The 53,410-nt window shown below is 62.9% G+C and carries 51 protein-coding genes (1 of these 51 only partly in view); 16 read left to right on the top strand and 35 right to left on the bottom strand.

The features are described from left to right. Positions 1–118 precede the first annotated feature (118 nt). The gene (locus tag FHR70_RS20660; protein WP_246408362.1) at positions 119–1,153 is read left to right on the top strand and encodes an MraY family glycosyltransferase; all 1,035 of its coding nucleotides are present in this window, start codon (positions 119–121) and stop codon (positions 1,151–1,153) included. Beyond that, on the top strand, positions 1,150–2,091 hold the full coding sequence (locus FHR70_RS20655; RefSeq protein WP_183453751.1) for an NAD-dependent epimerase/dehydratase family protein: 942 nt from the start codon (positions 1,150–1,152) through the stop codon (positions 2,089–2,091). Before FHR70_RS20660 ends, FHR70_RS20655 begins: the two co-directional genes overlap by 4 nt. Here FHR70_RS20655 and FHR70_RS20650 read toward each other — a convergent pair. From FHR70_RS20650 to FHR70_RS20640, 3 genes are all read right to left on the bottom strand, one after another. Continuing rightward, the gene (locus tag FHR70_RS20650) at positions 2,024–3,988 is read right to left on the bottom strand and encodes a nucleoside-diphosphate sugar epimerase/dehydratase (RefSeq protein ID WP_183453749.1); all 1,965 of its coding nucleotides are present in this window, start codon (positions 3,986–3,988) and stop codon (positions 2,024–2,026) included. The two genes, FHR70_RS20655 and FHR70_RS20650, sit on opposite strands and share 68 nt — an antisense overlap. Positions 3,989–4,081: 93 nt before the next feature. Beyond that, complete coding sequence (locus FHR70_RS20645) at positions 4,082–4,864, bottom strand: ABC transporter ATP-binding protein (RefSeq protein WP_183453747.1); 783 nt, start codon at positions 4,862–4,864, stop codon at positions 4,082–4,084. Continuing rightward, positions 4,861–5,865 (bottom strand): FecCD family ABC transporter permease, encoded by a 1,005-nt coding sequence (locus FHR70_RS20640; RefSeq protein ID WP_183453745.1) that lies wholly within the window; start codon positions 5,863–5,865, stop codon positions 4,861–4,863. The genes FHR70_RS20645 and FHR70_RS20640 overlap by 4 nt, the downstream gene beginning before the upstream one ends. A gap of 857 nt (positions 5,866–6,722) precedes the next feature. On the opposite strand from FHR70_RS20640, the gene FHR70_RS20635 reads away from it, so the two are divergent. The 4 genes from FHR70_RS20635 (at position 6,723) to FHR70_RS20620 (ending at position 10,427) form a co-directional block, all read left to right on the top strand. Continuing rightward, positions 6,723–7,877 (top strand): aminotransferase, encoded by a 1,155-nt coding sequence (locus FHR70_RS20635; RefSeq protein ID WP_183453743.1) that lies wholly within the window; start codon positions 6,723–6,725, stop codon positions 7,875–7,877. Positions 7,878–7,901: 24 nt separating this feature from the next. Then, the gene (locus FHR70_RS20630) at positions 7,902–8,444 is read left to right on the top strand and encodes a hypothetical protein (RefSeq protein ID WP_183453741.1); all 543 of its coding nucleotides are present in this window, start codon (positions 7,902–7,904) and stop codon (positions 8,442–8,444) included. 76 nt (positions 8,445–8,520) lie between these two features. Then, on the top strand, positions 8,521–9,612 hold the full coding sequence (locus FHR70_RS20625) for a polyamine ABC transporter substrate-binding protein (protein ID WP_183453739.1): 1,092 nt from the start codon (positions 8,521–8,523) through the stop codon (positions 9,610–9,612). Between the two features lie 95 nt (positions 9,613–9,707). Then, the gene (locus tag FHR70_RS20620; protein ID WP_183453737.1) at positions 9,708–10,427 is read left to right on the top strand and encodes an SIMPL domain-containing protein; all 720 of its coding nucleotides are present in this window, start codon (positions 9,708–9,710) and stop codon (positions 10,425–10,427) included. A 22-nt stretch (positions 10,428–10,449) separates the two neighbouring features. On the opposite strand, the gene FHR70_RS20615 is transcribed toward FHR70_RS20620, so the two are convergent. The 8 genes from FHR70_RS20615 to FHR70_RS20580 all read right to left on the bottom strand — a co-directional run bounded on the left by FHR70_RS20615 (position 10,450) and on the right by FHR70_RS20580 (position 18,276). Beyond that, positions 10,450–12,441: a methyl-accepting chemotaxis protein gene (locus FHR70_RS20615; RefSeq protein WP_183453735.1), complete on the bottom strand. Its 1,992-nt coding sequence runs from the start codon at positions 12,439–12,441 to the stop codon at positions 10,450–10,452. A 92-nt stretch (positions 12,442–12,533) separates the two neighbouring features. Continuing rightward, the gene (gene ptsN, locus FHR70_RS20610; protein WP_183453733.1) at positions 12,534–12,992 is read right to left on the bottom strand and encodes a PTS IIA-like nitrogen regulatory protein PtsN; all 459 of its coding nucleotides are present in this window, start codon (positions 12,990–12,992) and stop codon (positions 12,534–12,536) included. A gap of 83 nt (positions 12,993–13,075) precedes the next feature. Next, a complete protein-coding gene (gene hpf, locus FHR70_RS20605) occupies positions 13,076–13,648 on the bottom strand; it encodes a ribosome hibernation-promoting factor, HPF/YfiA family (RefSeq protein WP_183453731.1) in 573 nt (190 codons plus the stop codon). 115 nt (positions 13,649–13,763) lie between these two features. Beyond that, positions 13,764–15,182, bottom strand: coding sequence for an RNA polymerase factor sigma-54 (gene rpoN / locus FHR70_RS20600; RefSeq protein ID WP_183453729.1), 1,419 nt, complete (start codon positions 15,180–15,182; stop codon positions 13,764–13,766). 83 nt (positions 15,183–15,265) lie between these two features. Next, positions 15,266–16,132, bottom strand: a complete 867-nt coding sequence (lptB, locus tag FHR70_RS20595; RefSeq protein ID WP_183453776.1) for an LPS export ABC transporter ATP-binding protein — start codon at positions 16,130–16,132, stop codon at positions 15,266–15,268. A gap of 33 nt (positions 16,133–16,165) precedes the next feature. Then, on the bottom strand, positions 16,166–16,810 hold the full coding sequence (locus tag FHR70_RS20590) for an LptA/OstA family protein (RefSeq protein WP_246408360.1): 645 nt from the start codon (positions 16,808–16,810) through the stop codon (positions 16,166–16,168). Beyond that, positions 16,807–17,559, bottom strand: a complete 753-nt coding sequence (gene lptC, locus FHR70_RS20585; protein WP_183453727.1) for an LPS export ABC transporter periplasmic protein LptC — start codon at positions 17,557–17,559, stop codon at positions 16,807–16,809. The genes FHR70_RS20590 and lptC overlap by 4 nt, the downstream gene beginning before the upstream one ends. A gap of 102 nt (positions 17,560–17,661) precedes the next feature. Beyond that, positions 17,662–18,276: a ribonuclease D gene (locus FHR70_RS20580; RefSeq protein WP_183453725.1), complete on the bottom strand. Its 615-nt coding sequence runs from the start codon at positions 18,274–18,276 to the stop codon at positions 17,662–17,664. 335 nt (positions 18,277–18,611) lie between these two features. On the opposite strand from FHR70_RS20580, the gene FHR70_RS20575 reads away from it, so the two are divergent. Together FHR70_RS20575 and FHR70_RS20570 are read left to right on the top strand one after the other, a co-directional pair. Then, complete coding sequence (locus tag FHR70_RS20575) at positions 18,612–19,163, top strand: sigma-70 family RNA polymerase sigma factor (RefSeq protein ID WP_183453723.1); 552 nt, start codon at positions 18,612–18,614, stop codon at positions 19,161–19,163. Between the two features lie 271 nt (positions 19,164–19,434). Beyond that, the gene (locus FHR70_RS20570) at positions 19,435–19,605 is read left to right on the top strand and encodes a hypothetical protein (RefSeq protein WP_183453721.1); all 171 of its coding nucleotides are present in this window, start codon (positions 19,435–19,437) and stop codon (positions 19,603–19,605) included. Here FHR70_RS20570 and FHR70_RS20565 read toward each other — a convergent pair. From FHR70_RS20565 to FHR70_RS24615, 3 genes are all read right to left on the bottom strand, one after another. After that, positions 19,602–20,507, bottom strand: a complete 906-nt coding sequence (locus FHR70_RS20565) for a YihY/virulence factor BrkB family protein (RefSeq protein WP_183453719.1) — start codon at positions 20,505–20,507, stop codon at positions 19,602–19,604. The genes FHR70_RS20570 and FHR70_RS20565 overlap by 4 nt on opposite strands. 122 nt (positions 20,508–20,629) lie before the next feature. Beyond that, entirely contained in the window at positions 20,630–21,385 is a 756-nt protein-coding gene (locus tag FHR70_RS20560; protein ID WP_183453717.1) for a HugZ family pyridoxamine 5'-phosphate oxidase, read from the bottom strand. Positions 21,386–21,547: 162 nt separating this feature from the next. After that, positions 21,548–21,769, bottom strand: a complete 222-nt coding sequence (locus tag FHR70_RS24615; RefSeq protein WP_425487890.1) for a helix-turn-helix transcriptional regulator — start codon at positions 21,767–21,769, stop codon at positions 21,548–21,550. 1,077 nt (positions 21,770–22,846) lie between these two features. Between FHR70_RS24615 and FHR70_RS20550 the strand changes: the two genes are divergently transcribed. From FHR70_RS20550 to FHR70_RS20540, 3 genes are all read left to right on the top strand, one after another. Further along, positions 22,847–24,808: a TonB-dependent receptor domain-containing protein gene (locus tag FHR70_RS20550; protein ID WP_183453713.1), complete on the top strand. Its 1,962-nt coding sequence runs from the start codon at positions 22,847–22,849 to the stop codon at positions 24,806–24,808. Positions 24,809–24,916: 108 nt separating this feature from the next. Then, on the top strand, positions 24,917–25,201 hold the full coding sequence (locus tag FHR70_RS20545; protein WP_183453711.1) for a DUF2218 domain-containing protein: 285 nt from the start codon (positions 24,917–24,919) through the stop codon (positions 25,199–25,201). A gap of 33 nt (positions 25,202–25,234) precedes the next feature. Further along, the gene (locus FHR70_RS20540; RefSeq protein ID WP_183453709.1) at positions 25,235–26,167 is read left to right on the top strand and encodes a siderophore ABC transporter substrate-binding protein; all 933 of its coding nucleotides are present in this window, start codon (positions 25,235–25,237) and stop codon (positions 26,165–26,167) included. Positions 26,168–26,200: 33 nt separating this feature from the next. Here FHR70_RS20540 and FHR70_RS20535 read toward each other — a convergent pair whose 3' ends face one another. The 6 genes from FHR70_RS20535 to FHR70_RS20510 form a co-directional block, all read right to left on the bottom strand. Then, on the bottom strand, positions 26,201–27,004 hold the full coding sequence (locus FHR70_RS20535) for an HpcH/HpaI aldolase family protein (RefSeq protein WP_183453707.1): 804 nt from the start codon (positions 27,002–27,004) through the stop codon (positions 26,201–26,203). 87 nt (positions 27,005–27,091) lie between these two features. After that, on the bottom strand, positions 27,092–27,811 hold the full coding sequence (locus FHR70_RS20530; protein ID WP_183453705.1) for a ribonuclease activity regulator RraA: 720 nt from the start codon (positions 27,809–27,811) through the stop codon (positions 27,092–27,094). A gap of 18 nt (positions 27,812–27,829) precedes the next feature. Beyond that, positions 27,830–29,569, bottom strand: a complete 1,740-nt coding sequence (gene araD / locus FHR70_RS20525) for an L-arabinonate dehydratase (RefSeq protein ID WP_183453703.1) — start codon at positions 29,567–29,569, stop codon at positions 27,830–27,832. A 56-nt stretch (positions 29,570–29,625) separates the two neighbouring features. Continuing rightward, the gene (locus tag FHR70_RS20520) at positions 29,626–31,131 is read right to left on the bottom strand and encodes a tripartite tricarboxylate transporter permease (protein ID WP_183453701.1); all 1,506 of its coding nucleotides are present in this window, start codon (positions 31,129–31,131) and stop codon (positions 29,626–29,628) included. Positions 31,132–31,142: 11 nt separating this feature from the next. Continuing rightward, positions 31,143–31,604, bottom strand: a complete 462-nt coding sequence (locus FHR70_RS20515) for a tripartite tricarboxylate transporter TctB family protein (RefSeq protein WP_246408377.1) — start codon at positions 31,602–31,604, stop codon at positions 31,143–31,145. A 156-nt stretch (positions 31,605–31,760) separates the two neighbouring features. Beyond that, the gene (locus tag FHR70_RS20510; protein WP_183453697.1) at positions 31,761–32,732 is read right to left on the bottom strand and encodes a Bug family tripartite tricarboxylate transporter substrate binding protein; all 972 of its coding nucleotides are present in this window, start codon (positions 32,730–32,732) and stop codon (positions 31,761–31,763) included. Positions 32,733–32,918: 186 nt separating this feature from the next. Between FHR70_RS20510 and FHR70_RS20505 the strand changes: the two genes are divergently transcribed. Further along, the gene (locus FHR70_RS20505; RefSeq protein WP_183453695.1) at positions 32,919–33,617 is read left to right on the top strand and encodes a GntR family transcriptional regulator; all 699 of its coding nucleotides are present in this window, start codon (positions 32,919–32,921) and stop codon (positions 33,615–33,617) included. An 88-nt stretch (positions 33,618–33,705) separates the two neighbouring features. On the opposite strand, the gene FHR70_RS20500 is transcribed toward FHR70_RS20505, so the two are convergent. From FHR70_RS20500 to FHR70_RS20485, 4 genes are all read right to left on the bottom strand, one after another. After that, positions 33,706–34,713: a 2-hydroxyacid dehydrogenase gene (locus tag FHR70_RS20500; RefSeq protein WP_183453693.1), complete on the bottom strand. Its 1,008-nt coding sequence runs from the start codon at positions 34,711–34,713 to the stop codon at positions 33,706–33,708. Positions 34,714–35,029: 316 nt separating this feature from the next. Next, positions 35,030–35,347 (bottom strand): c-type cytochrome, encoded by a 318-nt coding sequence (locus FHR70_RS20495; RefSeq protein WP_183453691.1) that lies wholly within the window; start codon positions 35,345–35,347, stop codon positions 35,030–35,032. Continuing rightward, the gene (locus FHR70_RS20490; protein WP_183453689.1) at positions 35,347–35,751 is read right to left on the bottom strand and encodes a hypothetical protein; all 405 of its coding nucleotides are present in this window, start codon (positions 35,749–35,751) and stop codon (positions 35,347–35,349) included. The genes FHR70_RS20495 and FHR70_RS20490 overlap by 1 nt, the downstream gene beginning before the upstream one ends. Positions 35,752–35,880: 129 nt before the next feature. Then, positions 35,881–37,476, bottom strand: a complete 1,596-nt coding sequence (locus FHR70_RS20485; RefSeq protein WP_183453688.1) for an MBL fold metallo-hydrolase — start codon at positions 37,474–37,476, stop codon at positions 35,881–35,883. Positions 37,477–37,583: 107 nt separating this feature from the next. Here FHR70_RS20485 and FHR70_RS20480 point away from each other — a divergent pair, with 107 nt between their 5' ends. Continuing rightward, a complete protein-coding gene (locus FHR70_RS20480; RefSeq protein ID WP_183453686.1) occupies positions 37,584–38,279 on the top strand; it encodes a DUF1003 domain-containing protein in 696 nt (231 codons plus the stop codon). 3 nt (positions 38,280–38,282) lie between these two features. Here the strand turns inward: FHR70_RS20480 and FHR70_RS20475 are convergent, their stop codons facing one another. The 4 genes from FHR70_RS20475 to FHR70_RS20460 all read right to left on the bottom strand — a co-directional run bounded on the left by FHR70_RS20475 (position 38,283) and on the right by FHR70_RS20460 (position 42,630). Then, positions 38,283–38,867, bottom strand: a complete 585-nt coding sequence (locus FHR70_RS20475) for an NAD(P)H-dependent oxidoreductase (RefSeq protein ID WP_183453684.1) — start codon at positions 38,865–38,867, stop codon at positions 38,283–38,285. A gap of 129 nt (positions 38,868–38,996) precedes the next feature. Beyond that, on the bottom strand, positions 38,997–39,833 hold the full coding sequence (locus FHR70_RS20470) for a universal stress protein (RefSeq protein WP_183453682.1): 837 nt from the start codon (positions 39,831–39,833) through the stop codon (positions 38,997–38,999). Positions 39,834–40,167: 334 nt separating this feature from the next. Beyond that, complete coding sequence (locus FHR70_RS20465) at positions 40,168–41,535, bottom strand: aspartate aminotransferase family protein (protein ID WP_210277727.1); 1,368 nt, start codon at positions 41,533–41,535, stop codon at positions 40,168–40,170. Between the two features lie 54 nt (positions 41,536–41,589). Then, entirely contained in the window at positions 41,590–42,630 is a 1,041-nt protein-coding gene (locus FHR70_RS20460; RefSeq protein ID WP_183453680.1) for a histone deacetylase family protein, read from the bottom strand. 240 nt (positions 42,631–42,870) lie between these two features. Between FHR70_RS20460 and FHR70_RS20455 the strand changes: the two genes are divergently transcribed. Beyond that, entirely contained in the window at positions 42,871–43,713 is an 843-nt protein-coding gene (locus tag FHR70_RS20455) for a serine hydrolase (RefSeq protein WP_183453678.1), read from the top strand. A 24-nt stretch (positions 43,714–43,737) separates the two neighbouring features. Here FHR70_RS20455 and FHR70_RS20450 read toward each other — a convergent pair whose 3' ends face one another. The 7 genes from FHR70_RS20450 to FHR70_RS20420 all read right to left on the bottom strand — a co-directional run bounded on the left by FHR70_RS20450 (position 43,738) and on the right by FHR70_RS20420 (position 51,358). Further along, the gene (locus tag FHR70_RS20450) at positions 43,738–44,433 is read right to left on the bottom strand and encodes a GntR family transcriptional regulator (protein WP_183453676.1); all 696 of its coding nucleotides are present in this window, start codon (positions 44,431–44,433) and stop codon (positions 43,738–43,740) included. A gap of 20 nt (positions 44,434–44,453) precedes the next feature. Continuing rightward, on the bottom strand, positions 44,454–46,031 hold the full coding sequence (locus FHR70_RS20445) for an ABC transporter substrate-binding protein (RefSeq protein ID WP_183453674.1): 1,578 nt from the start codon (positions 46,029–46,031) through the stop codon (positions 44,454–44,456). 93 nt (positions 46,032–46,124) lie between these two features. Continuing rightward, complete coding sequence (locus tag FHR70_RS20440) at positions 46,125–47,765, bottom strand: dipeptide ABC transporter ATP-binding protein (protein ID WP_183453672.1); 1,641 nt, start codon at positions 47,763–47,765, stop codon at positions 46,125–46,127. Beyond that, the gene (locus FHR70_RS20435; protein ID WP_425487889.1) at positions 47,762–48,574 is read right to left on the bottom strand and encodes an ABC transporter permease; all 813 of its coding nucleotides are present in this window, start codon (positions 48,572–48,574) and stop codon (positions 47,762–47,764) included. The genes FHR70_RS20440 and FHR70_RS20435 overlap by 4 nt, the downstream gene beginning before the upstream one ends. 3 nt (positions 48,575–48,577) lie before the next feature. Next, the gene (locus FHR70_RS20430) at positions 48,578–49,522 is read right to left on the bottom strand and encodes an ABC transporter permease (RefSeq protein ID WP_183453668.1); all 945 of its coding nucleotides are present in this window, start codon (positions 49,520–49,522) and stop codon (positions 48,578–48,580) included. 13 nt (positions 49,523–49,535) lie between these two features. Next, a complete protein-coding gene (locus tag FHR70_RS20425; RefSeq protein WP_183453666.1) occupies positions 49,536–50,663 on the bottom strand; it encodes a C45 family autoproteolytic acyltransferase/hydrolase in 1,128 nt (375 codons plus the stop codon). Positions 50,664–50,740: 77 nt separating this feature from the next. Beyond that, positions 50,741–51,358, bottom strand: a complete 618-nt coding sequence (locus FHR70_RS20420; RefSeq protein WP_183453664.1) for an FMN-binding negative transcriptional regulator — start codon at positions 51,356–51,358, stop codon at positions 50,741–50,743. Between the two features lie 82 nt (positions 51,359–51,440). On the opposite strand from FHR70_RS20420, the gene FHR70_RS20415 reads away from it, so the two are divergent. Further along, the gene (locus FHR70_RS20415; protein WP_183453662.1) at positions 51,441–52,391 is read left to right on the top strand and encodes an alpha/beta hydrolase; all 951 of its coding nucleotides are present in this window, start codon (positions 51,441–51,443) and stop codon (positions 52,389–52,391) included. A gap of 40 nt (positions 52,392–52,431) precedes the next feature. Beyond that, positions 52,432–53,410 carry the 5' portion of a 4-aminobutyrate--2-oxoglutarate transaminase gene (gene gabT, locus FHR70_RS20410; RefSeq protein ID WP_183453660.1) on the top strand. It continues 311 nt past the right edge of the window, so 979 of the gene's 1,290 nt are visible here — the first part of the coding sequence; its start codon is at positions 52,432–52,434; its stop codon lies off the right edge, out of view.

Raw genomic sequence — 53,410 nt, 5'->3', positions numbered from 1 at the left:
GAGACCCGCGCCGACGTCACGGACCTGCGCCGCGACGTGGGCTTTGCCCCCGCCACACCCCTGGACGAGGGCATTCGGCGCTTCGTCGCGTGGTATCGCGACTATCACGGGGCGTGAGATGGAAGAGCGTCCAATCCTGTTGCTCATGGGTCTATCGGTCGCCCTGCTCGGAGGAGCTGTTGTCTCGGCTTTTCTCATCCTCCTGCTGAAGCCGCTGCTCATTCGTTATGCGCTGGCGCGCCCCAACGCACGCTCGAGTCATAAGATCCCGACGCCCCAGGGTGGCGGGATTGCTGTCATCGGTGCGTGCTTCCTGGTGGGCATTCTCTTCTTTGCAGTGGACGCATCCATCCAGCTTCAGGTTCTGAGCCTGTCCGTTTCCGGTCTCGCAATCGTTGGAGCGCTGGACGACATCCGACCTTTGCCTGCAATCGTGCGCCTTGTTCTGCAGATCGTCGCCGTCGCAGCGGTGATTCTGGTCAATGAAACCCGCGTTTTTCCGGAGTGGCTGCCCATTGGGGTGGAGCAGATCTTTCTAATCCTTGGCGGTGTATGGTTCGTGAACCTCGTCAATTTCATGGACGGCCTTGATTGGATCACCGTCGCTGAAATAGTGCCTGTCACGGCATTCATCGCCCTGATCCCGTTTCTGGGATTTTTGCCCACAGATGCAACGGTTATCGCGGCTCTTCTCTGCGGCGCCCTCCTCGGCTTCGCGCCCTTCAACAAGCCCGTCGCAAAGCTCTTCCTCGGCGATGTGGGCTCGCTTCCCATCGGGCTCCTCGTCGGCTGGATGCTGCTGCAGCTTGCCGGAACCGGCGCGCTGGCGGCCGCGATCCTGCTGCCGCTCTATTACCTGATGGACGCCACCATCACCCTGCTGCGGCGCTTACGCCGCGGCGAAAAGGTGTGGGAGGCGCATCGCAGCCATTTCTACCAGAAGGCCACCGACAACGGCTTCTCGGCGCTCCAGGTCAGCGCCCATGTGTTCGGGCTCAACCTTGTCCTGGCCGGTCTCGCCGCTATGACACTGATCTGGCCCTCGGGCGCCGTGCAGATCGCGGCGCTTGTCCTGGGGGCCGCCCTCGTCGTCCTGATCCTCAGGCGCTTTTCCACACCACGCCAGACCATTCCTTTGGAGGTTTCCCGATGAACGCACCCCTGATTGCCCTGACGGGCGCAACGGGTTTCATCGGACAGCATCTCCTCACCGAACTTCCCAAGCGCGGCTACCGGGTCCGGGTGCTGCTGCGCCGCCCCTCCGAGGTGCCGGCAGGCGCCGCCAGTGCCGTGATCGGCGACATCGCTTCGCCGCACAACATGGCCGCGGCCCTGCGCGACGTGGACATGGTGATCCACTCGGCGGGCCTGGCCCATGCCATGTCGGGCCGTCCGGAGGACGATTACCGCAGCATCAACACGGACGCGACGGTGAAGCTCGCGCAAGCCGCCGAGCGGGCCGGCGTGAAGCGCTTCGTGTTCCTTTCGTCGATCCGCGCCCAGACCGGCCCCTCGGCCGAGGGCGTGGTGACGGAGGCCATGGAGCCTCGGCCTACCGACGCCTATGGCCGCTCGAAGCTCGAAGCCGAGCGGGGCCTGGCCGCGCTCGGCCTCGACTGGGTGGCCCTGCGCCCGGTTCTCGTCTACGGCTCCGGCGTGAAGGGCAACATGGCAGCCCTTCTGGCCCTGGCGCAGTCGCCCTGGCCCCTGCCGCTCGGCGGCCTCAAGGCGAGGCGCTCGCTCCTGTCGCTCGACAATCTGGAGGCCGCGGTGGACACGGTCCTGAAGGCCGATGGGCCCCTGAGGCGCCCCTTCATCGTGGCCGACCCGGAACCGGTGACGATCCCCGAGATGCTGGCGGCCCTGCGCGACGGCCTGGGACGCGGACCCGGGTTGATCCCGGTTCCGTCCTTCGTTCTCAAAGGGGCAGCGGCTCTGGCAGGAAAGGGCGAGGCCTATCAGCGGCTGGCGGGCTCGCTCGTGGCGAGCCCGGAGGCCCTGAGGAATCTCGGCTGGCAGCCGGTCAGTTCGACGCGAGACGCGCTTGCGGAGCTGGCGCGGCAAGCGGGGGGGCAGGCTTCCGGCGCTTGAATTCCGGGATCGCCTCCTCGAATACCCGCTCGGCCAGCGCCCGGTCGCCTTCCACGAGCGCGCGGTCCAGAATCCTGAGCCATTGCTCGACCCGGTCGCGATCGGCGAAGATGGGCTTGGCCGCCATGACGCCGTCGATGCCGATCTCCGTGCGCGGCTCCTCGCGGGCGAACAGGATCTCGTGCAGGCGCTCGCCGGCCCGGGCACCCGTGACGGCGATCTCGATATCCTCGCCCGGCTCGTAGCCGGCGAGCCGGATCATGCGCTCGGCCAGTTCGTAGATTCGTACGGGCTGGCCCATCTTCAGTACATAGACCGAGGCGCGCTCGTCGCCGTTGGTGCGCTCCGTCAGGGACCGGCTTTCCTCCGCGTGGGACGCGGAGGTGAGCACCAGATCCGCCGCCTCACGGGTGGTCATGAAGTAGCGCACCATGTCCGGATGCGTGACGGTGACGGGTCCGCCGCGGGCGATCTGCGCCTTGAACTTCGGCACCACGGAACCGACGGAGCCCAGCACGTTGCCGAAGCGCACCGCGATGGTGCGGGTGGCGCCGTTGCGGCCCATGAACTCCGCATCGAGCGCCTGCCCGTACATCTCGGCGAAGCGCTTGGTGGCGCCGAGCATCGAGACCGGATCGATGGCCTTGTCGGTGGAGATCATCACGATGGTGTCGGCCCCGGCCTCGACCGCCGCATCGGCCACGTTCACCGAACCGAAGACGTTGGTCTTGATGCCTTCCGTCCAGTTCTTTTCGAGATAGGGCACGTGCTTGAGGGCGGCCGCGTGGAAGACCACTTCCGGCTTGAACTCGGTCATGACCTCGCGCACCCGCTCGCGGTCGCGCACGTCGGCAATGACGCCGTCCACATTGGTGTCGCTGGACAGCAGCGTCGGGTTCTCGAGGATGTGGTGCAGGGACGGCTCGGAGCTCTCCAGGATCAGGAGATCGCTCGCCCCGAAGGCCACCACGCGGGTGCAGATCTCCGACCCGATGGAGCCGCCGCCGCCCGTGACGAGCACGCGCTTGCCGCGAATGAAGGTCTCCAGCCGTTGCCGGTCGATCTGCACGGTGGGACGCAGGAGCAGGTCCTCGATCTCCAGCGGCGCGAGCTCGGCGTTGCGCATGCCCTCGCCGAGGCTCGTCACCCGCACCAGCGGCAAGCCGAGGCGCCGCGCGCGGGCGAGCAGCATGTCCGGGTTCGCCTCCGGGGTCAGCGCGCTCGGGGTCGCGAGCAGTCGGCGGATCGGCACGCCCCGCTCCTGAAAGTCCTGCACCACCTGATCGAGATCCGCGAAGGTGCCCAGCACCGGGACGCCGCGCATGGACTGGCCGAGATCGTCGCCACGGTAGGAGAGGATGCCCGTGGGCTGGATCTTCCTGACGGTGCCCGCCTCGATGGCCCTCAGGATCACCTCGACATCGGCGACGCGCCCGAGCAGCAGGGTCGGCGTGCTCGCATCGCGCTGCAGGTGGTTCCGGGACCGGGCGTATTTCAGGTAGCGGAAGGCAAGCCGCGGTCCGCCCAGCAGGAACATCTGGATCAGCCAGTAGAGGGCGATCGTGATCTTGCCGAAGAAGAAGGTGCCCAGGAACTGCGGCGAGACGAGAACGTAATCGACCACCAGCAGGGTCATGGCCAGGATGCTGGAGGCCCGGAAGATGTTGAACAGGTCCGGCAGGGAGGCGAAGCGCCACTTGGAGCGGTAGAGCTGGGAGAACCAGTAGACCACGCCCGCGAAGGCGATGAAGGGCGGGAGGAACATCGGCAGGTGAACGAGCCGCTCGCTCAGAAGCGTCCCTTCGAAACGCACGACGAACGTCGCGAGGACGGCCACGCCGGTCATCACGAGATCATGCACAACGATGAGAGTTTTCTTGAAATCCTGCCGATTCATGGCCCTGCCGTCTGCTGCTTCGGGGTATCGGATGGGCTCACCTCTTTGTCAATGTAACTCTATCGCAACACTGATACCTCCGGCGCAAGCCCCTCACGCAGAAGGCAGAGGGCTTTGCGCGACCACCAGAAGCCCGTCTTCACCGCGTGAGACGCGGGCCTGGATTCCGAAGCTGGCGGCGAGCCGGGCCTTGGTGAGAGCTTCCTCGGGGGAGCCCGAGGTTTCGATTTTCCCCTGATCGAGCAGGACGATATGGTCGGCGAAGCGGGCCGCCAGATTCAAATCGTGCAGGATCGCCACCACGGTGGTGCCGGCCCGGGCACGGGCCTTGAGCACCTCGAGCACGATGAGCTGATGGCGCGGATCGAGCGCCGCGACGGGCTCGTCGGCCAGGAGCACCGGCGCCTGCGTCGCGAGAGCGCGGGCAAGCAGCATGCGGGCCCGCTCGCCGCCGGACAGGGATGTGGCGGGACGGGTCTCGAAGCCCTGAAGCCCGACGGAACGGAGCGCCGCTTCCACGGCTGTCCGGCCCTCCGCCGGCAGGCGGTCAGGCTCCTCCCCGTGGGGGAGACGCCCGAGCGCGACGACGCCTTCGACCGGCAGGGGCCAGGCGACCCCTCCGCCCTGGGGCAGGTAGGCGATCGCCCGCGCCCGGGCGGAGGCCCGCATCAGGGCCGTGGGGGTTCCGTCCAGAACCACGTCTCCGGCCGAGGGCCGCACCAGCCCGGCCATCGCCCGCAGCAGGGTTGTCTTTCCGGCGCCGTTAGGGCCGATCAGCGCCGTCAGGCGGCCGGGCTCCAGGGAGAGGTCGATGCTCTCAAGCGCGCGGCGGGCCCCAAGATCGACCGACAGGGAGCGGATCTCGAAAGGCATCATGCGGGCGTCTCCACCAGCTCGGCCTTGCGGCGGGCGATCACCCAGAGAAAGAACGGCACGCCGATGAGCGCCGTCAGCACGCCGACCTTCACCTCGGCGCCGGACGGGATGAGGCGGGCCGTGCAATCCGCCGCCAGCAGCAGGGCCGCTCCCGCAAGGCCCGCGGGCACCAGCGTTCGCGCAGGATCGTAGCCGGTGAACGGGCGCACCAGATGGGGCGCCACGAGACCGACGAAGCCGATGGAGCCGGCGACCGCCACGGACGCGCCCGTCCCGATGGCGGCACCGGCGACGATGAGGCCCCTGAGCCTGCCCACGTCGGTCCCGAGGCTGCGGGCCGTCTCCTCCCCGAGGCTCAGCGCCCGCAGGCCGGGTGCAGCCTTCAGGATCAGCCCCGAGGCCAGGAGAATGAAGGGCAGGCTCAGCCCCACATGAACCATGGACCGGTCCTCGAAGGAGCCCAGCAGCCAGAACACGATTTCCGTAACCGCGAAGGGATTGGGCGAGAGACTGATCGCGAGCGACGTGCCGGCGCCCGCAAGGCTCCCGACCGCGAGCCCGGCGAGAACCAGCACCACGATGGTGGCACTTCGCCCGGCCACCGCCACCACCAGGGCAATGGAGAGCAGCGCCCCGGCAATGGCCGCGAAGGGCAGCGCCCAGGACAGGGTACCGACGAGCCCGGAATAGATCACGAGCACGGCCCCGAAGGCCGACGCCTGCGGCGCCCCGAACACCGCCGTGTCGGCCAGCGGATTGCGCAGCAACCCCTGCAGCCCTGCGCCGGAAAGACCGAAGATCCAGCCGATGAGAAGAGCCAAAAGGGTACGCGGCAGGCGGATCTCCCGCACGACGATGCTGGCCGCCCCCTGATCCGACACGAGGGCTTTCAGCGCTACGGGAATCGAGATCGACGCCGGGCCGATCACAAGCGATGCGAGGCTCAACACGCCGATGAGGGCTATCAGGCCGGGGATGAGGGGCGAGCGGCGTCGAGACATGAGGGAGCGTTGTTGTTGCTCCCATCGATAGAGCATGAAACGCGGTGAGGGCAAAGCGCTCCACACATCGTCATCCCGGACAGCGTAGCCGATCCGAGATCGCGTGCAGAATGAGGCCCGTAAATCCTCCCCCCTCTGCGGGAGAGGGTGTCGTCCCCGGCGAGCGGAGCGATGGAAGGGGATCTATCATCTGGCGGGGAGCCGTGGATTTCCTTCTCCTCCGCTTTTGCTCTGGCCGCGAATGACACCCTCGACGTCATCCCCGCACTTGGTCCGGGGATCCACGTCTTTCTGTGCCACCCCTCCGCCCTCATCCTAAGGAGCAGCCGCCTGAGGAGCAGCCGCGAGGCTGCGTCTCGAAGGAGCGTCCAGAGGGCACTGGAACCTCCTTCGAGACGGTCGCTGAAGCGACCTCCTCAGGATGAGGGCTGCGGGTATGAGGTCAGGCGGTCGAGCAATGTTCTCACTTTGTTCTTGACTTCTGTCCTAAGCTGGGCTATATCATGGTTCATCCTCGTCCACAGAGGGGCGCGCTCGCGAGGCGTCGCAGATGCGGGACGAGGCGCGGTCCCGCCGCAGGTCTCGCACGCCTGTGATCGCGGGTGGCCGATCCTGGCGCAGATCCAGGTCCGCTGAAACAAACCGCGCGTGACGAGCAGGTCCGGCTCTTCACTTCTCACCACACAATCGAGCCGGGCTGCCCTGCACGCCTCCCTCGACTGACCTGACGGCTCGCAGCCCACCCGCTGCGGGCCCGAAGGTGCTGGATGTGCCGTTGCGAGAATGCGGGTTCGATCTCCCGCCGCTCCATGATACGAAGCGATCAGCGCCCCGGAACCCATACGAGAGAAAGCGGCATGAACCCCCTGTTCGCCAACCTGCCCACCACTGTCTTCGAAGTGATGTCGAGCCTCGCCCGGGAGACCGGGGCCATCAATCTCGGCCAGGGCTTTCCGGACGATCCGGGACCGGAGGACGTGCGGCGGGCGGCGGCGGATGCGGTGGTCAACGGCTACAACCAGTATCCCTCGATGATGGGCATTCCGGAGCTGCGCACGGCCATCGCCACACACTACCAGCACTGGCAGGGCGTCGATCTCGATGCGAACACGGAGGTGATGGTGACCTCCGGCGCTACGGAGGCGCTCGCGGGCGCGATCCTCGGCATCGTGGAGCCGGGCGACGAGGTGGTTCTGTTCGAACCCATGTATGACGCCTACCTGCCCCTCGTGCGGCTCGCCGGCGGCGTGCCGAAATTCGTCACCCTGCAGCCGCCGCATTTCCGCCTGACCGAGGAGGCGCTGGCAAAGGCCTTCTCGCCCAAGACCAAGGCGGTTGTGTTCAACAACCCACTCAATCCCACCGCCACCACGTTCTCGGACGAGGACCTGAACCTGCTGGCGGATTTCTGCCGGCGGTTCGACGCCATCGCGATCTCGGACGAGGTCTGGGAGCACGTGGTGTTCGACGGCAGGCCCCACCGGCCAATCCTGGCCCTCGACGGTCTGCGTGAGCGCTCGGTGAAGATCGGCTCGGCCGGAAAAATCTTCAGTCTCACGGGCTGGAAGGTCGGTTTCGTGTGCGCCGCGCCGCATATCATGAAGGTGCTGGCGAAATCGCACCAGTTCCTCACCTTCACCACGGCGCCGAACCTGCAACACGCCGTGGCCTACGGGCTTGCCAAGGACGATGCTTACTTCGAGGACATGCGCAAAAACTTCGCCCGCAGCCGCGACCGCTTCACGGATGGCCTGAGGACGCTCGGCTTCGACGTGATCCCGAGCCAGGGGACCTATTTCGTCAATATCGACATCGCCCCCTTAGGCGAGACAGACGACGTCGCCTTCTGTCGCCGCCTCGTCATGGAGCACGGCGTCGCGGCGATCCCGGTCTCGGCCTTCTATGCGGAAGGCGCGGTGAAGAACGTGGTGCGCTTCTGCTTCGCCAAGAAGGACTCGACGCTCGATGCCGGGCTGGAGCGGCTGGCGGATGCGATCAGGAAAGCGCGCTGAGCCATGATCGGACAGGGATGCGCGATGCGCCTCATCACGCTCCTGTCCGCTTGTCTGTGGCTCGGCCCGGCAACGGCCCAGGCCGAGCCCCTGACGATCCGTGATCTGGCGGGCCTCTACCGTGTTCCCGCCAGGGTCGACTTCCTCTACCCCAAGCGCCCTTTGAGAACCGAGCACATCCTCGAGATCGTTCCCTACGAGCAGGGGAAGTTCTACATCAATACTCAGATCAACGGCCATCACGCCTGCACCCTGTCCGGCATCGCGGAGGTCGAAGGCTCCCGGCTGGTCTACCGCAGCGTTCCGGGTGAGGACGATCCCTGGCCGGCCTGCACGTTCTCGATACAGCTTCAGGCCAGCAGGATCGTGTTCGACGACGCCGAGGGAGCCTGCCGAAAGCTTTATTGCGGCGCAAGCGCCGGCCTCGACGGCGTGAGCTTCGACACGAAACGGCGCCGTCCCCTCGGCAACCCGAGCAGGATCCGCAGCTCCGCCGGCTACGAGGAAGCCGTTGAGGTTCATGAGCGCCTTCTTCAGTGGCGCGCAGCCCAGCCCAAACAGCCTTGACGCGCGGGGCAATAGGATTTCAATTGAGCGCCTGGCCGATCAAGGCTTCTCTCATTGTGCAGGAGTGCCGCCCTAAATGTTCCGTCTTCTCGCTTCCGCTGCCCTCACCTTGGGGCTTGTGACCGGCGCCGCTGCGCAGCAGCAGCGTGTGGTCAACGTCTACAACTGGTCCGATTATGTGGACCCGAAGGCGCTGGACGAGTTCACGAAACAGACCGGCATCAAGGTGGTCTACGATACCTACGACAACAACGAGATCGTCGAGACCAAGCTTCTAGCCGGCAAGTCGGGCTACGACATCGTGGTGCCGTCGGGCCCGTTCGTGCAGCGCCTGATCGGCGCCAAGGTGTTCCAGAAGCTCGACAAGGCGAAGCTGCCGAACCTCGCCAACCAGTGGCCGGAGGTCACGCAGCGCCTGGCCGTGTTCGATCCCGGCAACCAATATGCCGTCAACTATATGTGGGGCACCACCGGTATCGGCATCAACGTGAAGAAGGTGAAGGAGATTCTTGGGCCCGAGATGCCGCTCAACACCTGGGACCTGGTGCTCAAGCCCGAGGTTTCCTCCAAGCTGAAGGCCTGCGGCATCTACATGCTGGATAGCCCTGAGGATCTCTTCCCCGGCGTGCTGGCCTATCTCGGGCTCAATCCGGATTCCAAGCGTGTCGAGGATCTGAACAAGGCGGGCGATGCCCTGTTCCGCGTGCGCGGCAACATCCAGAAGTTCCACTCCTCCGAGTACATCAACGCGCTCGCCAATGGCGACATCTGCGTGGCGGTGGGCTATTCGGGCGACATGATCCAGGCCAAGAGCCGCGCCGAAGAGGCCAAGAACGGCGTCGAGGTCGGCTATGTCATCCCGCGCGAAGGCGCGCTGATGTGGTTCGACAGCTTCGTGATCCCGGCGGACGCCAAGAACGTCGCCGAGGCGCATGAGTTCATCAACTTCATGCTCCGCCCCGAGATCGCCGCCATGAACACGAACTTCGTGTCCTATGCCTCGGGCAACCTCGCGGCCAAGAAGGACATCGACAAGGCTATTCTCGACAATCCCGGCATCTACCCGGACGACGCCACCATGAAGCGGCTCTTCACCAACACGGCCTATGACGAGCGCTCCCAGCGCACCGTCACCCGGCTCTGGACCCGGGTGAAGACCGGCCGTTAATCCGGCGCTCAGATTCGTTTGTGCATCGTCCCGGTGCCCGTCAAGCTCCGCCCGATCGGGCGGAGCTTTTGTTTTCGGTAGAAGGATTCTTCGTCATGCGTTCCGTAGCCGTCGCACTCCTCGCCCTGAGCCTTGCCGCTCCGGCCCTGGCTCAAACGCCCACGCCACGCCAGCCCACGATCAGCGTGATGGGCACCGGCGAGGCGGAGCTGAAGCCCGACTTCGCGCGCATCCATGTGACGGTGGCCACGCAGGCCGAGACGGTGGCGCAGGCGAGCGCCGCCAACAGCACGGCGACGGAACGGGTGCTCGCCCGCATCCAGGGTCTCGGCGTCAAGCGGGAGGACATCCGGACCGCCAACTTCCAGGTGTTCCAGACGCCGCAGCAGGTCGGCCCGGACGGCAAGGAGATCAAGACCCCGAAATTCTCCGCCCATCACAGGCTCCAGATCACCACCCGCGATCTCGACGGCGTCGGACGCCTCGCAGGCGAGATCCTGGCGAGCGGCGACATGACGTTCCAGTCGGTCTCCTTCGGCCTCGACCGGCAGGAGCAGGGCGCGGACAAGGCGCGCGAGGCCGCCGTCCGCGATGCCAAGCGGCAGGCCGAAATTTACGCCGCCGCTGCGGGCGTTTCCTTGGGTCGCCTCCTGGAGATCCGGGACGGCTCCGCCCAGCCCTTCGAGCCGCAGCCCGACATGCGCATGTCGATGGCGATGGCCAAGGGAGCGGAATCGGTGCCGATCGTCCCCCCGGCGACCATCCGCTACACGGCCAATGTCCAGCTCGTCTGGGAAATGGCCGGGCAGCCCTGAAGCCCCCGGCCGACAGGTCTCGCTACGCGGCCTTGACGCTGTTGAGGAACTGGTGGATTTCGGCGCCGAGCCGCTGGGCCTGGCTCTCCAGGGCCACGGAGAGATCCGCGACCGTCCGCGCCGCCTCGAGAGACTGCAGGGCGACGCCTTGCGTGGTCTCGATCGCCGAGGTGCCGGCCTGCGCTTCCGAGGAGACCTGAGCCACCGAATGGGCGATCTCCGACACGGCTGCCGTCTGCTGGCTCACGGTTCCGGCCACGGTGGACACGACCCCGGCCAGATCTTCGACGGAGGCCTGCACGGTGCCGAGCGCCACCAGGGTCTCCCGTGAGGCGGCCTGCACCGCCTCGATCTGCCGGGCGATCTCCTCGGTGGCCTTGGCGGTCTGGCCGGCGAGCTCCTTGACCTCGGAGGCCACGACCGCGAAGCCCTTGCCAGCCTCGCCGGCGCGGGCCGCCTCGATGGTGGCATTCAGCGCCAGCAGGTTCGTCTGCGCCGCGATAGTGCGGATAAGCCCTGCCACCTCGCTGATCTGAGCAGTCGCGGCCGAGAGCATCGTCATGCTGCTCGAAGCGTCCCGGGCCTCCGCCACGGCGCGCTCCGAGGCCTGCGCCGAAGCATTCGTCTGGGCGGCCACTTCGGAGAGGGACGCATCGAGCTGCTCGGCGGCGCTCGCCACAGCCGACATGTTGTGCGCCGTCCGCATGGAGGCCGAACCGGCGATCTGCGCCTGCTGAGTCACATGGTTCGCCGAGCCCTCCAGCTGGCTGGAGGCCCTGGCGAGATCGCCCGTCACCTCCCGGACTTCGGTCAGGATCTGCTCGACCGTGGCGTCGAAGTCCATGATCGCGTTGGAGATCGCGTGGGCGCGCTCCGCATCGAGAGCCGCCATGCCCTCGCGCTCCCGGGTCAGCCGCTCACGCTCGTGGGCATTGTCGCGGAAGACCAGCACGGTGCGGGCCATGGCGCCGATCTCGTCGGTCCCCTTGGTGGAGGGAATCTCCACGGAGGCATCGCCGTCGGCGAGCCGGCGCATGGCTTGCTGCAGGCGGGTGAGCGGAAGGGAGATCGAGCGCCCGACGATAAAATTCAGGACAAGGCCGAACAGGAGTGTCGCGCCCATGGCCCAGAGGATCAGGGAGAAGGTGCGATTCTGAGAGGCGGTGAGCTGCTCGTCAGTCTTATGGGCCTCGGCGCGCACCTTGGCGAGCAACTGGTCGAGCACCGGCACGAGCAGGTCGAACTGCCCCATCAGCTTCTCGCTCTGACCCGAGACCTCCCGCTCCAGCTCGCCCCAGGCATGGAAGGCCTCCTGGAACGACACGCCGGCGCTCTCGACGGCAGCCTTCTCCTTGGCAAGGTCACCGGAGAGCTGGGCCAGGGCACGGGTGAAACGGCCCTGCTCGACCTCGAAGGCCCCCAGGATGCTTTCCTCGAGCAGGATCCGGGCGCGGGCCTCCTGGTTGAACATGCCGAGCATGGCGGCCCACAGCCGCCAGGCGATGGTCTCGCCGCTGCCCGTCAGGGGACGCACCAGCTTCTCGAGATTGGCCTCCGCCTTGAGAAGACGCCCCTGAGCTCCCTCGTCGGGCTTGGTGCCGATGCCGGTATAGAGCTTGTCGAGGCTCTTGCCCTGGCTGAGAAGGGCGGCGGCGTGCTGCCTCAGGGCGGCAATCTCGGACTCGATCAGGGCAGCGCCCGGTGCGGCGCTCATCTCGTCGAGCTGGGCAGCCAGAGCCTTGTGCTGGTCCAAAAAAGCTTGGCCGTGATGGCTGAGGCGGCCGGTGGTCCATTCGCCGGCCACGACCTTCAGGCCATCGGCCCGGCCGCGGAACCCATTGGCCTTTTCGGCCAACGCCGAGTAGGTCTGCTGGGCTGCCAAGGCCTGCTCCACCTCGGAGCGGCCCGTCTGGAATACCGCCCCGATAACGGCAAAGCCAAGCACCATCACGCCGCTCAACGTCGCGACGCGCATCCGCACCGTCGGCTGCTTCAACCGAGCCAGAAACGCCATTGCCCCGAATCCCTCTTATACCGTTGCGGCAAGATTGCGGGGCACGTCTTAAAGATATCTTTACGTTAGGTCAGAAACGGACCTGGCCGGTTTCAGGCGGCCTTCGGCATTTCGGTCATGATCGCGTAGAGGGCCGCGGCATCCCGCGTGGCGCGCACCCGCTCGATCAGCCCGGGCTCGCGCAGAACGCGGGCGACCCTTGCCAGGGCCTTCAGGTGATCCGCACCGGCGCCTTCGGGAGCCAGGAGCAGGAAGAGCACGTCCACGGGCTGGCTGTCGAGGGCCTCGAAGTTCACCGGCTTGTCGAGCCGCGCCACGAGGCCGAAGATCCGGGTCAGGCCCGGCAGCTTGCCGTGGGGAATGGCAATGCCTTCGCCGATCCCGGTCGAGCCGAGGCGCTCGCGCTGCAGGAGAGCCTCGTAGATGGCGGTCTCGGGAAGATCCGTGAGACGGGCCGCATGGGAGGCCAGTTCCTGAAGAGCCTGCTTCTTGCCGCTGACGCGCAAGGCGGGCAGGACGGCCTGAGGGTCTAGAAAGTCCAGCAAGGGCATCGATCACGCTGCATTCTTGATGTGAAGCCTGGAAGGCCTCTCACCGTTCCACGCAAGAACTGGGCCAAAAGAGGTAGTTCTCCTCAAGCCTGTGCAAGCGGCGGATCAACCCAACCGATTGCTCCGTCGCCGCGGCGATATACGACGTTCACGCGTCCGGTGCTAGCGTGGATGAACACGAGAGCGGCCGCTCCCGTGAGGTCGAGCTGCATCACGGCGTCGCTGACGGAGAGCGTGTGAAGCGGCTTCGTGGTCTCGGCTACGACGATTGGATGATAGCCCTCGTCGTCCACAGTTTCGTCGGTTGGCGCCTCAAAGACCGCGTAAGGAACCTCCATGCCGCCGGTGCGTGCACCCGCGCCGGACTTGCCCTTGAGCCGCTGCTTGTAGCGGCGCAGGCGATTCTCGATCCTGTCCGCGGTCTGGTCGAAGCTGGCATAGGCATCGCCGGCGGCCCCGGAGGCCTCCAGCGTCATGCCGGAGGTGAGGTGAAGGACACAGTCGGTGCGAAATCCGCCCCCGTCGCGGGTCACGGTCACGTGGCCGGAATAGCCGCCGTCGAAATACTTCGCCAGCGCGCCGGCCATGCGGGCCTGGACCTGAGACCTGAGAGCTTCGCCGATATCGAGATTCTTCCCCGACACTCTCAATGTCATCGCACTCTCCTCACCTGTGGCGCCGTCGCTTTGTCGCGATCCTTCAGGGGTGACGCTTGGAGATGATGATCCGAATGGGGCTCAATGCAAGTCTTGAAATTGCAGGCCTGAGCGGTCAAGCTTCGCGTCTGTGCCGGCGGCGTTCGGACGAGGACGGAATCCGCAGAGCCTCCCGGTACTTCGCCACCGTGCGGCGGGCGACCTGGATTCCCTCCAGCTTCAATTTCTGGGCAATTGCCTCATCCGAGAGCACATCGTCCGGGCTCTCCGCGCTGATCATCTGAGAGATGCGATGCCGGACCGCCTTGGCGGCATGTTCGCCCTCCCCCGTGGCGGCGCCGAAGAAGAACTTCATGGGATAGGTGCCGCGGTCGGTGCCGATGGCCTTGTTCGCCGCCACCCGGGAGACGGTGGATTCGTGCATGTCGATAGCCGCTGCTACGCTCTTGAGCGTCATCGGGCGTAGGCCGGCGATGCCTTCGCGGAAGAACTCCTCCTGCTGGCGGACGATCTCGGCGGCAACCTTCAGGATGGTTCTGGCGCGCTGCTCCAGGCTGCGGGTGAGCCAATTCCCCGCCTGGACGCATTCGGACAGGAAGCTCTTGTCCTCATCCTTGCGCAGAACCTTGGCCACTTCCGCTTGATAAGCACGGTTGAGCAGGATTCGGGGCAGGGTCTCGGAATTGAGCTCGACCGCCAAGCTGCCGTCGGGGCCGACCCGGACCAGCACGTCCGGCACGAGCACGTCGACCCTGGCGGGCGTGAAGGCAAGACCGGGCTTCGGCTCGAGACGGCGAATCTCGGCCAGCATATCGGCGAGATCCTCGCGGTCGACGCCGCACAGGCTCCGCAGGGCGGCAAAATCCTGCCGGGCGGCGAGATGCAGGTTCTGGAGCAGCGCCTGCATGGCCGGATCGAGCCGACCGCGCTCCTTCAGCTGGATGCCTAAGCACTCGGCGAGGTTACGCGCACCCACGCCGGCCGGCTCAAAAGTCTGGATCAGCCGCAGGGCCGCTTCCACATCGGCGGGCGGCACTCCCAGATGAGCGGCGATCTCCGCCAGATCCTCCCTGAGGTAGCCGGCTTCGTCGAGGCTGTGAATCAGGTGCCCGCCGATCGTGCGGAGGTGAGGATCGGAGCTGGCGAGATCGAGCTGCGCCTCCAGGTGTTCGGTCAGGCTCGTGGCACGGGCCAGCGTCTCCTCGAGTTCGGGCCTGATCTCGCCGTGAACCGCGCCGGGAGGGCTCGGCGCACCTGAAACCGCTGGACTCCGTGAGGGCGGAGGACCGGGAACGATCCGAGGGCCGAGGGCTTGCGCCTTCTGCTTGGCGCGCAGGAAGTCGGCAAGGCTCAGGCCTGGCGCATCGGCCCGGATCTCGCCTTCCTGGAGGAGGGGATTGCGCTCGAGCTCCGCCGCTACATAAGCCGCAAGCTCCGCATGGGAGAGCTGAAGCAGTTTGATGGACTGAACGAGCTGGGGCGTCATGGTCAGGGACTGGCCCTGGCGCAGCTCCAGCCGTTGCATCGCATTCATGAGAGCACCTGATGAAGGCATGCTTCTTGCATGCCTCCATTTCTAGCGGGATCGTGAGCGATCCGTCAAAAAAGCAGAGCGTCTCAGTAGAGGCGGAAATCCTCGCCCAGGTACAGGCGGCGCACTTCCTCGTTCGCCACGATGGCATCCGGCGTGCCCTCGGTGAGCACGCGCCCGGAATGGATGATGTAGGCGCGGTCGATGAGCCCTAAGGTCTCGCGGACATTGTGGTCGGTGATGAGCACGCCGATGCCGCGGCGGGTCAGGTGCCGCACGAGGTTCTGGATGTCGCCGACCGCAATGGGATCGATGCCCGCGAAGGGCTCGTCGAGGAGCATGAAGGTCGGCTCGCCCGCAAGCGCCCGGGCGATCTCGCAGCGCCGCCGCTCGCCGCCCGATAGCGCGATCGAGGGCGACTTGCGCAGGCGCGTGATGTTGAACTCGTCGAGAAGGGCATCGAGCTTGCGCTCGCGTTCCTTGCGGCTGGGCTCCACGATCTCGAGCACGGCGCGGATATTGTCTTCCACGTTGAGGCCACGGAAGATCGAGGCCTCCTGCGGCAGATAACCGATGCCGAGGCGGGCGCGGCGATACATGGGCAGGCTCGTCACGTCGTGGCCGTCGAGGCTGATGACGCCACGATCTGCCGCAACAAGGCCCGTGATCATGTAGAAGATCGTGGTCTTGCCCGCGCCGTTGGGCCCGAGCAGTCCGACAGCCTCGCCGGCCCGCACCTGCAGGCCCGCATCCTGCACCACGGTGCGGCCGCGATAGCTCTTCTGCAGGCCCTTCACGGCGAGAATGCCCGCGCCGCCGAAGACAGCCTCGCCCTCGGTCCGGGAGACACCATGGGCGACAGGCCCGGCCGCATGGGGCTCCAGGAGGCTTACGTCCGAAGGACCGGGTTGAGAACGGTTGAAAAGCGGTTTCACAGGATCTTCGCTGATGATGGAAGGGAGGAAGCAGGACGAGAATTGCCCGCCTTAGTTGGTGGCCGGCCGTTGCTGAGGCTTCGGCTTGGCGTTGCCGGGAGCATTCGCTCCTCCACCTGCACCCGTCGGAGCCGGGCCGCCGTTGCCGGGCACGAACAGCGCTCTCACACGGCCGCCGGGGGTTGTTTCGATATTGGCCACGCCGGTGTTGATGTCGTAGAGCACCCGCTCACCCTTGGTGACGTTCGGCCCATCGCTCAAGGTGGCATTGCCGGTGAGCATGATCTTGCTGGAGCCGCGGTCGAAGGTGGCGTTCTCGCCCGTGGCGACCTGGGTCCGGGACACGATGGTCACCGGGCCCTTGCAGTCGATCTTCTTGATCGCGCTGTCGTCGGCGCCCTGCGCGGCGGGGGTTGCCTGTCCGCCGTTCTGGTCACGCTGCTCATAGAACACGGTCATGACCGTGCATTTCATGGTGCTCTCGCCCTGAACCGCCACCACGTCGCCGGTGAAGACGGCGCGGCCCTCCTTGTCGAAAACGTCGAGCTTGTTGGCATCGATCTTGATGGGCTCCTTGCTGGAGCCGAAATTGCCGAAGCCGACCGCGCGCTCCTTGCTAGCCTGGGCCCAGGCGGCCTGCAGGGGAACGGAGGCGAGAAGCGCGACGGTGAGGGCAGCGCGTGAGAAACTCATCATGGACGGGTACTTGTCTGTTGGGGCGCGGTGACGGGTGCAGGCACGGCGGAGCCTGTGCCGGCGGAATCCTTGGACGATGGGGCGGCGCGGGACGGCTCGAGAACGGTGCGCACGCGGCCCTCGAAGCTCATGACCTTGCCGTTGTCCGTCACCTTGAGCTTCTCGGCCTCGATGGAGCCGTTGCCGAACGAGACAGAGACGGGTTCGTTGGACGTCACGTTGCCGGACTTGAACTGCACGAAGGCCGAACGGAGCTTCACCTCATGGCCTGCATCCGTGGTGACCACGATGTCGTCGCGCAGCCGCATCTGCTCCCGTTTGGTGTCCAGGGTGCCGCTGGCGGCCTGAAGCAGTGCGACGCTGCCGCGGTCGTCCGTGACGACGCGTGCTTTCAGATTCTTGAGCTGCACCAGATCGGGCTTGCGCACGTCCTGGGTGGCCTCGCTGGCGGTCACCTCATAGGGGCGGTTATCGTTCTTGAAGCCGTTCAGCTTCGGGCTCGACATGGTGACGTTGGTACCGCTCACCCCGATGGAGCCAAAGCTCAGATTCTCGATTTTCCGGAACGGATCGTAATAGGCCACGAAACCCACGGCGCCCATGCCGATCAGGGAGCCCAGGGGGATGGCGATCTTGGCGAAGCGGACCCAGCGGGAATGGCGGCGGGCCTTGGTGTAGGCGCGCGTCGACCGGGCGGCCGGCCTCAAGGCCGGGCCGTCACGCATCGTGGTGCCCTGGATTACCGCCACTTCTGAACCCCTTCCGCCTCACAATCGGCCCCGCGCCATGCCTGAGGGTCATGGCGATGTTATGACGGATATGGGTTTTATGCGGGAAAGTTTAAGCGCCCGTCAAGAATGGGCGAAAATATCCGTCTCGGACCAGCCGAGGAGATCGAGCTGCGCCCGGGTCGGCAGGAAGCTGAAGCATTGATGGGCGATGCCGAGGCGGTTCTCCCGCTCCAGCATGCGGTCGAGTTTTTCCCTTAGGGCATGCAGGTGCAGCACGTCGGAAGCCGCATAATCGAGCTGGGCTGGCGTGAGCGTGTCGGCGCCCCAATCGGAGGATTGCTGCTGCTTCGACAATTCAACGCCGAGCTGCTCGCGCGCCAGATCCTTCAGGCCGTGGCGGTCCGTGTAGGTGCGCACGAGGCGCGAGGCGACCTTGGTGCAGTAGACCGGGCGCGGCATGACCCCGAACGTATGGAAGAGCACGGCGAGATCGAAGCGCGCATAATGAAAGATCTTGAGCACACTCTCGTCGGACAGCACCCGGATCAGGTTCTCCGGCAGAGGGCCGTCCTTCAGGATCTGCACCACGTCCACCGTGCCGTCCCCGGTGGAGATCTGAACCACGCACAGCCTGTCCCGGTGCGGGTTGAGGCCGAGCGTCTCGGTGTCGATGGCGATGGCGGCGCCGGGGATGTAGGTCGCGGGAAGGTCGCCGCGATGAAAGCGTACGGTCATGGAGCATCCAAAATCTGGTGAGACAGGCTTTAACCCGTCTGGCCAGCCGCTTCAATGGATGAGGAAAGCCGCGCAGAAGCGGGGCTTTTTCATTGTCGATGATGCCGTCCTTGATCATGACGTCCAGCACCGCGACGTCGGGCAAGCTATCTTTGAGCCATTGCAGGGCTTGGGTCATGATAGTCCTTGTCCGGTATCAGATCGGAAGAGAGCAGGTCCGTTACCAGCAGGACCCCGGTCTCCGTCACGGAATATTGTCAAGCTTCGCATAGGTTAATGCAGGAGGTTGTCAGGCAGGGTTTGGTGAAAGGCTCGAATCGGAAGGGGTTAGTAGAGTGTCAGTCGAAAACTCCTCAAAGGAGCAGATGCTTGCCGCCATCCCGCATCTGCGTGCCTTCGCCATCTCCCTCTCCGGCAGCGTCGACAGGGCGGACGATCTGGTGCAGGGCGCTCTGCTCAAGGGCCTGACCCATCTCGACAAGTTCCAGCCCGGCACCAGCATGCAGGCTTGGCTCTTCACGATTCTGCGCAACGACTTTCTGACCCAGGTTCGCAGAGGCAAGCGTGAGGTCGAGGATCCTGAAGGCTCCTGGGCCGAGAAGGTCGCGGTCATGCCGGATCAGGGCGCCCGGCTCGACTTCACCGACATGCTGAAGGCTCTCGGCAAGCTTCCCGTCGATCAGCGCGAGGCGCTCCTCCTTGTGAGTGCGGAAGGCTTGTCCTACGAGGATGCGGCGCGCATCTGCGGCACCAATATCGGCACCATCAAGAGCCGCATCAACCGAGCCCGCAACCGTTTGGCCGAATTGATGAAGTTCGATGCGGACGACGACCTCGGCCCTGACCGCCTCGTCAGGGCCGCCCTGTTCATGCACGCCTCGCCATAGCAGGGCGTCCAATCACCGATTGGCGCCGGGCGCCGGCAATCTGCCGGCGCCTTTCATACAGCACATCGAGATTACGCAGCCTTGCGGTGCCCGATCTGCACAGCCTTGTTGTCCTGCCTCAGGCTCTTCTAGCCATCATGTCCACAAAGCCCTAGAGCTGCTTCCACTTGCGTGAAATCATCTCTCCTTCTGGATTTGTCGCATTTTTTGACGGCGAACCGGATCCACTTCGCCGAAAAATGCTCTAGCATCAACCTGCCTCGACCAGGGAATGACCGACATGCTGCGCATCCTCTCCCTCGCCTTGCTGGCGATCTTCACCGCTCCGGTCTCCGCGATGGAGACATCCACCGACAGCACCGTCGTCGCCCAGGAGCAGCGCCCTCCGCAGCAGACCCCGAAACGGGATTGCGAGAGGAAGCAGGACGAGGGCGTGAGCTAGACCTGCACCGCGGAAGCGGGCTCCGCTTCCATGATGGCTGAAGCTCCATCGTCGGCTGGAACCGTCCGTCGGCCTAGGGCGGCGTTGAGCTCGGCCCCGAGTATGAAGATCGCCGCTGAAATCTGCAGGAAGATGAGCGCCGTCAGGATTCCCGCAAGGCCCGCATAGGTGGCCTTCAAATGAGTCATGTTTGCCAGGAACTCGCCGTAGAGGCTGGCGCCGAGAAGCCACAGGATCAGCGTCGCGGCGATGCCGGGCAGCACGTTCCATGCGCGGGGCCGGACATCCGGCAGCCAGAGATGAGTGGCGACGAGGCCTGCCACCAGGACGACGGAAGCCAGCCCGTAGCGAACCACGTTGTAGGTGAGGCCTAAAGCCTTCAGGTCAGGCACGGATACGACAGCGGCGCGCCAGAAGGACGGCCACAGCACCACCAGAACCGCGGATGCGACCAGCGCGCCTGCCCCGATCAGGACGAAGCCCACACCGATCAGCCGAGCCTGCCACCAGGGCCGGAACCGCTCGATTCCGTAGGCCCGGCACAGGGCAATCCTCAGGCTCTCCACGCCATTCGTGGCAACCAGCAGGGTGACGACGATGCTGACCGTCAGCACGTTCCGGCGGGGGATGAGAACCTTGTCGGCCTCCCTGGCCAGGGGGCCCGCAACTCCTTCGGGCCAGAAATCGAAGAGCAGGTGGATGATATGCGTGGAAATGCGGCCCGCTCCGAGGAGGGCAGCCAGGGCCGCGACGCAGATCAGGAAGGGGAAGAGCGCGATCACCAGGGAGAGGGCGACGTGGCTCGCCATGGCCAAGCCGTCGTTGCGCGAAAACCGCGTGCCTGCATCTGCGATGGCCGCAAGGAGGGAACGGACGCGAGGTGGAAGAACGGTGAAGCGCATGGTCGGTTTGGGATTCCTGGACCGGCAAACCGGGCGGATTGTGTTGCGCGATCCGGTGCCTTGATGCGGTGCCCGAACGCTCAAGGCAAGGTCTATTCTGCCACAGGCCTCCTGACGATCCCTTAAGCGATCCGGCCCCGCGCCTCGTTCGCCAGCCGGATGAGCATCGGCCGCACCTCGTGCGGGCCGGTGAGCGCCCTTGGGAAGGGCAGCCGCAGGATCTCATCGCCAAGTGCTATCTGGACACCCTCCGGGTCGATGCCGATCATCCGCCACGCACCCTCGCGGGCGCCGCAGAGCTGCGTGGCGTAGAGCGCCACCGCGTCGGCATGATCCTCGTTCATGTGCTCCACGGCCTGGGCCTCGAAATCGTAGAAATCGAAGAACTCGGAGAGATCCGCCAGCAGATCCTCTTTGGCCATGCGATAGGCCCGGCCGAAGCCGCCGTTGAGGCTGCCTGATGCCACATCGAGGCGCCAGAAGGCGAAATCGGGAAAGTCCACGTAGAGTTCGGCCTTGGGATGTTGCAGCAGGTAGCGGCGGCGGATGTTCTGCGCCTCATCGCTCTCCCGCTCAAGCCTGTGAGCTTTCGCCAGGAGACTCAGGCGCGGGTGAGCCAGCGGATCGCCCTTGCCCGTGGAGGACAGAAGCAGCGAACAGCGCGGATCGGCCTCCAGCAGGCGGGTATGGACCGAGAGCTGCGAGGTGAGGATGACAGGCGAGCCGTCGAGGTCCGTTCCCACCTGCACGAGGCTGGCGAACGGCATACCGCTCTCCGCATCATTGGTAGCGAGCGCACCGGACCGCGCCGTGCGCATCAGCTTCTTGGCCAGCCCACGGGCCTCGTCATCAACAGGCAGGAACGGATCCTTTGCCATCGGTCTCGCTGCTCCTTGTTGTTCGGGGTGCAATGCTGCTGCACCGGGCACGTGCACGAGCCGAATGTAGCATGTCCAAGGACGAGATGGGACAAAGGTAATTCCCCTCAAGATCCTGCCGCCATTCCTTCCATCGGGCGAAAAGGCGATCATAGGAAAAAGCTAGCCTCTGAGATGCTTGGGCAGAACGCCGAAACGGCGTTTGAAAGCCGTCGTGAAGTTGGCCGCACTGGAATAGCCGGCACGGTAGGCCGCCTCACCGACGCTGATGCCTTCTTGCATCAAGAGACGCCAGGCTTCGTTCAGTTTTTCGTTCCTGATGAACTCGAAAACGGTCATCCCGAAAGCGGCCCGGAAATGCCGTTGGAGCGAAGACGTGCTCATTCCGGCCTCGCGGGCAATCTCTTCTATCGAGCCAGCCAGAAAATTGCCCGCTTTCAGCTGCTCGGCGATGATACGAACGCGGTCATGATCCCTCGTGCGGAGCGGATACTGATGAAGTCCCGCCTCCGATATCAACGAGGAAAAGGCCTCACCAATAATCTCAAGGCATCGGCTCTCGATCAAAAGACGCTGAAGGACATCCGGGTAGGCCGAGGAGCGCAGGATCTGCTCCGCAAGAGAGACAGCCCTGGGAGAAGGTTTCCACACGGATGAGGCAAGATGCGTGGTGCAGAAGCGCAGAAAAGCACTCTCGTCCGAGGCTTCCAGACCTGTCCCGCCCTCATGCCAATCTGCCGGCACGGAGATGACAAGCTTTCGGATATGTCTTCCCTTCTCGGATGCCCTCGTCAGGATTTCGGGCTCGACGCAATTGATGATCATCCCGCCGGGAGAATGCGCCCCCGAGGCATCGGTGGAAGAGCCCAACCTGAAGGAGCGGGATCCCAACCGCATCTCGACGTTTCCCTCAAGAAACAGGAAGCATGACAGGCCAGCCTCTTGAACGACCTGTGTCGTCAGGTTGCAGATCTCCAGAGTGTCGGAGCAATGCATCGTCAAACCCGAGCGGAGGCGGAGATATCGGATATCGCCTCTCACCACGGCGTCAGAATCGGCCAGTTCTAGCGGCTCGACGAGCTTGAACCCAGAGTTGCTCCCCTCTGTCAGCGTAACCAGCTCGGAGCGGCTTATTGATCGATCAGAGGATATCTGGTTCATAATCATTGTTCTTGATTATGTCTTTTAGCACTTTCTCTCAAGTCAAATGAGTAAATTATGTTACTTAGAATATTTTGAAACTATTGATTACTCTAGAATATAACAATTCTAAACAGTGAGAGTGACCCCATTTCACATGCGCTCAACCTTTTGACGCTTCATAAAAGGTTTTTTGCTTCCGCTCAAAAGTAATGATTCTGGAAGGCCATTCCGAAAGACGGTAAGCCAGCTCGACCGTACCGGCATGACGCTCAGATGCGTCCAATGCCGCAATCATCCAACAATGGGCTGGGGCTCGTCATGGTAAAGTCTAATCTTCTCTGCTCGGCAGTCAGCCTGCCTGTCCTGCTGCTCTGTCAGGTTCAGCCGGGTGTTGCTCAGCAGCCGCTCGTTCTCGACCAGATTACAGTCGAGGGAGCCGGGAGGGCCGATCCGAACGCGGAGCTGGCCGTCACCGCCGAGGATATCGAGCGCGAAAACCCGCAGGACCTGAAGCAGCTCTTCCTTGACGATCCGGCCATCACAGTTGCCGGCGGCAGCGTCGCGTCCCAGAAATTCTACCTGCACGGCATCGATCAGAACAAGCTGAACGTCCAGATCGACGGCGCCCAGCAGAAAAGCAACGTCTGGCACCATAACGGCAACATCATCATCAACCCGCTGGTCCTGAAGGCGGTGCAGGTGGATTCCGCCGTATCTCCGGCAGATGCCGGCCCGGGAGCACTGGGCGGAACAGTCAGATTCGAAACCAAGGATGTGGTGGACCTGATTCTCCCCGGCCGGACCCATGGCGGTTTCCTGTCGACCGGGTTCGACACCAATTCCCGCACAGTCAATGTCACGGGCGCGGGATACGGCATGCATAACGGCTTTGAGGCACTTGGCCTTCTCACCCGGGAAGAAGGACAGGATTACCGCAACGGCTTCGGCAAGGAAGAGGCCGGAACGGCAGCCGACCTTGTCAGCGGGCTGGCCAAGCTCGCCTATGAATCTCCGGAGGGCCACCGCTTCCAGGTGTCTCAGGAATACATCCAGGATAAGGGCTATCGTCGCCTTCGACCCAATCTCGGCTTCGTCAATCCGCTCTTCAACAACAACGAGGCGCGCCGCTACACGACCACGTTCCGCTACCTGATGACGAAGCCGACGGATGACTACAATCCGGAGGTTCTGTTCTATTACAATCAGAATGATCTCGACCGTCCGTTCGGCAATTACGGACGTCCGGCGGGAGACTTCGAGTCAAGCACGAAGAGCATGGGCGGCAAGGTTCAGAACACCTTCGGCTTTGGCTTCGGTAGCCTCACGACCGGCCTTGATTTCGTCAATACGCGCGCCTCCGTCAAACGCTTCTATTTCCCGGACGACGTTCGCGAGGAATCCACGAATCTCGGCGCCTATCTCCAGGCCCGCCTTCGGCCGATTGGGCCCCTGATCATCTCGACGGGCCTGCGCCTGGACCACCAATGGTACAAGGCCGTCGATGGGCAGGAACTGCAGAACAGCGGTCTCAGCCCCAATCTATCGGCGGAATACTTCCTCACGAAGCATGTGAGCCTCTTCGGCGGCTACAGCTATAATTTCGGCGGCATCGAGCTGGCGGAAACAGCTCTCTTCCACGCTCGCGACTATACCTATGCCGGCGACCTGAACCCGACCAAGGCACACAATGTCCGGGCCGGCGTCAGGCTTGCCGCCTATCACGGCTTCTCCGCGGAAGCCGCTTACTTCCATACGTTGATGCTGGACCCCGTTGCCTATGATTTCACCAATGCCATGCGCATCAATGGAGAGAACCTTCGCAGCCAGGGCGTTGACCTCAGCGTGCGTTATGACTGGGCGAACGCATTCATCAGCGCGAAGTACACCCATGCCGATGTTCGTTACGGGGACCGGATCGCCTTGCCTGGCGACTACAACAACGGCATAACCGTCGGGGACATCTTCACCCTTAGCGGCGCCTATACGTGGCAGGAATACGGCCTGACGCTCGGCGCTTCGGCGGAATTTGCACCTGAAATCGACGATCCGGCCCTTCGGGCCGAGGCTTTCTATCCGTTCGAGGCTTACAACGTGATCAACGCCTTCCTCGAATGGGCTCCGACCCAGAAGGCTCTTCAGAACGTGACAGTCCGGGCCGATGTGCGCAACATCTTCGACGAGGAGTACTACAGCCGCGGCAGCTATGGGCAGACCGACATGATCACTCCCGCCTACTCGCCCGGACGCTCCGTCTACCTGTCGGCGAACGTCAAGTTCTGACCTGCCGCGACATCAATGCGAGGAGAGAGGCAGCGCGAACCGTCTCTCTCCTTTGCCGTGAAGGTACGCCATCGATCGCAATCGTGGTCGCTTCAGGAGAAAATCAGCATGACGCGCTCCCAGGCCCAGGTGCAGACGCCGAACGCAGGCCGTTACCTCATTCAGCTCTGCAAGCATTTCGCCCACAAGATCGAGGTCGAGTACGACGCTCACAACGGACAAGCGAATTTTGTCTTCGGCACATGCTCCATGAGGGCGGATGAGACGCAGCTCATCCTGCAATGCAGTGGAGACGATGAAACCGCCCTCATGCGGGTGCAGGATATCGTGCACAAGCATTTGGAAGGTTTCGCCTTCAGGGAGAAGCCCACCATCGTATGGACCCGCCAGTAGGCCTCAGTTCTCCCAACGTAAAATGGATGAAAGATGTCGTTTTCACGGATCTTGCGCGCGGGCCTGATTGCCACCGTCCTTGCCGCACCATTTTTAGGGGCAGGGTTCAACCCGGCCTCGGCGCAAACCATTGAGGCGACCCATGCACAGGGAACGACCGAGTTAAAGCTCAAGCCCGAAACCGTTCTGGCATTCGATTTGGCTGCCCTGGACATTCTCGATGCCCTGGGCGTTCCCGTGCACGGCGTGCCCAAAGCGGCGCTTCCTGCCCACCTCGCAAAGTATGAGCAGGTGGCTTACGAGAAGATCGGCACGTTGTTCGAGCCCAACTACGAGGCTGTCAACGCCACCGCCCCGGATCTGATCATTGTCGGTGATCGATCGCGCCTGACATACGCCGAACTGTCGAAGATCGCACCGACGGTCGATCTCTCGGTCGATCAGAAGGATTTTCTGGAAAATGTAATCCGGAACATTCGCCTCCTCGGCCGCATCTTCGACAAGGAGGCTCTCGCGGAAGGCCTCGTCACAAAGCTGGAGCAATCCATTGCGGAGGTGAGACGGGCGGGGCAGCGCGCCGGCACGGGCCTGATCGTTCTGACCACCGGTGGAAAGGTCAGCGCCTTCGGGCCGGGCTCGCGATTCGGGCTGATCCACGACGCACTCGGCGTCGAGCCGGCAGCAAAAGGTCTAACGATCTCGACGCATGGGCAGCCGATCTCGGCAGAGTTCATTTTCAAGACCAACCCGGACTGGCTCTTCGTTCTCGACCGCGATGCCGCCGTCGGTCAGGCAGGCGGATCAGCAAGGCAGGTTCTGAACAACGATCTCGTTGCCCAGACGACCGCATGGAAGAAGGATCAGGTGGTCTATCTCGACCCGGCCAATTGGTACCTTATCGGTGCCGGAGCAACCGCCCTGCAGGCCAGTGTCGATCAGATCGGACAAGAGCTGACCAAGAGATAAGCCTGCTCCGGCCATGCGAGGCTGCCGGGTCCATCATCTCTGAGAGGCTGCCCCTGCACCTTCTGCGATCAATTTTCGCGTGTCGGCCACGCTGGCACCGGATGCGGCGGCAAGCAGGCGGACATCGTTGGGCAGCGTCACAAGGTCGAAGCCCCAGCCGATGGCCTTCGCGGCATAGGCCGAGCCGCCGCAATGGAGAGCCGCGCGGATGCCTGCTCGATGGGCTGCATCCAGGATCTTGCGTATCGCGTCCACCATCTCCGGCTCCTCCCGATCGAAGCCGAAGGGATATCGCCGCCCGGTCAGCCCAAGGGTCAGATCGGACGGGCCAATATAAACTCCGTCCAGGCCAGGAGTTGCAACGATCTCATCGAGATTGTTGAAGCCTTCCGCCGTTTCGATCATGGCGAAGCAGAGAACGTTGCCGTCCGCCTCCGCTCCGTAGTTCGGGCCAGCGGAGAACACGGCCCGGGTCGGGCCGAAGCTGCGAGTCCCCGACGGGGGATAGCGCATGTACGACACAAGTTCGGCGGCCTGCGCGCCCGTGTTGATCATGGGGCAGATGACCCCGCAGGCGCCTGCATCGAGCACCTTCATGATGGCGGCAGGATCAAGCCACGGAACGCGCACGAGAGGCGCGACCTCACTGGCACGCATGGCCTGCAGCATGCCGAGCGCAGCCTGATAGTCGATGAGCCCATGCTGGAGATCGATCGTGATGGAATCGTATCCCTGCTCCGCCAGGATCTCGGCGGTGAACGCATTCGGGATCGATAGCCAGCCATTCAGAACCGGTTTGCCATCCGCCCAGAGCGACTTGATCCTGTTCGCCTTCATTGTACCTCCAAACAACCCTCACCCTGCGCTTTGAAGCGCAAGAGAGATTGCAGGTTCGTGGTGTCGTGGCTCTTCGTCAACCACCCATCAGCGGCCAGTTCTCTCGCGCCAGGCTGCGAAGTCGACGTTGGTCTGCTCGTCAGTGGCCGGATAGAGGCCGAGGATCGAGCGCCCTTTCAAGACCTCCTCGGTCACGAAATCCTCGAATGCGGTCATTTCGGTGGTCTCGTCGGCAATCTCATCGGCCAAGTGAGCCGGGATCACCACCACGCCCTCAGCATCGCCGACGATCACATCACCGGGGAACACCGGTGCATCGCCGCAGCCGATCGGCACGTTGATGTCGATGGCCTGATGCAAGGTCAGGTTCGTCGGAGCGGACGGGCGGTTATGATAGGCAGGAATGCCGAGATTTTCGATTTCCGGCGTGTCGCGGAACCCGCCGTCGGTGACCACACCGGCCACGCCACGCACCATCAGACGGGAGATCAGTATCGAGCCCGCCGAGGCCGCACGCGGGTTCTTGCGGCTGTCCATGACGAGAACCGCTCCGGGAGGGCAGATCTCCACCGCCTTGCGCTGGGGGTGCTCACGGTCGCGGAAGACGCTCAGCTGGTTCAGGTCCTCACGGGCCGGCATGTAGCGCAGGGTGAAGGCCTCCCCGACCATCGGGCCGGCGTCGCGGTTGATGCGGTGAACATCCTGTATCCACTGGTTGCGCAGGCCGCGCTTGTAGAGCGCCGTCATCAGCGTCGGGGTCGCGACTTTCTTGAGCTTCTCGCGGGTTTCGGGCTTCAATCCGGTCATAGGTGCATCTCCTGGAACTTAGAAAATATCGGGCTCGGCCACGGGCGCGCCGTGGCTCGTCTCGAGAAAGTCAAAATCGCAGCCCTCATGGGCCTGACGGATATGCTTCGTGAACATCCAACCGTAGCCGCGCTCGAAGCGCGGCTTGCGCTCCGGCATCAGGGCGCGCCTCATCTCGAGTTCCTCGTTGGAAACCTCAAGCGTGATGCGGCGTGCCGGAATGTCCACGGTGATGATGTCGCCCGTGCGCACGAGGGCGAGCGGTCCGCCCACATGCGCCTCCGGCGACACGTGAAGAATGCAGGCACCGTAGCTCGTGCCGCTCATGCGGGCGTCCGACAGGCGCAGCATATCGCGCACGCCCTGCTTCACGAGCTTCTTCGGGATCGGCAGCATGCCCCATTCCGGCATGCCGGGACCGCCCTGCGGGCCTGCATTGCGCAGGACCAGGATATGGTCCGCCGTCACATCGAGATCATCGTCATCGAGGGCGGCCTTCATGGAGGGATAGTCGTCGAAGACGAGGGCAGGTCCCGAATGTTTGTGCAGGCGAGGCTCGCAGGCGCTCGGCTTCATGACGCAGCCGTCGGGCGCGAGATTGCCCTTGAGCACAGCCAACGCACCTTCCTGATAAATGGCGTTGTCGATGGTGCGAATGACATCGTCGTTGTAGACCTCCGCGCGTGCGATGTTCTCGCCCAGCGTCCTGCCCGTTACCGTAAGGCAGTCGAGATGCAGATGCCCGCGGATGCGCGTCATGAGGGCCGGCAGTCCGCCGGCGAAATAGAAATCCTCCATCAGGTAGGCCGCACCGCTCGGGCGGACATTCGCGATCACCGGGACCTTGCGGCTGGCAATCTCGAAATCGTCGAGGCCGATGTCGTGACCGGCCCGGCGGGCCATGGCGATGAGGTGAATCACGGCATTTGTGGAGCACCCCATGGCCATGGCGACCGCGATGGCGTTCTCGTAAGCCGGACGGGTCTGGATCTTGCCCGGCGTGAGATCCTCCCAGACCATCTCGACGGCCCGGCGGCCCGCCTCCGCGCACATGCGAATGTGATTGACGTCGGCGGCCGGGATGGAGGACGCACCCGGCAGCGTCATGCCGATGGATTCGGCGATCGCCGTCATGGTGCTCGCCGTGCCCATGGTCATGCAATGCCCATGGCTGCGGGCGATGCCGCCCTCGACCTCCACCCAATCCTCCTTGGTGATGTTGCCGGCCCGGCGCTCGTCCCAATACTTCCAGGCATCGGAGCCGGAGCCGAGGGTCTTGCCCTTCCAGTTGCCGCGCAGCATCGGACCGGCCGGGATGTAGATCGTCGGCAGGTTGGCGCTGGTTGCGCCCAACAGCAGGCCGGGCGTGGTCTTGTCGCAGCCGCCCATGAGCACAACGCCGTCGACCGGATGGGAGCGGATGAGCTCTTCCGTGTCCATGGCCAGCATGTTGCGGTAGAGCATAGTGGTCGGCTTGACGAAGTTCTCCGACAGCGAGATCGCAGGCAGCTCGATGGGGAAGCCGCCGGCCTGGAACACGCCGCGCTTCACGTCCTCGACACGCTGCTTGAAATGGGCGTGGCAGGGATTGATGTCCGACCAAGTGTTGATGATCGCGATGACCGGGCGTCCCACCCAATCCTCGGGAGCATAGCCCATCTGCATGATGCGGGAGCGGTGACCGAAACCGCGCAGATCGTCGGGGGCGAACCAACGGGCGCTGCGAAGGTCTTCCGGCTTTTTTGTCTTCGATGTCATGGGACTCACGTCATGCCTGTGATGTCGGTTTGTTCGAGGTTCATGGGTAAGGAGGCTTAAGCCTCCTCCTGGAAGGCCTCTTCGCGTTTCTGGCGTACGGCCGGAGCAAGGACCGTCGCGAGCAGGATGAGCGCCAGGACCAGCATCGTCGCGCTGATCGGGCGGCTCAGGAACACCGTGGCGTCGCCTTTGGAGATCAGCATGGTGCGGCGCAGATGCTCTTCCATCATGGGGCCGAGGATGAAGCCGAGCAGCATCGGGGCCGGCTCGCAATCGAGCTTGCGGAAGATGTATCCGAGGAACCCGAAGATCGCCATCAGGTAGACGTCGAAGGTCGCGTTGTTCAGGCTGAACACGCCGATGGCGCAGAAGACCAGGATGGCCGGATACAGGAAGTGGTACGGCACCGAGATCATGCGCACCCAAAGGCCGATGAGCGGCAGGTTGAGGACAAGCAGGAAGAGATTGCCGATCCACATGGAGACGATGAGGCCCCAGAACAGCACCGGCTGCTCGGTCATCACAGACGGCCCGGGCTGGATGCCCTGCATGATCATCGCGCCGATCATGAGAGCCATGACGGGGTTGGACGGGATGCCCAGCGTCAGCATGGGAATGAAGGATGTCTGCGCGCCGGCGTTGTTGGCCGATTCCGGCCCGGCGACACCTTCGATGGCTCCCTTGCCGAACCGTTCGGGATGTTTGGAAACTTTCTTCTCCAACGTATAGGCCGCGAAGGAGGCAAGCATGGCCCCGCCGCCGGGAAGAATGCCGAGCATGGAGCCGAGGACGGTTCCACGCAGGACCGGCGCTGCCATCTGCTTGAGGTCATCCTTCGTCGGCATGAGACCCGTGACGGTCTTCGCCATGACCGTGCGCGTCGACTCATTCGCCAGGTTGCCGATGATCTCTCCCAGGCCGAACACGCCCATGGCGACAACGACGAAATTGATGCCGTCTGCGATCTCCGGGAAGCCGAAGGTGTACCGGGTCGTCCCGGAATTCACGTCGGTTCCGATCAGCCCCAGGATGAGCCCGAGGATGATCATGCCAAATGCGTGCAGCAGAGAGCCATGTGCCAGGACGACCGATGCGACGAGACCAAGCACCATCAGGGAAAAGTACTCGGCGGGGCCGAACTGCAAGGCCAGATCAGCCAGGGGAGGAGCAAAGACGGCAAGAAGAACCGTTGCGACCGTGCCGGCGAAGAAGGAACCGATGGCGGCTGTCGCCAGCGCCCTCCCCGCCTTGCCCTGGCGGGCCATCTGGTAGCCGTCGAGCGCGGTCACGACGCTCGAGGACTCGCCCGGCAGATTCACCAGGATCGCGGTGGTGGAGCCGCCATATTGCGCGCCATAGTAGATGCCCGCCAGCATGATCAGCGCCGAAACCGGCGGCAGACCGAAAGTAACCGGCAACAGCATGGCGATAGTTGCTGTGGGACCGAGCCCCGGCAGCACGCCGATGGCTGTGCCGAGGAGCACGCCGACCATACAATAGGCCAGGTTCCAGAAGGTCAGGGCGGTTTCCAGGCCGAGCCAGAGATTCGAGAGCGTTTCCATCGCCTGAGCCCCTACTCGCCAAACCACGAGCCGACGAGCGGCATCGGAACGCCAAGAGCCTTGACGAAAACGAGCGTGCAGAACACGACCAGAAGGATCAGCCCGGCAGCGGCTTTCGGTTCGAAGCGGAAGTGCTGGCTCGCAGCGGCGCTGACCAGGATGAGCACAATCAGAGCGACGACAAGTCCCGCGCCGGGGAGCAGCAATCCGAAGAGAGCCGTCGAGCCGACGACAAGTGCCAAGGGCTTCCAGGCAATGGCGCCGACGGCCTCACCCTCCTGAGCTATAGCGCGCGCCGCCGAGAGCAGGCCGATCAGCATGAGGATGACGCTCAGGATGGCGGGGAAATAGCCCGCTCCCATGCGCCCGGCCGTGCCCATCGGATAATCGCGGCCGATCCAGAAGGCAGCAGCGCCGATAGCGATGTAGAGCACGCCAGCCCAAAAATCTTTCTTCTGGAGCACGTGTGACATCACGAGCGTCCTCCTGGTGCAATGACGATGAGCCGTTCTGCCATCATCTCAGCGGGCGCAATGACCGCACAAGTACCGGGACGAATGGCGCCGCTCTCAGCAATTTCGAATATTCAGGATAAGGGGCAGCCAACACGGCTGCCCCAGCAGGCTGGCTTATTGGTCAGCCGTGATCTTGCCGGTCTCGACGACCGTCTTCCAACGGGTGATTTCCTGGTTCAGGAACTCCGAGAACTGGCCGCTCGTATTGGCCACGACCTCGAAGCCGATGTCGTTGAACTTGCCCTTCACCTCGGGAGAGTTCAACGCGGAGGTCAGCGACTGCTCGAGCTTGCCCTTCACGTCGGCCGGAAGTCCTTTCGGGGCTGCAACAGCCTGCCAGGAATAGACCTCGACACCCTCGACGCCAGCTTCCTTCATGGTCGGCGCATCCGGGAAGGTGGGGTTCCGCTTCTCAGCCGTGACGGCCAGAAGCTTCAGCTTGCCGGCCTTGATGTGGTTCGACACGGCGCCGAGGTTCTGGAACGACACGTCGGCATGGCCGCCGATCAGGTCTGTGATGGCAGGCGCGCCGCCCTTGTAGGGAACATGGACGCCGGTGGTGCCGGTCTTCTGCCAGAACAAGGCTGCGGTGAGATGGTCGGAGGAGCCCGCGCCCGACGAGGCAAAGGTCACCTTATCGGGGTTCTTCTTGAGATGCTCGACGAGTTCCTTGACATTGTTGGCCGGGAAATTGGGGTTGGCCACGAGAACGTTCGGCGTGCGCACGGCCACCGTGAGCAGGTCGAAATCCTTCGCCGGATCGTAGGGCAGGCTCTTATAGAGAGCCGGGTTGATGGCATAGACGCCGATCGAACCGACAATGAGGGTGTAGCCGTCGGCCTTGGCCTTTGCGACCTGCCCGGCTCCGAGGGAGCCGTTCGCGCCTGGCTTGTTCTCCACGACGATGGGCTGCCCCAGGCTTTCCTGCATCTTCTGGGTGGTCACACGGGCTGTCATGTCGGATGCACCGCCAGCCGGGAACGGCACGACGACCGTCACGGGCTTTTCCGGATAGCCGGCAGCAAACGCGGGCGCAGAGATCGCCATGCCAAGGACCGCGAGGGATAACAGCTTCAGCGCCTTCATGCGCTTCCTCCTATGATGTGCGTGGGTTTTGACCACCCGTCTTCGCGGGTTTGCGGCTGGATGCCCCAGTGGGAACATTGGCGACTAAAACGCTAATGCATTAGTCTGTCAACTTGTAACCTGATGCAACTTTCTGATGTAATGCTGCCTCGGCAGGTGGGCTGACGCCCACGAAAGGATAGAGAGATGGACACCTTGACGGTCAGCTCGTTGCGGCCCCGGGACAGATCGCGCCATGCGGCGCCTCAGGTCTTCGAGCATTTGCGAGAGGCCATCCTCGCTCTTACCCTCGCTCCGGGAACGGTGCTGAACCGCCTCACCCTCCAGAAGGAATTCGGCTTGAGCTCGACCCCGATCCGGGACGCCCTCCTGAAGCTCCAGGAGGAAGGCTTGGTGGAGATTTTCCCGCAGCATGCGACCGTGGTCAGCCCGATCGACCTGACGCTTGCTCATCAGGCGCACTTCCTGCGCCGTTCACTGGAACTCGAAATCGTCAGGAGCCTGGCGCTTGCGCCCGATCAAAGGTTGATCGCAAGGCTCCAAGGCTTCCTGGCCCAGCAGCAGGCGCTGATGGAAGCCGGGGATTTCGAAGCCTTCGCCGCAGCCGACCAGGACTTCCACCAGCATCTCTACGAGGCGGCGCAGATGCAGGAACTCTGGGTTCTCGTGCGCAGTCGCAGCGGACACATCGATCGCCTGCGCCGATTGCACCTTCCCACTCCGGGCAAGGCTCAGAACATCGTGCATCATCACCGGCTGATCGTGCAGGCCATCACTGACGGCAAACCCACCGAGGCGCAGCAGCATCTGCGGGATCACCTTTCCGGCACATTGGTTCATGTGGATGAGATCAAGGCCAAGTACCCCGGATACATCAGATCCTAAGCCTGAGGTTTCGTTTTCATTATTAGCCAGCACGGGCACCAAAACGGGATCCCTGAGAGCGCCTTCATGTCACGATTGTGCCTGATCCCTACCGGGCAATCCTCTCCACCGAGATTTCGTGCACCGCATGCCCCGTCCGTTCGAACGACGTGATGTTGGTGATGGTCGTTTCGGCGATGTTGGCCAGCGCCTCCTGAGTGAAGAAAGCCTGATGGCCGGTGATCAGGACGTTGGGGAAGGTCAGCAGCCGGGCGAAGACGTCATCGTCGATGAAGCGCTGCGACAGATCCTCGAAGAAGAAGTCCGCCTCCTCCTCATAGACATCAAGGCCGAGATACCCGATGGTGCCGTCCTTCAGCCCGCGCAACACCGCCCTGGTATCGATGACCGCCCCGCGGCTTGTGTTGATGAGCATCACGCCCCGTTTCATTCGCGCCAAAACCTTGGCATCGATGAGGTGATGCGTGGCAGGCGTCAGAGGGCAGTGCAACGTCACGATGTCGGACAATGAGAGCAGTTCCTTCAGCGGCCCGTAGCGCACGCCCATCTGCTCGCAGGCGGAATTGGGCTGCAGATCGTAGGCGAGCACGGTGCACCCGAAGCCCGTAAGGATCCGGCAGACCAGCTCGCCGATCTTGCCCGTTCCCACGACGCCGGCCGTCTTGCCCGCCAGATCGAACCCGAGAAGCCCGTCGAGGGCGAAGTTGCCCTCCCGCACCCGGTTGTAGGCGCGATGGATGTTGCGGTTCAGGGTGAGGATGAGCGCAACCGTATGCTCGGCCACCGCATGGGGCGAATAGGCTGGAACCCGCGCCACCGTGATGCCCTCGCGCCGCGCCGCTTCCAGATCGACATTGTTGAACCCGGCGGCGCGCAGGGCCACGAGCTTCACGCCTCCAGCCGCGAGGCTTGCCAGGACGCTCGCGTTCACCTCATCGTTGACGAAGGCGCATACGGCCTTGGCACCGCTGGCCAGACCGCTCGTTGCAAAGGACAGCCGGGCTTCGAGGAAGGACAGGGAATGCCCAGCCGTGGCGTTTGCCGCCTCGAGAAAGCGGCGGTCATAGGGCTTGGTGCTGAAGACCGTGACATGCATCGGGGGCGCTCCTTCCGGCTGACGATCACAAGCCTGGTGTCCAGCACTGTGCGAAGAGGCTTGGAAAGTGATTTGTAGCGTTGCCCAGATTTGGTCCAGTGAGCAACCCGCTCCACGCAGATCCCAGCGAGCCTTGGCTTTCAGCAAGACTTAAGGCGGCGGTTCAGGCGAAGGGATCTTGGCGCCTGCGCCAGATGACGCTCGGCGGCACGACCCACTCCCTGCTCAAGAATGGCCCTGTTCCCCTGTTCCTCTCCTATTGAGCATCAGAGGGCGAGACCTTTGTGTGAAGAAGCGCCTCGCCTCAACAGCTGCCCTATCCCTGAATGGATTGCAGATAGGCGAGCAGATCGTTGATTTGGGCCGGATCGAGTTCGAATTGTGGCATCGACGGATGACCCGTGGTGATGCCTTCGGCAAAAGCCTCTGCCAGATCCTCGATGGGATAGAGGGTGTGGAGGGTCCGGAACGGCGGTGCCTCGGGAATGGGACTGTCGCCGAAGCGGCCAATGGCGTGGCATTGCGAGCAGTTGGTCTGCGCGAAGGTGAAGCCGCGCTGCACGCGGCCCGATTGCGCCAGCGCGGCCGATGAGCCGAGCGCCAGCGCGATGCAGAGGAGAGTGAGACGCTTCATTATCGATGCTCCTCCGCTCTGACGGGCTCGGCCGGCTTCACGGAGACGACCCGGAAGGTATAGGGCTTTTCATCGTCATCCTGGATCGTGATGTACTCGCCTTCAGCGAAGCGGTGCTGATGGAGGTGATAGCCGGCCTCCTCGTCGCCCGGACGACCCTGGTTGTAGTCGATCATCCAGGTTGCTCCGCCGGCCCCGCCCGGACGGTGGACCAGGACGCCTTGGCGTTCCCCCTCATCGGCCCAGAAGCGGCGAACACGACAATAAGCCCGCTTGTCCGCCCATTCTTCCTGGTCCAAGTGGCCTCGCTCGTCGAGCGGTGCGGTGATCTCGTAGCCATAGCGCGGGCTCCCCTCGGGGAACTGCTTGCTGCGGGCCAGATGGAGCGTGATGTGATGGAGCATGGGGCCCTCCCGAAACGGCCGTGCCTCTAATAAGCCACGCCAATGTGTCAGAGCTTAGGAGGAACGCACCCTGACGCTTTGATCCTGATCAAGCCGGATTGTGACGAAGCTCGGAAAGCTGATCCGAGGCTATTCGCGAACTCCGCTCCTCAGGGCCTCCCGAATGCGCCGGATGATAACTCCCTTGGCCCTTTTGTCGGCGGCGGCCTCAACGGCCTCGTTGATGGCGAGAAGCAGTTCCGCATAGTCATTATGCCAATCCCGGTGTCCGGCGTTCGCACCCGGCAGCCGCGGCTCAGGACGATCAGTGCGCATGGGGCGTTCGCCGCTCAGATCATAAACGTCGTCAATCTCAGGAATCAGCGCGTCCGGTGTCCGCTCCAGGCCGGCCAGCGAAGATTGCAGAGCCTTCAGGGCCGGATCCTCTCCGTGGACCAGAAAGACGCCCCGGCGGACGGGCAAGCGTTCCGAGAGCCATGTCTTCAGCTCCGGCCCATCCGCATGGCCGGAATAGAGGTCGAGTGTCCTCATCCGGGCGCGGACCTTGATCTCTTCGCCATGGATTCTGACCTTCGACGCGCCGTCCTGAAGGATGCGCCCAAGGGTGCCTTGCGCCTGGAAGCCGACAAAGAGAACGGTCGCCTCGTCCTTCCAGAGCCACGCCTTCAGGTGATGCCGGATGCGCCCGGCCTCGCACATGCCGCTGGCCGCAATGATGATGTGGAAGCTGTGAATGCGGTCGATGGCCTTGCTTTGCTCGACCGTCTCCGTGAAACGCACCCATCGGGACCCGAGCGCCTGCACCAGATCGGCGCCATTCCTGAGTTCTCCCGCATGGCGCTTGAAGATGGCGCTGGCCTTCGAGGCGAGGGGAGAATCGATGAAGATGGGGATATCCGGCAGCTCGCCCGCTTCCATCAGCTCCATGAGGTCGACGAGCAGTTCCTGTGTCCTCTCCACCGCGAAGGACGGAATGAGAAGAGCCCCGCCCGGGCGCATGGCCGTGCGCACCTCGTCCCGCAGCATCCGCCGACGGCGTTCGATGGTGGTGCCAGCCCGGTCCGTGTCGCCATAGGTGGATTCGAGGACCACGTAATCGAGATCGCGCGGCGCGTCCGGATCGGGCTGAAGGAGCTTGTGATCGGGTCCGATATCGCCGGAGAACAGAAGACGGGTCGGCTCCTCTTTGTCGCCGGACGTCACCTCGATCTCGATAGAAGCCGATCCCAGCAGGTGACCCGCATTCCAGTAGCGGGCCCGGAAGCCGACGGCGACCTCCTGCCACTGGCCATACGCGACAGGTCTAAACTGCCTGAGGGACGTGAGGGCGTCCTCCTCCGTATAGATCGGGGATACCGTATCCCGTCCACGGCGGCTGTTGCGACGGTTGAGCTGATTGACCTCCATCTCCTGGATGTAGCCGGAATCCGGAAGCATGATGGACGCAAGATCGGCGGTTCCGCCCGTCGCGTAGATGGGGCCGTCGAAGCCAGCCTTCACGAGCTTCGGCACGAGGCCGCTATGGTCGATATGCGCATGGGTCAGGCAGAGTGCATCGATCCCGGCAGCCCGGAACGGGAAGTGCTGGTAGTTGAGCTCCCTCTCCTCCTTCGAGCCCTGAAACATGCCACAATCGACCAGGACACGGGCGTCATCCGTCTCAAGCAGGAAGCAGGAGCCGGTCACGGTCCGGGCAGCACCGTAAAAGTGAAGGCGAAGCGACAAGGGGATCTCCTGGATGCAGGAAACGATCAGGCACGACAATGGCACCTTGGTACATCATCGTCGAGCGGCTAAGTTTGATCCATGCCAAATCATCGGAAATGGCGATCATGACCTCCAACCCAGCGTCCTCCCATACGGTCTGTCCGATCACGGGCCAAGCATATCCACAAAAGGATCTTCTCCTTATCGATCAGCTGCACCCTGCTCTCGCGGACAGGATCAGGCGGGATCATCCCGGTCTGGACGCCCATAGCCGGATCAGCCGAGCAGCCGTCGACCAGTATCGCCTCCGTTATGTGGAGGAGCTCCTGCGCCAGGAGCGAGGCGACCTCACCAGGCTCGACAGGGAGGTGGCACGCAGTCTCGCCGAAGGGATCACCGTCACGGAAAACATCGAAGAGAACTTCGACGAGACCCGCACCCTGGGCGAGCGCCTGTCGGACGCGCTTGCCAGGTTCGGCGGGAGCTGGCCTTTCCTGATCTTCTTCGCTCTTGGCCTTGGCGTCTGGATCATCATCAATGCGGCGCGAGGATCTGAGGCCTTCGATCCCTACCCTTACATTCTGCTCAACCTGGTGCTCTCGTGCATAGCGGCCGTCCAAGCTCCAATCATCATGATGAGCCAGAGACGCCAGGAGGCAAAGGATCGGCTACGCTCCCTGAACGACTATCAGGTCAATCTGAAAGCCGAGCTCGAAATCCGACATCTGCACGAGAAAATCGACCACCTTATTTCGCGGCAGTGGGAACGCCTGGCGGAGATACAGGAATTGCAGATCGAGCTGCTGCAGGAGCGAAGGTGACGCCTACCGGCCTCTGACCCCGAGGTGACGGGCGGCGCTGAGCCACGCCTTGCGCTTGGTATCGCTCATGCCCTCGATCATGCCGATCAGGGTATGGCGGTTTGGACCGATGCCGACCAGGGACAGGATGCTGCGCTTGAGACTCTTGAGGCTATGCGCGCCGAAGTACCAACGGTAGGCGAGGCCCGGCATGCCCATGGTGATGATGATCCGGGACGAGCGGCCCTTGAGGGCCGTTTTCCAACTCGCCCCTGAGCCACCTCCGCCGGTCATGAAGGCTGGTCGGAACGCCTGCTCCATGAAACCCTTGAGCAGCGCCGGCATTCCACCGAGCCAGAGAGGATAGATGATGACGAAGTGCTCGGCCCAGGCCAGCACCTTTTGAGCGTCTGCAACGGCAGGAGGCGGCGGCGCACCCTCCCAATCGCCCTTGGAGCGCAGCAGCGGGAAATCGAGCCCGGCAACGGAAATGAGGCGGACCTCATGTCCCCCTTCTGCAGCACCCTGAGCATAGGCATCGGCCACAGCATGGCAGAAATGCCGGCTGTCGGAGCTTGGATGTCCCTGGATGATGACGATCCGTGTCATGCCGGGTTCTCAGAGCAGCTTGAAAGCTGGAGCATCGAACGCAAAAGTGGGCATCGGTTTCGCGTGGAAAGATGCGTCAAACCAAAAACTTGAAGCATCGGACGTGAGTTCGGATTCATGTCCGATACTTTAATGTGCCAGCAAGACCGGGCGATCCGAAAGCGTCAGCATATCGAGGGTCGCGCCACCGAAGATCTGTTCCCGCAGGCGGGTATGGCCGTACCCGCCCATGACGATCAGATCGGCCGAGACGCTTTTGGCCTCCTCCAACACAATGTCCGCAACCCGCCGCCCCTCGCTTTCGACGGCAATGATCTCGGGCATGATGCCATGTCGATTGAGGTGGGCCTTGATCTCTGATCCGGTCTCCGCCCCGGTTCGATGCCCGATCATAAGGACCACGACACGAGTGGCCCTCTCGATGAAATCTAATCCCTCGCTCACCGCCCGAGCGGCCTCGCGGCTGCCGTTCCAGGCCACGAGAACAGTCTGAACCGGCCCCTGACGATGACGGCCGGGAGGCACGATCATGAGGCCGCGCCCGCTGCCGAACAGGACGGTCTCGACAAGGTCCAGCCAGACAGGTTCCTCGCCTGCACCATACGGGCGTGTCGTCACGAACAAATCGGCATACCGGGCCTGTTCCGCAACCTTGATCGGCATGGTGCCGGGGGTCTCGTCGAAACGGCGCAGCTCGCTTGGGGTCTGAAGCCCGGTGAGCCTCTCGGTCAGACGTTTGGCCGTCGCATCACCCTCCCGGCGCGCCTGCTCTTCCAGGTCGGAGACAACCTGCGCGACGGCGGCAGCACCTCCGTCGAACGGCATGGCAATCGACAGATCCGGCAGCGGATTGGTGAAGACGCCGATCAGGTGGGCCCGATCGATGGCGGCAATGGCTTGGCCATATTCAAGCCGGATCTCGTCGTCCGGGCTTCCATCCAGATGCACCATGATGTCCTTGATCATCGCCGTCTCCCTCTGCTTGCCCCAGCGAGTGGTCGCCGGACCATCAATCGCGGATATTATGCGCTTGAAGCTGGAGAAATGCTTTGATCCAGCGCAAGGGATCGAGAGAGGCCGCCGGTGAATCACGAATCGTGAGACTCGACCTCTCTTCGGCTGGCCGTGACGAGGCGAAGGCCGGCAGGGTGATCTTGCGAAACCGATCGATACCGGGTTCCGGAGGGGCATCATGGACAAGCCCATCCATACCACCCGTGTTTATCACCCGAGCGGCCTGAAGTTGCTGATCCTGCTGGAATGCCCACGTGGATGTCGTCCGACGAGGATCTCCGGCAGGTTATAGAGTGCGCACGTAGCGCTCCGTCTCATCCAGGGTCCGCCCGAGCTTCTCGATCAGCTCATCGACCTCGGCATGAGTGATGACCAGGGGTGGCGAGGCCACGACGGTGTCGCCGATGGCGCGCAGCACCAACCCATTGCGAAAGGCGGCCTCGCGGAAGAAAAGGCCGACACGCGCGGTCGTGGGGAATTTCTCACGCCGAGACTTATCCTTGACCATCTCCAGACCCGCGATCAGGCCGATTGAGCGAGCCTCGCCCACAAGAGCATGATTTTTCAATGAAGCCCACTTTTCCTGGAAATAGGGCCCAATGTCGCTTTCCACCCGCTCGACCAGCCTCTCGTTGAGCATGATCTCAATGTTGCGCACGGCAACCGCGCAGGCGAGCGGATGGCCCGAATAGGTGAAGCCGTGGGACAGGAAGCCGTTGGCCACCAGGGTGTCGGCCACCTCGTCGCTCATCATCACGGCGCCAATCGGTACATATCCTGATGAAAGGCCTTTCGCCATGCTCATCATGTCGGGCTTCAGGTCGTAGAACTCGGAGCCGAACCATTTTCCGGTACGTCCGAACCCACAGATGACCTCATCGGCGATGAAGAGAATCTCGTTCTCGGCACAGATCCTCTTGATCTCCGGCCAGTAGGTGGACGGCGGGATGATGACGCCCCCAGATCCCTGGATCGGCTCCGCGATGAAGGCGGCGACGCGATCAGGTCCGAGTTCGCGGATCTTGGCCTTGAGCTGACGGGCGACGCGGATGCCGAATTCCTCCGGCGTCTCGTCACCACCCTCGTGATACCAATAGGGCTGATCGATATGCGCGATGTCGGGGATCGGCAGACCGCCCTGCGAATGCATCCAGGCCATGCCGCCGAGACTCCCGGCCGCGACCGTGCTGCCGTGATAGGCATTGCGGCGGCTGATGAAAATCGTCTTTTCCGGCTTGCCTTTAAGCGCCCAGTAATGCCGCCCGAAGCGCAGCACCGTGTCGTTGGCCTCTGAGCCTGAATTGGTGAAGAAACACTGGTTGAAGCCGTCCGGCGTCACCTGGGCCAGAAGCTGGGACAGGCGCGTTGCGGCGGGCGTCGAGGTGTTGAAGAAGCAGTTGTAATAGGCAAGCTCCTCCATTTGCCGGGTTGCCGCGGTGACGAGCTCCTGCCGGCCATAGCCGACATTGACGCACCAGAGACCGGCCATGCCGTCCAGATAGCGGTTGCCTTCGACATCCTGCAGGTAGACGCCCTCACCCTTGCAGATGATTCTGGATCCGGATGCTCGCAGCGCCTTCTGATCCGTGAACGGATGGATGTGGTGGGCACGGTCGATCGACTGCCAGCTGGCGAGATCGGACATGTCAGGCATTTTCATCGAACCGTCTCCTCTATCATGCGATGGATCGTTGAGAGTTGAAGGCTTTCATCGCGCACCGACGAAGCCGTCCAGGAAGCTGCGGAGGTTTCCGGAGAGCTTGCCGATGTCATAGCCACCCTCCTGGATCACCACGATCGGCAGGCGCTCGGCGCCGATCATGGCTCCGATCCGGGCCAGACCGTCGCCGGAGATGCTCAGAAGCTTCGTCGGGTCGTCCTCATGGATATCGAGGCCGAGCGACACCACGAGGGCGCCGGGACGGAAATCGCGGATGGCGCCAAGGGCATGTCTCAGGGCGTCGATGAAAGCATCGTCCCGCGAACCAATGGTCAGAGGCAGATTGAGATTGAAGCCCGCACCGGAGCCATGGCCCGTCTCATCGGCAAAGCCGCAATAGAACGGGTAGACATGGGTCGGATCCGCATGCAGCGAGACGAACTGCACGTCGCTGCGTTCATAGAAGATACCCTGCGTGCCGTTTCCGTGATGGGCGTCGATATCTAAAACCGTGACGCGCCTCAGATCCCTGACGAGCCTTTGCGCGGCAACGGCAGCGTTGTTGATATAGCAGAAGCCGCCAGCGAGATCGGCATAGGCATGATGCCCCGGGGGACGGCAGAGCGCAAAGGCTTCACCACCGCCCGCCAGTACGATTTCGGCGGCCTCAACGGCGGAATGCGCCGAGGCAACAGCCGCCTCAAAGGTGCCTTCGGCCAGGGGCGCCCAGCCGCCGGACAGATAGTAGTCGGCACGAGCGGAAACGGCGTTCGGAACACGGGCATGGCGATGGCGCAATGAGAAGCCGCTGGACTGCACGGTCTCGCTCGCAGAGACGCCCCTCGCGCGCATCGCCTGCCAATCCGCATAAGCCGTGCGCAGAAAGTTGATATAATCCGCCGCATGGATGTCCAGGATCGGATCAAGGCCGAAATCGCGCGGAGCAACGATCGCGAGACCGCTCTCCTGCACGCCGTTGAGGAGGTTCCGCACGCGCGCCGGCTGCTCCAGGATCGTTTGCAGAGCGCCCCGGCACAGGAAGGAACCAGGGTCATGACGCTGGCTGGCTGGCGCAAAGACGGCTTTCATGGGAACCCTGGCTCGAATGCGGAAGGATCATGCGGCCGCATTATGCGCATAAAATTTAAAGACGCAAGCGATCCTTATAAGCCTAACTTGACGCTTGAGAACTTGGAATTTCCTTTTTAATTCGTGTTAAAAGCACTTTTGTTCGGCAACTTGCCCTCTTGATGAGCTTGAGGCTGTTCTCACAATCCGGTAAGAACACCTCATCTTTTGCGCAAAACTCACTCATGGAGATCCTGAACCATGGAGACGCTCAAGGGCCGTCTGGACGAAGTGTCCGACACGCCTGACTTCGACATCTACTGGCATGTCAGGAATCTCCGGACAGGAGAGGAGTTCAGCCGGCATGGAGACCGGGTCCTGCCGGCAGCGAGCGTGCGCAAGACCTCCGTGATGATGGCGGCCCTCAATGCCGTTCATGAAGGGCGGCTCGATCTCGACCAGCCGGTCGTGATCGAGGAGCATCTGCAGAAGGGCATCGTGTCCGGCGTGTGCCAGTACATGACGCCGGGCCTTCTCATCCCGATGAGGGATGCCATCCTCCAGATGATCATCACCAGCGACAATATCTGCACCTATGAGGTGATGAAGGATTTGGATCTCGACGATCTGACCCGGTACTGCGCTCGCATCGGCATGAAGGATACGGTTCATCGCACCAAGCTTCCTCCCGTCGGCTTGCCTGGAAATCATGCCCTCGAGGCCGTGACCACGACAACGGCCCGCGATCAGGTTCTCCTCCTCGATCTGATCCTTCGCGGAACGTCCGATGCCAGTGTCGCAGCCCGTCTCGGCGTCACCACCGAGCTCTGCGCGATGGCGCTGCAATTCCTCAGCTGGCAGCGGTTCAGGAACATGATTCCCGCTCTTCTGCCTCTGACCACGAAGGTCGCCAACAAGACCGGACGCGGGCAGCGGGGATGGATGGACGCGGGCATCGTGTTCAGAAACGATCAGCCGCTCTACATCCTGTGCGCCATCACCGACAACGTGCCCGAGACCATGCCGGACGGCCTTCCCGGCCATGCGGCAGCCACGCGGCGCATCGCAGAGCTATCGCGCGCCTGCTGGGATGGCATTCGCTAACCTTTTTGAGCAGCGGCAATCCGGTCAGAATGCCTCGATGTGCCCGACGATCAGACGCTCCAGCTCATGTGGGTCGCGAGCCTTGATCGCCTCGACCATTCGGAAATGGTCCTGGCTGCTGGCCTTGAGGCCTTCGATCGATCGCCAGCGGCCTGTGGTGGTGTGATGGCTGCGGCTGCGCAATTCCTTGATCATCTCACTGAGCACCGCGTTCTTGGCGATGCCATAGAGCTTGTCATGGAACTCATGGTTGATCCGCGACTGGACGCGCCGACCTTCCGCTTCGATGGATTGATCGAACGCCTGAGCCAGGCCAAGGAGTTCGCTGATGTCCTCTTCCGTGGCCCGCGCGACGATCAGCGGGGCCGCGCCGCGCTCCAGCACAGTGCGCACGAAGCGCGTCTCCTGGCGCACTGCCTCGTCAGGCGTGGCGACACGAAATCCCGCATTGGCGACATGGTCGACCAGCTTCAGGCTTTTCAGCTGATCGAGCGCCCTGCGGATGTGAAAAGCGCTCGCCTTATGCTGATCCTGAAGATCGCTCAGCTTCAGCCACGTTCCAGGTTCGTAGGCACCGAACACAATGTCGTTGCGGATGTCATGCGTAAGACGAGCCAACTGCTCCGCTGATTCTCGTGACTTTGCCATAACAACCTTACGATTATTTCGGAGGGACTTATCATGAATCTGCCGGCACCGCGAGAGCGCCGGCAGATTCATGAATGATCAGCTGTTCGATCTTACTTGATCGAAACGTTCCAGACCCTCACCACCTCCAGGGGAGATGCCTTGACGCCTGCCAGCCGGTCGCTGACCCCATAGAAGACCTTTACGTTGTAGAGGCTGACAGCCGGGACATCGTTGATGAACTTCTTGTAAAGCTGGTCCGAGATCTGCTTCATCTCCGCCGGATCGGCGGTCTTCATGCCCTTGTTGAGCAGGGTGATGGCCTCTTCGTCCTTCCAGACCTTGCGCGATTCCGGCCCGACGATGCGCTCCCATGCGCCCATCGGATCGAAGCGGCCGGAATAGGCGAAGGACTGCGCCTGATAGGTGCCTTTCGTATACCGATCAAGCTGCAATCCCCATTCCAGCGTCTCGATATTGGCGTTGATCCCGGCCGCCTGCAGCATGCTCTGGATAATGACGGCCTGGTTGAACATCATCGGCAGGGCTTTGTTGGCGATAATGCTGATGGGTTGTCCGGCATACTTCGCCTCGGCCAGCAGGGCCTTGGCGCGGGTCAGGGAAGCAACCTCGTCTTCAGACGAAGGGCGCGTATAGAGCAGGCTTGCGCCCGGCACCGGCGTTGCCGAACCCGACCACTGGCCGAACGAGACGCCCTGCGCCACGGCAGTCCGGTCGATGGCCGCCGCGATGGCCCGGCGCATGCGCACGTCCTTCAGGAGCGGATCGTTCATACCGAACAGCAGGGCATACCACACGGTCGTATCGGACGAGGTGACATGGAGCTTCGGATCTTTCTCGATCTGATCCACCACCTCTGCCGTCAGGGGCGTGATGTCCAGATCGCCGGAACGCAGGCCGACCAGCCTTGCGGATGGATCCGCCACGACCGTGAATCGAACGGTCTCGACCAGCGCTTCCTTCTTGCCCACGCGCCCGCTCGGCTCGGCATTGCTGAGGGCATAGTCAGGGAAGCGCTTGACCTCCGTGTACTGGCCGATGCGGCGCTCGCCGAGCTGGAATGGGCCGGTCCCGATCACGCCCCTCCACTTGCCATCCGCATCGACGGATTCCGGATGCAGGATCGGCGTTCCCGCGCAATCGGTTCGCGCGAGATTATAGATGAAGCTCCCGTTCGGCTGATCGAGCCTGAAGACGATCGTCCGGGCATCCGGGGCCTCGACGCCGGCGACCTTGATCGGCCCGTCGAACACCGCCTTGCAGCGCCAGATGGAATCTGCCGCCATGACATAGTCCCAGGACCATTTCACCTCCGCGGAGGTCAAAGGCTTGCCGTTATGGAAGCGCACGCCCTCGCGCAGCTTGAACGTATAGGACCTACCGTCGTCGCCGATGGTGAAGGAGCTGGCGAGCATCGGACGGACACTCAGATCGTCCACATAGCCCAGAAGACCCTCGACCACATGCATATGGACCGGATCCGACATGCCGTCCCGATCCCGGCGCGGATCGAGGCCTCGGAGGTCTTCCTCCAGGGCAACTGTAATCCGGCTGCTCGTCTTTTGCGCATAAGATTGGCTTGAAAGCAGGCATAATGCGATGGCCGCCGATAAACCAACCTGCCCTAACGTCCAACCCATAACCTTCTTCGCACCCATATCTTGAGCCATGTCCGCTCTCCTGCTGGTTTTTCCCTTTGGCATATTCTTTATCATATTTTTGCGCATAAAATTGATTATTGGCAAGCGACTTCATTGGCCAAGTCAGGGAAGGACCTTCGCTCGATCGGCGGCCGGGCGGAGTCCGGCAGGATCACCGATCATCGGAGCGGCCTCGATCAGGCGCGCGGTGTAAGGGTGCTGCGGCGCGCCGAGGATATCTTCGGTCGCTCCCTGCTCCACGATGCGACCCGCTTCCATCACGATCACCCGATGGGCGACCCGGCGGACCGCCGTCAGATCGTGGCTGATGAACAGGCATGCAAAACCGTAGCTCGCCTGAAGGTCGCGGATCAGTTCCAGAACCTGTGCCTGGATCGTCATATCCAGAGCGGAGACCGGCTCGTCCGCGACCACCAAGGGCGGACGCCGCACAAGCGCCCGTGCGATAGCCACGCGCTGACGCTGCCCTCCCGAGAGTTCGTGAGGCAGGCGCCGCTCGAGCCCGGACAGGCCCACCTCCGCAAGAACCTCGCTGACGCGCCGCTCCTTGTCGGCCGGTGCCATATCCTGAACGTGGCGGAGCGGCTCATGAACGATCGAGCCGATCCGCTGGCGTGGATCCAGTGAGGAATAGGGATCCTGAAATACCATCTGGCAGCCGAGCCGGGCCTCACGGCGGATCGCTCCCTTGCCGTCGATGATATTTCTGCCCTCGAACTCAACGCGGCCGGAGGAGAGCGGAACCAATCCCAGCAACGCCCGACCGAGGGTCGTCTTGCCGGAGCCGCTACCTCCGACGACTGCAACGGTCTCGCCTTTGCGGATATCCAGGCTCACCTCGGAAACTGCCGCCGCGCCATGACCTCGGCCATGGGTTCGCGCACCATAGGTCACGGATACGTCAGTGGCGCGGAGCACAGCCGGCGCGTCAGGCGGAATCACATCATCAGCAAGCCCCTGACTCGCCTTTGCGGCTGCGATGAGCTTCCGGGTGTAGGTCTGGTAGGGATGCGCGATGATCGACGCGGTCTTTCCGGCTTCGACAACACGACCTTCGCGCAGCACCGTCATGTTCTCCGTGTAGCGCGCGACAAGACCGAGATTGTGCGTGATGAGCAGGACCGCCGTGTTGAAATCGCGCGCGAGCTCCGTCAGCAGATCCAGCACTTCGCGCTGGGCCAGGGTGTCCAGGGCCGTTGTCGGCTCATCGGCGACCAGGAGCTTGGGCCGCAGCAGCATCACGGAAGCGATCATGATCCGCTGGCGCATGCCGCCGGAAAACTCATGTGGAAAGGCGGTCAGGCAGCCTGCCGCATTGCTGATCCGCACGCGCTCCAGCATCTCGATGCAAAGCTGCCTGATCTCCTGACGAGACAGGGAGGTATGCAGGCGCAGCGCTTCCGCCATCTGGGCGCCGACGCTCATGGCAGGATTGAGAGACACCATGGGCTCCTGGAAGATCATGCCAAGAGACCGCCCCCTCAGCTGCCGCATCCGCTTCTCGGACGCTTCGGCAAGATTCTCGCCTTCCAGAAGGATTTCGCCCCTGGTCATCCTGACGCCCGGTGGCAGCAGGCGAAGAACGGACCGTGACGCCATGGTTTTTCCGCTGCCGGATTCGCCGACAAGCGCAGCCATCGCTCCATGGGCCAAAGTCAGATTGACGCTCTTCACGATGGACGTGGAATTTGCTGCTTGGATCTCGATATTTCTGACGTCCAGCAAAGGAATCTGGGCGGTCATGCCTGGAGCCTCCGTGGATCGAACCGATCCCGAAGGGCATCGCCGATCAGGTTCGTTGCCAGCAAGGCCAGGGCAATGCATGCCCCCGGCGCGAGGCTCAGCCACAAGGCGCGCTCGAAATAGGGTTGGCTGGCCGAGAGCATATTTCCCCAGGTCGGTGCAGGCGGCGCGACGCCGAGCCCCAGGAAGGAGAGCGCGCTCTCGGCCAGGATCACCCAGCCGAACATGGATGTGGCCATCACGGAGATCGGCGCGAGGCAGTTCGGCAGGATATGGACGAACATCGTATAGGCTTGGGAATTGCCGATGACTTGCGAGGCCTCGACATATTCTTTCTCGCGGATCGACAGCACCGCGCTGCGAACGATCCGGATCACCGCCGGCAGATAGGCGAGAGAGAGTGCCAGGATGATTCCCGTGCGGCCCGCACCCAGGATCACGATCAACGCCAGAGCAAGAAGGATTCCTGGAAAGGCCAAGAGCGCGTCGGTGACGGCCATCAGGCCCCGATCGGTCCAGCCACGAACGCTGCCCGAGACGAGGCCGATGATCATGCCGGCGGAGACTGCCATTAGAACCGTCGTCACGGCAATGGCGATGCTGGTCGTGGCACCGGCCATGAGACGGCTCAGGACATCGCGGCCGAACTCATCGGTGCCCAGCCAATGCCCAAACGAAGGCGGCGCAAGACGGTTCAGCATATCCAGCTGCATCGGATGATAGGGAGTCCAGGCGGCACCGATGAGGGCAGCGCCCCCAAGCAGGAGGACGATCAGCAGCCCGATGATCAGATTGAGCTTCATCGGCATCCCTCAAGCCCTCGCAACACGGGGATCGAAGATCGGATAGAGCATATCCACGATCAGGTTGATGAGGACGAAGATCACGCCCGTGAGAAGGAGACATCCCTGCACGACCGGATAATCGCGGGCGAAGATCGATTCCACGAGAAGCCGCCCCATACCAGGCAAGGTGAAGACCGTCTCGAGCACGGCGATGCCGCCGAGCAGGTTGCCCAGGATCAACCCGATCAGCGTCAGCGTCGGCGCGAAGGCATTGGGAAAGACGTGGAACGCCAGGACGCGCCATTCCGGCATGCCCTTCGCGCGGGCATGGGTCACGTATTCGAGGCGAAGAACCTCGATCGCACTGGCCCGCGCCATGCGCACCAGCACTCCGATCTCGATGAGAGCAAGCGTTGCAACCGGCAGGATGACGAAGGACAGGGCGCGCGAAAAATCTTCTCCGAAACCGACATAGCCGAGAATCGGAAGCCAACTGAGCTTGAGGCCGAACACCACAAGCAGAAGAAGGCCGAGCCAGAAGCTCGGAATCGACAGCAGCAGCGTCGCGACGGAAACAACGGCGAGATCCGCCCAGCTGTTCTGCTTCCAGGCCGCATAGAGGCCGACCGGCACGGCGACCAGGACCGCGATGGTCATGGCGGCCAGCACGATGACGGCGCTGACCTGAAATCGTGCCAGGATCAAGGCCAAGACCGGCTCGCCCGTGCGGGTGGAGACGCCGAAATCTCCCGACAGCAGGCCCTTGATCCAGTAGAGAAACTGGATCGGCCAGGGCTGGTCGAGACCCCAGCGGGCTCGCAGAATGGCAAGCTGTTCCAGAGACCCCGCTTCGCCGAGCATCAAACTGGCGCTGTCGCCCGGCACGAGCCTGACCAGGACGAAGACTGTGACGGCCACCAAGGACAGCGTGAGCAACATCATGCTCAGACGTCGGGCCAGATATGTTGCCATGCCGCCTCCGATCTCATGCTGCCAGAGCTGGTTCTCGTGCAAGTGTATAGGTGCTGCCGACAGGGTTGAGCGCCGGCAGGGGCGTCACCTTCATCGAGCCTGTCGCGGCATCGAGCAGGAACATGGCGACGGTCGCCGTCAAATCGCCGCGAACATTGGGGCGAGGCGGACGGCAGACGGACCAGGGTGTTCCAAAATCGTCGCTCAGGGCGCTCACCACATCGGCCTGCGTCAGCGGCATGCGCTTGCTCTTCAGCAATTCACGCACCCGGTAATCGCGGTAGAAGCTGTCAGGCGTATTGAGGATGCCCACATCCTTGTACTTTGACAGAGCCGCCGGGCTGGTCCAGTGGTTCGCATGCACGATCATCCCGTCCTCGGGATAGATCGCGAAGGTCTCGGCCGGAGCACATTCGAAATTGATCGCGACACCATCCTTGTGGCTGAGAATGAGATTGTTCGAGATCAGCTTGTCCGTCGAGACGATAAGTTCGATCGCCTTGGCATAGTTGGCGGATTCAAGGATTTTTCGCCGGATGAGCGCAAGCGGAACGCCGGGGCTTTTGAAGTCCTGATCGGACTCGATGTAGTTGGCCGTGATGGCGATGCCGGCGGAGTTCAATCCTGTTCTCGCAAGCGATCCCGCTTCGGTGAATGTGAGGATATCAGGTCCGTCATCCTGCACGATTCGCAGCACCACCCCGGTGGTGGCGCATTCCGCCTTCCAGTCCCAGTTCAGAGCATGAATGAGGCGCCCGCCCTCCGCGGCTTCCGGAAGGATCACCACGCCCGTACAACCATCAGGCGTTTCCTTGGTTCGCACCTTCTTTGCGATGACGCGGGCTTCATGCAGCAATTCGGTGCGGGCATTCAGCAGCAGGATGGCATCGATCTCGACCTTGGCTCCTTCGGCGATGCCGTACATTTCATCGACCAGCCTGTGATCGAACTCGCGGATACGCGCGATGTATTCGGAAACGTGACGATGGATGCTCCGAGCATCTAGGCCGAAGCTGGAAAATTGCTGAGTATAGTGACGAATCCCTTCGGCGATCCGGTCTGCCGCAGCAACGCCATACTGCCGCCCACGCTCCCGCGGCGATCCGCTGATTTCAACAAGGGGGAACTGGGTGACTTGCATTAATGCGCCTCAATTTTATGCGCATAAATTATTTCAAATCTTACGCCTTGGCAATAGGCTGTTGTGAATGAAGCGGTTCAGAATGGATCCTTCAATTCCATCACCCGAGCGATCTCCGCATCACCGTTGTGCCCCCTTTCCTTCAATCGGGCGATCACCCGATCCCGATCATCCTGCGGATGAGACTGGCTGAGCTTGGACGCGCCTTGGATACTGTGGGCGACGATGCGAAACGAGCGGATATACGGCAGCAGAACCTCCACCCGCCCCTCAGGCGCATCGTCCATCGCCCAAGCCCCTTCTCCGTAAGCACTTAATTTTTGAGCGGTCTTTTCGAGCACGGCCCTCTTCTGCTCGGGTTCGTCGAGCGGCTCCAGAACCCCGGAGACTTGGGCGGAGACGTAGTTCCAGGTCGGGACCTCCGGCTTGCTCTGGTACCAGTTGCCGGAGATGTAGGCGTGCGGCCCCGTGAAGACGACGAGCGCCGGCTGCCCATGGGCAAGGCCAGCGGCTTGCGGATTGCGGCGCGCGATGTGCCCGACGAGCCGCATCTCCTCCGGATCATCAGTCTCGAAGAAGATTGGGGTCTGGGTGGCATGCAGCCCATTGGCATCCGTGGTCACCAGAAGCCCAAAGGAGTAGGCCTCGACAATGGCTCGCGGATTTTTTGCTACATACTGCGCAGGCACAAACATAGAATCCTCCCCCTACTCGACACATCGTTTGACTTTTTGCGCAAAAATGCAATGGTCATTCATCCGATTTGAGAGGAAATGAATGAAGCTTGATCCGAGCATAGCCAGAATGCTGGAGGAAGGCAGGGCTGCGCGGACGGTGCCCGTGAACGAGATTCCCGTCGACGTCATGCGGGCCGGCTACAGCCAGAAATATTTTGAACGGAGCCTTGAACCGTCCGGTGGCGTTCATGCCGAAACGATGACACTTCCGGAAGGTAATGGCCGCTTCTCGATCTCCATCTACCGGCCGAACGACGGGCTCAAGCCCCTGCCTGCCCTCCTCTACTTCCACGGTGGCGGCTTCGTCCTGGGCGATACTCAGGCCTATAGCCGACAGTCGATGAACATTGCCCGGCATTGCAAGGCGGCCGTGATCTTCGTCGATTTCAGAAGAGCCCCCGAGCATCCCTTCCCGGCTGCCTTGGACGATGCTCTTCTGGCGGCACGTTGGACGCTTGAGAATGCCGCAAGCCTCGGCCTTGATCCCAAACGGATCAGTCTCATGGGTGACAGTGCCGGAGGAAATCTTGCGATCAATGTCGCGCTCCATTTTGGAGCAAGCCGCCAGCCTTTCCATTTCCTCTGTCTTCTCTATCCGGTCACGGACTTCAGGCACTATCTCGACCGCTCGCCGGGCTTTCCGTCCGATCACGCGTTCGGAACGGGTTTCGGCCTCGATCATGCTCTCATGAAATTGTTTGGCGAGAAGTATCTCGCCGATCCCGCGCTGGCCGAAGATCCGCGCGTCTCGCCGCTTCTTGCAACGCGAGTGTCGGATCTTCCGAAAACGGCAATCTTCACGGCCGAGAACGACATTCTGCGCGACCAGGGGAATGCTTTTGCCGAGAGGCTCGAGCGGGACGGCGTGCCCGTCGCCTATCGCTGCATGCCTTCTCTCATTCACAACTTCATGGGCCATGCAGCCGTGTCACAGGCTGCGGAAGGCGCATTCTGGGAAGTGTGTGAAACCGTCAAACAGAACGTCATGTGACGCAATCGATCCAACATCATTTCAGACAAAGGTGCCTGTCATGCCTGCTTCCGCACAGTTGCAAACCCGCCAGAAAGCCGCCGTCGCCGGTGGCGTGTCCACGCGCGGCATCTTTGCCGACCGGGCGCAGAATGCGGAATTGTGGGATGTGGACGGCAAGCGCTACATCGACTTCGCCGCCGGCATCGCGGTCAACAACACGGGCCACCGGCACCCGAAAGTGATGGCGGCCGTTCAAGAGCAGGCGCTTCGCTTCACGCATACCTGCTTTCATGTGGCGCCCTATGAAAGCTATATCGGTCTCGCCGAGCGGCTGAACGCCTTGGCCCCCACAGGCGCGGAGAACCGGACCATGCTGGTCACGACCGGAGCCGAGGCGGTCGAGAACGCCGTCAAGATCGCACGCGCCTACACCAAACGCTCCGGCATCATCGCCTTCAGCGGCGCCTTCCATGGCCGCACGATGCTGGGCATGGCGCTCACGGGCAAGGTCGCGCCTTACAAAAAGAACTTCGGCCCCTTCCCGGCCGAGATCTTCCATGCCCCCTTCCCCAACCCCTTCATGGGCATCACCACGGAAGCAGCCATCGACGAGATCGAGCGGCTTCTCTCCTCAGACATCGATCCGGAGCGCATCGCCGCCTTCATCGTCGAGCCGGTGCAGGGCGAGGGCGGCTTCCATGTCGCGCCGGCGGAGTTTCTGATCCGGCTGCGTGAGATCGCCGACCGGCACGGTATCCTTCTGATCGCCGACGAGGTGCAGACCGGCATGGCCCGCACCGGGAAAATGTTCGGCATCGAGCATTCCGGCGTGAGGCCCGATCTCGTCACCATGGCCAAGGGACTGGCCGGCGGCTTTCCGCTCTCCGCGGTCGTCGGCCGGGCCGAGATCATGAACGCCGCCCATCCCGGCGGTCTTGGCGGCACCTATGCCGGCAATCCGCTCGCGGTCGCCGCAGCCCATGCGGTTCTCGACGTGATCGAGGAGGAGAGCCTGTGCGAGCGCGCGACCAACATCG

It is taken from the genome of Microvirga lupini (assembly GCF_014191055.1).
In the GTDB taxonomy this organism is placed as follows: Bacteria; Pseudomonadota; Alphaproteobacteria; order Rhizobiales; family Beijerinckiaceae; genus Microvirga; species Microvirga lupini_A.
The sequence above is the reverse complement of the archived record's forward strand: the minus strand, read 5'-3'. Positions and strand labels throughout refer to the sequence as shown.

Bases quoted from the DNA above. Each gene is read 5' to 3' on its own strand.
- FHR70_RS20465 (WP_210277727.1), bottom strand. From the start codon at position 41,535: ATGCCTGACATGTCCGATCTCGCCAGCTGGCAGTCGATCGACCGTGCC.
- FHR70_RS20640 (WP_183453745.1), bottom strand. From the start codon at position 5,865: ATGTCTCGACGCCGCTCGCCCCTCATCCCCGGCCTGATAGCCCTCATC.
- FHR70_RS20625 (WP_183453739.1), top strand. From the start codon at position 8,521: ATGTTCCGTCTTCTCGCTTCCGCTGCCCTCACCTTGGGGCTTGTGACC.
- FHR70_RS20495 (WP_183453691.1), bottom strand. From the start codon at position 35,347: ATGAAGCGTCTCACTCTCCTCTGCATCGCGCTGGCGCTCGGCTCATCG.
- FHR70_RS20540 (WP_183453709.1), top strand. From the start codon at position 25,235: ATGTCGTTTTCACGGATCTTGCGCGCGGGCCTGATTGCCACCGTCCTT.
- araD (WP_183453703.1), bottom strand. From the start codon at position 29,569: ATGACATCGAAGACAAAAAAGCCGGAAGACCTTCGCAGCGCCCGTTGG.
- FHR70_RS20615 (WP_183453735.1), bottom strand. From the start codon at position 12,441: ATGGCGTTTCTGGCTCGGTTGAAGCAGCCGACGGTGCGGATGCGCGTC.
- FHR70_RS20580 (WP_183453725.1), bottom strand. From the start codon at position 18,276: ATGACCGTACGCTTTCATCGCGGCGACCTTCCCGCGACCTACATCCCC.
- FHR70_RS20510 (WP_183453697.1), bottom strand. From the start codon at position 32,732: ATGAAGGCGCTGAAGCTGTTATCCCTCGCGGTCCTTGGCATGGCGATC.
- FHR70_RS20660 (WP_246408362.1), top strand. From the start codon at position 119: ATGGAAGAGCGTCCAATCCTGTTGCTCATGGGTCTATCGGTCGCCCTG.
- FHR70_RS20550 (WP_183453713.1), top strand. From the start codon at position 22,847: ATGGTAAAGTCTAATCTTCTCTGCTCGGCAGTCAGCCTGCCTGTCCTG.
- rpoN (WP_183453729.1), bottom strand. From the start codon at position 15,182: ATGAATGCGATGCAACGGCTGGAGCTGCGCCAGGGCCAGTCCCTGACC.
- FHR70_RS20445 (WP_183453674.1), bottom strand. From the start codon at position 46,031: ATGGCTCAAGATATGGGTGCGAAGAAGGTTATGGGTTGGACGTTAGGG.
- FHR70_RS20500 (WP_183453693.1), bottom strand. From the start codon at position 34,713: ATGCATGTCACGGTCTTCAGCACCAAGCCCTATGACCGCCGCTTTCTC.
- FHR70_RS20415 (WP_183453662.1), top strand. From the start codon at position 51,441: ATGAAGCTTGATCCGAGCATAGCCAGAATGCTGGAGGAAGGCAGGGCT.
- FHR70_RS20490 (WP_183453689.1), bottom strand. From the start codon at position 35,751: ATGCTCCATCACATCACGCTCCATCTGGCCCGCAGCAAGCAGTTCCCC.
- FHR70_RS20620 (WP_183453737.1), top strand. From the start codon at position 9,708: ATGCGTTCCGTAGCCGTCGCACTCCTCGCCCTGAGCCTTGCCGCTCCG.
- FHR70_RS20460 (WP_183453680.1), bottom strand. From the start codon at position 42,630: ATGAAAGCCGTCTTTGCGCCAGCCAGCCAGCGTCATGACCCTGGTTCC.
- FHR70_RS20475 (WP_183453684.1), bottom strand. From the start codon at position 38,867: ATGACACGGATCGTCATCATCCAGGGACATCCAAGCTCCGACAGCCGG.
- FHR70_RS24615 (WP_425487890.1), bottom strand. From the start codon at position 21,769: ATGAGCACGTCTTCGCTCCAACGGCATTTCCGGGCCGCTTTCGGGATG.
- FHR70_RS20635 (WP_183453743.1), top strand. From the start codon at position 6,723: ATGAACCCCCTGTTCGCCAACCTGCCCACCACTGTCTTCGAAGTGATG.
- FHR70_RS20650 (WP_183453749.1), bottom strand. From the start codon at position 3,988: ATGAATCGGCAGGATTTCAAGAAAACTCTCATCGTTGTGCATGATCTC.
- FHR70_RS20655 (WP_183453751.1), top strand. From the start codon at position 1,150: ATGAACGCACCCCTGATTGCCCTGACGGGCGCAACGGGTTTCATCGGA.
- FHR70_RS20430 (WP_183453668.1), bottom strand. From the start codon at position 49,522: ATGGCAACATATCTGGCCCGACGTCTGAGCATGATGTTGCTCACGCTG.
- FHR70_RS20630 (WP_183453741.1), top strand. From the start codon at position 7,902: ATGCGCCTCATCACGCTCCTGTCCGCTTGTCTGTGGCTCGGCCCGGCA.
- FHR70_RS20455 (WP_183453678.1), top strand. From the start codon at position 42,871: ATGGAGACGCTCAAGGGCCGTCTGGACGAAGTGTCCGACACGCCTGAC.
- FHR70_RS20425 (WP_183453666.1), bottom strand. From the start codon at position 50,663: ATGCAAGTCACCCAGTTCCCCCTTGTTGAAATCAGCGGATCGCCGCGG.
- FHR70_RS20515 (WP_246408377.1), bottom strand. From the start codon at position 31,604: ATGTCACACGTGCTCCAGAAGAAAGATTTTTGGGCTGGCGTGCTCTAC.
- hpf (WP_183453731.1), bottom strand. From the start codon at position 13,648: ATGACATTGAGAGTGTCGGGGAAGAATCTCGATATCGGCGAAGCTCTC.
- FHR70_RS20420 (WP_183453664.1), bottom strand. From the start codon at position 51,358: ATGTTTGTGCCTGCGCAGTATGTAGCAAAAAATCCGCGAGCCATTGTC.
- FHR70_RS20470 (WP_183453682.1), bottom strand. From the start codon at position 39,833: ATGATCAAGGACATCATGGTGCATCTGGATGGAAGCCCGGACGACGAG.
- FHR70_RS20545 (WP_183453711.1), top strand. From the start codon at position 24,917: ATGACGCGCTCCCAGGCCCAGGTGCAGACGCCGAACGCAGGCCGTTAC.
- ptsN (WP_183453733.1), bottom strand. From the start codon at position 12,992: ATGCCCTTGCTGGACTTTCTAGACCCTCAGGCCGTCCTGCCCGCCTTG.
- FHR70_RS20530 (WP_183453705.1), bottom strand. From the start codon at position 27,811: ATGACCGGATTGAAGCCCGAAACCCGCGAGAAGCTCAAGAAAGTCGCG.
- FHR70_RS20450 (WP_183453676.1), bottom strand. From the start codon at position 44,433: ATGAATCTGCCGGCGCTCTCGCGGTGCCGGCAGATTCATGATAAGTCC.
- FHR70_RS20520 (WP_183453701.1), bottom strand. From the start codon at position 31,131: ATGGAAACGCTCTCGAATCTCTGGCTCGGCCTGGAAACCGCCCTGACC.
- FHR70_RS20560 (WP_183453717.1), bottom strand. From the start codon at position 21,385: ATGGCAAAGGATCCGTTCCTGCCTGTTGATGACGAGGCCCGTGGGCTG.
- FHR70_RS20565 (WP_183453719.1), bottom strand. From the start codon at position 20,507: ATGCGCTTCACCGTTCTTCCACCTCGCGTCCGTTCCCTCCTTGCGGCC.
- FHR70_RS20480 (WP_183453686.1), top strand. From the start codon at position 37,584: ATGACCTCCAACCCAGCGTCCTCCCATACGGTCTGTCCGATCACGGGC.
- FHR70_RS20505 (WP_183453695.1), top strand. From the start codon at position 32,919: ATGGACACCTTGACGGTCAGCTCGTTGCGGCCCCGGGACAGATCGCGC.
- FHR70_RS20535 (WP_183453707.1), bottom strand. From the start codon at position 27,004: ATGAAGGCGAACAGGATCAAGTCGCTCTGGGCGGATGGCAAACCGGTT.
- FHR70_RS20440 (WP_183453672.1), bottom strand. From the start codon at position 47,765: ATGACCGCCCAGATTCCTTTGCTGGACGTCAGAAATATCGAGATCCAA.
- FHR70_RS20435 (WP_425487889.1), bottom strand. From the start codon at position 48,574: ATGCCGATGAAGCTCAATCTGATCATCGGGCTGCTGATCGTCCTCCTG.
- FHR70_RS20590 (WP_246408360.1), bottom strand. From the start codon at position 16,810: ATGATGAGTTTCTCACGCGCTGCCCTCACCGTCGCGCTTCTCGCCTCC.
- FHR70_RS20570 (WP_183453721.1), top strand. From the start codon at position 19,435: ATGACCGACATGCTGCGCATCCTCTCCCTCGCCTTGCTGGCGATCTTC.
- FHR70_RS20645 (WP_183453747.1), bottom strand. From the start codon at position 4,864: ATGATGCCTTTCGAGATCCGCTCCCTGTCGGTCGATCTTGGGGCCCGC.